Origin of the sequence: Pseudomonas sp. OV546 (genome assembly GCF_900116845.1) — a bacterium.
Lineage (GTDB): Bacteria > Pseudomonadota > Gammaproteobacteria > Pseudomonadales > Pseudomonadaceae > Aquipseudomonas > Aquipseudomonas petroselini.
In genome coordinates this window covers 741,386-798,460 of record NZ_FPCE01000001.1, presented here as the reverse complement: position 1 = coordinate 798,460, position 57,075 = coordinate 741,386, and the positions used below count along the sequence as shown (strand labels likewise).

Annotated in this window: 50 protein-coding genes and 1 pseudogene (2 of these 51 only partly in view); 23 read left to right on the top strand and 28 right to left on the bottom strand. The window is 62.8% G+C overall.

Annotation, left to right across the window (positions count from 1 at the left end):
* Both BM403_RS03775 and BM403_RS03770 read right to left on the bottom strand, forming a co-directional pair.
* Positions 1–623, bottom strand: partial view of a class II aldolase/adducin family protein gene (locus BM403_RS03775; RefSeq protein ID WP_012724829.1) — the 5' portion only. It extends 172 nt beyond the left edge of the window; the window shows 623 of its 795 coding nt (coding positions 1–623); it begins with the start codon at positions 621–623; its stop codon lies beyond the left edge, outside the window.
* A 107-nt stretch (positions 624–730) separates the two neighbouring features.
* Positions 731–1,636 carry a LysR family transcriptional regulator gene (locus tag BM403_RS03770; protein ID WP_046034664.1) on the bottom strand — a complete coding sequence of 302 codons (906 nt, stop codon included), beginning with the start codon at positions 1,634–1,636 and terminating at the stop codon, positions 731–733.
* A gap of 217 nt (positions 1,637–1,853) precedes the next feature.
* Here BM403_RS03770 and BM403_RS03765 point away from each other — a divergent pair, with 217 nt between their 5' ends.
* The 7 genes from BM403_RS03765 (at position 1,854) to BM403_RS03735 (ending at position 10,208) form a co-directional block, all read left to right on the top strand.
* Positions 1,854–2,465, top strand: a complete 612-nt coding sequence (locus BM403_RS03765) for a cysteine dioxygenase family protein (RefSeq protein WP_012724831.1) — start codon at positions 1,854–1,856, stop codon at positions 2,463–2,465.
* Positions 2,462–4,045, top strand: coding sequence for a rhodanese-related sulfurtransferase (locus tag BM403_RS03760; protein ID WP_093541630.1), 1,584 nt, complete (start codon positions 2,462–2,464; stop codon positions 4,043–4,045). Before BM403_RS03765 ends, BM403_RS03760 begins: the two co-directional genes overlap by 4 nt.
* Positions 4,046–5,026: 981 nt before the next feature.
* The gene (locus BM403_RS03755) at positions 5,027–6,001 is read left to right on the top strand and encodes an ABC transporter substrate-binding protein (RefSeq protein ID WP_093541627.1); all 975 of its coding nucleotides are present in this window, start codon (positions 5,027–5,029) and stop codon (positions 5,999–6,001) included.
* A gap of 12 nt (positions 6,002–6,013) precedes the next feature.
* Complete coding sequence (locus BM403_RS03750; protein WP_012724834.1) at positions 6,014–7,378, top strand: LLM class flavin-dependent oxidoreductase; 1,365 nt, start codon at positions 6,014–6,016, stop codon at positions 7,376–7,378.
* The gene (locus tag BM403_RS03745) at positions 7,375–8,058 is read left to right on the top strand and encodes a peroxiredoxin-like family protein (protein ID WP_093541625.1); all 684 of its coding nucleotides are present in this window, start codon (positions 7,375–7,377) and stop codon (positions 8,056–8,058) included. Before BM403_RS03750 ends, BM403_RS03745 begins: the two co-directional genes overlap by 4 nt.
* Positions 8,059–8,088: 30 nt before the next feature.
* On the top strand, positions 8,089–9,267 hold the full coding sequence (locus BM403_RS03740; RefSeq protein ID WP_012724836.1) for an acyl-CoA dehydrogenase family protein: 1,179 nt from the start codon (positions 8,089–8,091) through the stop codon (positions 9,265–9,267).
* Positions 9,264–10,208 (top strand): D-isomer specific 2-hydroxyacid dehydrogenase family protein, encoded by a 945-nt coding sequence (locus BM403_RS03735; protein WP_093541623.1) that lies wholly within the window; start codon positions 9,264–9,266, stop codon positions 10,206–10,208. Before BM403_RS03740 ends, BM403_RS03735 begins: the two co-directional genes overlap by 4 nt.
* Positions 10,209–10,308: 100 nt before the next feature.
* Here the strand turns inward: BM403_RS03735 and BM403_RS03730 are convergent, their stop codons facing one another.
* The 5 genes from BM403_RS03730 to BM403_RS03710 all read right to left on the bottom strand — a co-directional run bounded on the left by BM403_RS03730 (position 10,309) and on the right by BM403_RS03710 (position 16,790).
* On the bottom strand, positions 10,309–11,070 hold the full coding sequence (locus BM403_RS03730) for a TonB family protein (protein ID WP_093541621.1): 762 nt from the start codon (positions 11,068–11,070) through the stop codon (positions 10,309–10,311).
* On the bottom strand, positions 11,067–11,513 hold the full coding sequence (gene tolR / locus BM403_RS03725) for a protein TolR (protein WP_012724839.1): 447 nt from the start codon (positions 11,511–11,513) through the stop codon (positions 11,067–11,069). Before tolR ends, BM403_RS03730 begins: the two co-directional genes overlap by 4 nt.
* Positions 11,514–11,528: 15 nt before the next feature.
* On the bottom strand, positions 11,529–12,221 hold the full coding sequence (tolQ, locus tag BM403_RS03720; protein WP_012724840.1) for a protein TolQ: 693 nt from the start codon (positions 12,219–12,221) through the stop codon (positions 11,529–11,531).
* A 47-nt stretch (positions 12,222–12,268) separates the two neighbouring features.
* Positions 12,269–14,134 (bottom strand): phytase, encoded by a 1,866-nt coding sequence (locus BM403_RS03715; RefSeq protein WP_093541619.1) that lies wholly within the window; start codon positions 14,132–14,134, stop codon positions 12,269–12,271.
* A 142-nt stretch (positions 14,135–14,276) separates the two neighbouring features.
* A complete protein-coding gene (locus tag BM403_RS03710) occupies positions 14,277–16,790 on the bottom strand; it encodes a TonB-dependent receptor (protein WP_093541617.1) in 2,514 nt (837 codons plus the stop codon).
* Between the two features lie 381 nt (positions 16,791–17,171).
* On the opposite strand from BM403_RS03710, the gene BM403_RS03705 reads away from it, so the two are divergent.
* Positions 17,172–18,086: a GGDEF domain-containing protein gene (locus tag BM403_RS03705; protein ID WP_093541615.1), complete on the top strand. Its 915-nt coding sequence runs from the start codon at positions 17,172–17,174 to the stop codon at positions 18,084–18,086.
* Position 18,087: 1 nt separating this feature from the next.
* Positions 18,088–19,125 (top strand): AraC family transcriptional regulator, encoded by a 1,038-nt coding sequence (locus tag BM403_RS03700; RefSeq protein WP_012724844.1) that lies wholly within the window; start codon positions 18,088–18,090, stop codon positions 19,123–19,125.
* Here BM403_RS03700 and BM403_RS03695 read toward each other — a convergent pair.
* From BM403_RS03695 to BM403_RS03670, 6 genes are all read right to left on the bottom strand, one after another.
* Positions 19,112–19,993: a LysR family transcriptional regulator gene (locus BM403_RS03695; RefSeq protein WP_012724845.1), complete on the bottom strand. Its 882-nt coding sequence runs from the start codon at positions 19,991–19,993 to the stop codon at positions 19,112–19,114. The genes BM403_RS03700 and BM403_RS03695 overlap by 14 nt on opposite strands.
* A 181-nt stretch (positions 19,994–20,174) precedes the next feature.
* The gene (gene ycaC, locus BM403_RS03690; protein WP_012724846.1) at positions 20,175–20,792 is read right to left on the bottom strand and encodes an isochorismate family cysteine hydrolase YcaC; all 618 of its coding nucleotides are present in this window, start codon (positions 20,790–20,792) and stop codon (positions 20,175–20,177) included.
* Positions 20,793–20,820: 28 nt separating this feature from the next.
* Positions 20,821–22,659: an amidohydrolase gene (locus tag BM403_RS03685; protein ID WP_046036777.1), complete on the bottom strand. Its 1,839-nt coding sequence runs from the start codon at positions 22,657–22,659 to the stop codon at positions 20,821–20,823.
* On the bottom strand, positions 22,656–23,246 hold the full coding sequence (locus tag BM403_RS03680; RefSeq protein WP_093541613.1) for an antibiotic biosynthesis monooxygenase: 591 nt from the start codon (positions 23,244–23,246) through the stop codon (positions 22,656–22,658). Before BM403_RS03680 ends, BM403_RS03685 begins: the two co-directional genes overlap by 4 nt.
* Before the next feature lie 168 nt (positions 23,247–23,414).
* Positions 23,415–24,383, bottom strand: coding sequence for a hypothetical protein (locus BM403_RS32110; protein ID WP_256577119.1), 969 nt, complete (start codon positions 24,381–24,383; stop codon positions 23,415–23,417).
* 150 nt (positions 24,384–24,533) lie between these two features.
* Positions 24,534–25,442 (bottom strand): LysR family transcriptional regulator, encoded by a 909-nt coding sequence (locus tag BM403_RS03670; protein WP_046036775.1) that lies wholly within the window; start codon positions 25,440–25,442, stop codon positions 24,534–24,536.
* Positions 25,443–25,646: 204 nt separating this feature from the next.
* Here BM403_RS03670 and BM403_RS03665 point away from each other — a divergent pair, with 204 nt between their 5' ends.
* Entirely contained in the window at positions 25,647–26,045 is a 399-nt protein-coding gene (locus BM403_RS03665) for a helix-turn-helix domain-containing protein (protein ID WP_043205510.1), read from the top strand.
* A 57-nt stretch (positions 26,046–26,102) separates the two neighbouring features.
* Positions 26,103–28,865: an ATP-binding protein gene (locus BM403_RS03660; RefSeq protein WP_093541611.1), complete on the top strand. Its 2,763-nt coding sequence runs from the start codon at positions 26,103–26,105 to the stop codon at positions 28,863–28,865.
* Here the strand turns inward: BM403_RS03660 and BM403_RS03655 are convergent.
* Both BM403_RS03655 and BM403_RS03650 read right to left on the bottom strand, forming a co-directional pair.
* Positions 28,812–30,335, bottom strand: coding sequence for an ATP-binding protein (locus tag BM403_RS03655; protein ID WP_046036772.1), 1,524 nt, complete (start codon positions 30,333–30,335; stop codon positions 28,812–28,814). The two genes, BM403_RS03660 and BM403_RS03655, sit on opposite strands and share 54 nt — an antisense overlap.
* Before the next feature lie 95 nt (positions 30,336–30,430).
* A complete protein-coding gene (locus tag BM403_RS03650) occupies positions 30,431–31,381 on the bottom strand; it encodes a GlxA family transcriptional regulator (protein ID WP_093541609.1) in 951 nt (316 codons plus the stop codon).
* Positions 31,382–31,561: 180 nt separating this feature from the next.
* Here BM403_RS03650 and BM403_RS03645 point away from each other — a divergent pair, with 180 nt between their 5' ends.
* Both BM403_RS03645 and BM403_RS03640 read left to right on the top strand, forming a co-directional pair.
* Positions 31,562–32,284, top strand: a complete 723-nt coding sequence (locus BM403_RS03645) for a pirin family protein (protein WP_046036771.1) — start codon at positions 31,562–31,564, stop codon at positions 32,282–32,284.
* 145 nt (positions 32,285–32,429) lie between these two features.
* Entirely contained in the window at positions 32,430–32,894 is a 465-nt protein-coding gene (locus tag BM403_RS03640; RefSeq protein WP_093541607.1) for a hypothetical protein, read from the top strand.
* Positions 32,895–33,064: 170 nt separating this feature from the next.
* Here the strand turns inward: BM403_RS03640 and BM403_RS03635 are convergent, their stop codons facing one another.
* Entirely contained in the window at positions 33,065–34,024 is a 960-nt protein-coding gene (locus BM403_RS03635; protein ID WP_046036770.1) for a GlxA family transcriptional regulator, read from the bottom strand.
* 109 nt (positions 34,025–34,133) lie between these two features.
* Between BM403_RS03635 and BM403_RS03630 the strand changes: the two genes are divergently transcribed.
* Entirely contained in the window at positions 34,134–34,676 is a 543-nt protein-coding gene (locus BM403_RS03630) for an acyl-CoA thioesterase (RefSeq protein ID WP_093541605.1), read from the top strand.
* Between the two features lie 275 nt (positions 34,677–34,951).
* On the opposite strand, the gene BM403_RS03625 is transcribed toward BM403_RS03630, so the two are convergent.
* The 5 genes from BM403_RS03625 to BM403_RS03605 form a co-directional block, all read right to left on the bottom strand.
* Positions 34,952–35,740: an ABC transporter ATP-binding protein gene (locus tag BM403_RS03625; protein ID WP_046036769.1), complete on the bottom strand. Its 789-nt coding sequence runs from the start codon at positions 35,738–35,740 to the stop codon at positions 34,952–34,954.
* A complete protein-coding gene (locus BM403_RS03620; RefSeq protein ID WP_093541603.1) occupies positions 35,734–36,723 on the bottom strand; it encodes an ABC transporter permease in 990 nt (329 codons plus the stop codon). The genes BM403_RS03625 and BM403_RS03620 overlap by 7 nt, the downstream gene beginning before the upstream one ends.
* On the bottom strand, positions 36,710–37,768 hold the full coding sequence (locus tag BM403_RS03615) for an ABC transporter substrate-binding protein (protein ID WP_046036768.1): 1,059 nt from the start codon (positions 37,766–37,768) through the stop codon (positions 36,710–36,712). Before BM403_RS03615 ends, BM403_RS03620 begins: the two co-directional genes overlap by 14 nt.
* A gap of 216 nt (positions 37,769–37,984) precedes the next feature.
* Entirely contained in the window at positions 37,985–39,310 is a 1,326-nt protein-coding gene (locus tag BM403_RS03610; RefSeq protein WP_012724861.1) for an LLM class flavin-dependent oxidoreductase, read from the bottom strand.
* Positions 39,307–40,245, bottom strand: coding sequence for an aliphatic sulfonate ABC transporter substrate-binding protein (locus BM403_RS03605; protein WP_012724862.1), 939 nt, complete (start codon positions 40,243–40,245; stop codon positions 39,307–39,309). Before BM403_RS03605 ends, BM403_RS03610 begins: the two co-directional genes overlap by 4 nt.
* A gap of 245 nt (positions 40,246–40,490) precedes the next feature.
* Between BM403_RS03605 and BM403_RS03600 the strand changes: the two genes are divergently transcribed.
* Positions 40,491–41,435: an aliphatic sulfonate ABC transporter substrate-binding protein gene (locus BM403_RS03600; RefSeq protein WP_093541601.1), complete on the top strand. Its 945-nt coding sequence runs from the start codon at positions 40,491–40,493 to the stop codon at positions 41,433–41,435.
* 735 nt (positions 41,436–42,170) lie between these two features.
* Here the strand turns inward: BM403_RS03600 and BM403_RS03595 are convergent.
* From BM403_RS03595 to BM403_RS03585, 3 genes are read right to left on the bottom strand one after another with little or no spacing between them, the layout of a single operon-like run.
* Complete coding sequence (locus BM403_RS03595; RefSeq protein WP_093541599.1) at positions 42,171–43,646, bottom strand: FGGY family carbohydrate kinase; 1,476 nt, start codon at positions 43,644–43,646, stop codon at positions 42,171–42,173.
* Between the two features lie 5 nt (positions 43,647–43,651).
* Complete coding sequence (locus BM403_RS03590; protein ID WP_093541597.1) at positions 43,652–44,584, bottom strand: transketolase family protein; 933 nt, start codon at positions 44,582–44,584, stop codon at positions 43,652–43,654.
* Entirely contained in the window at positions 44,574–45,410 is an 837-nt protein-coding gene (locus BM403_RS03585; protein WP_012724866.1) for a transketolase, read from the bottom strand. Before BM403_RS03585 ends, BM403_RS03590 begins: the two co-directional genes overlap by 11 nt.
* Positions 45,411–45,772: 362 nt before the next feature.
* On the opposite strand from BM403_RS03585, the gene BM403_RS03580 reads away from it, so the two are divergent.
* The 7 genes from BM403_RS03580 (at position 45,773) to tal (ending at position 52,978) form a co-directional block, all read left to right on the top strand.
* Entirely contained in the window at positions 45,773–46,780 is a 1,008-nt protein-coding gene (locus tag BM403_RS03580; RefSeq protein WP_012724867.1) for an ABC transporter permease, read from the top strand.
* Between the two features lie 50 nt (positions 46,781–46,830).
* Entirely contained in the window at positions 46,831–47,763 is a 933-nt protein-coding gene (locus tag BM403_RS03575) for a sugar ABC transporter substrate-binding protein (protein ID WP_012724868.1), read from the top strand.
* 15 nt (positions 47,764–47,778) lie between these two features.
* Positions 47,779–49,290 (top strand): sugar ABC transporter ATP-binding protein, encoded by a 1,512-nt coding sequence (locus BM403_RS03570; protein WP_052308672.1) that lies wholly within the window; start codon positions 47,779–47,781, stop codon positions 49,288–49,290.
* Between the two features lie 144 nt (positions 49,291–49,434).
* Positions 49,435–50,199, top strand: a complete 765-nt coding sequence (locus tag BM403_RS03565; RefSeq protein WP_012724870.1) for an SDR family oxidoreductase — start codon at positions 49,435–49,437, stop codon at positions 50,197–50,199.
* A gap of 17 nt (positions 50,200–50,216) precedes the next feature.
* Positions 50,217–51,017 carry an SDR family oxidoreductase gene (locus BM403_RS03560; RefSeq protein ID WP_012724871.1) on the top strand — a complete coding sequence of 267 codons (801 nt, stop codon included), beginning with the start codon at positions 50,217–50,219 and terminating at the stop codon, positions 51,015–51,017.
* A gap of 62 nt (positions 51,018–51,079) precedes the next feature.
* Positions 51,080–52,033: a sugar-binding transcriptional regulator gene (locus BM403_RS03555; protein WP_012724872.1), complete on the top strand. Its 954-nt coding sequence runs from the start codon at positions 51,080–51,082 to the stop codon at positions 52,031–52,033.
* A gap of 21 nt (positions 52,034–52,054) precedes the next feature.
* The gene (gene tal / locus BM403_RS03550) at positions 52,055–52,978 is read left to right on the top strand and encodes a transaldolase (RefSeq protein WP_012724873.1); all 924 of its coding nucleotides are present in this window, start codon (positions 52,055–52,057) and stop codon (positions 52,976–52,978) included.
* Between the two features lie 44 nt (positions 52,979–53,022).
* Here the strand turns inward: tal and aqpZ are convergent.
* The 4 genes and pseudogenes from aqpZ to BM403_RS03530 form a co-directional block, all read right to left on the bottom strand.
* A pseudogene (gene aqpZ, locus BM403_RS03545) lies at positions 53,023–53,756 on the bottom strand (aquaporin Z).
* A 90-nt stretch (positions 53,757–53,846) separates the two neighbouring features.
* Positions 53,847–55,031, bottom strand: coding sequence for a sugar transporter (locus BM403_RS03540; protein ID WP_012724875.1), 1,185 nt, complete (start codon positions 55,029–55,031; stop codon positions 53,847–53,849).
* A gap of 129 nt (positions 55,032–55,160) precedes the next feature.
* The gene (locus BM403_RS03535; RefSeq protein ID WP_093541595.1) at positions 55,161–55,523 is read right to left on the bottom strand and encodes a hypothetical protein; all 363 of its coding nucleotides are present in this window, start codon (positions 55,521–55,523) and stop codon (positions 55,161–55,163) included.
* A gap of 86 nt (positions 55,524–55,609) precedes the next feature.
* Complete coding sequence (locus tag BM403_RS03530) at positions 55,610–56,608, bottom strand: bile acid:sodium symporter family protein (RefSeq protein WP_012724877.1); 999 nt, start codon at positions 56,606–56,608, stop codon at positions 55,610–55,612.
* A gap of 86 nt (positions 56,609–56,694) precedes the next feature.
* Between BM403_RS03530 and BM403_RS03525 the strand changes: the two genes are divergently transcribed.
* A protein-coding gene (locus BM403_RS03525; RefSeq protein WP_043205518.1) for an AraC family transcriptional regulator crosses the window boundary here: on the top strand, positions 56,695–57,075 show its 5' portion. The gene runs 408 nt beyond the window's last position; only the first 381 of its 789 coding nucleotides appear in the window; its start codon is at positions 56,695–56,697; its stop codon lies off the right edge, out of view.

Genomic DNA, 57,075 nt, shown 5'->3' with positions numbered 1-57,075 from the left:
ACCTGGATAGTGCACGCGCGCTCCAACTGCTGCAGTTGCTGGAACGCGTGTTCTACGCTGACACCGGCAGTCAACAAGCCGTGGTTACGCAGGATCATCACACTCTTGTCGCCCAGGTCCGCCACCAACCGCTCGCGTTCGTCCAGGTCGAGGGCAATGCCTTCATACCCGTGGTACGCCACCCGCCCGGAAAAACCGATGGAATGCTGGGAGATCGGCAACAACCCGTCTTTTTGCGCCGACACCGCGATACCGTCGCGGGTGTGGGTGTGCAGCACCGCTTGCAGGTCGTGGCGTGCGCCGTGGATAGCGCTGTGAATCACATAACCGGCGTAGTTGATGCCCAGGCCGGTAGGGTCATCGACGATCGTGCCGTCGAGGTCGACCTTGACCAGGTTGGAGGCGCTGATTTCGTCAAACAACAGGCCGAAGGCGTTGATCAGGAAATGCTCCTCGGGGCCCGGCACGCGGGCGGAGAAGTGGGTATAGATGTGGTCGGTCCACTTGTACAAGGCCGCGAGGCGATAAGCGGCGGCCAGTTTGACGCGCACTTCCCATTCTTCTGGAGTGACGCGTTGGCGAACATTGTTGGAAACGCTGGAAATCGAGGTGACGCTGCTCATGGCAAAACTTCCTGGATGGCCTTAAGGACTTCCAGGCAAGCCTAGGGGATGCAAAAAAATAATAAAAAGCACATTTTAATCTAAGCTAATTATTATTTTTTTTCATATCAGGCAGCGTCCTTGATCTTGTGCAACGAGGCCGCCACCCACTTGCCAAACGCATCCACCGGGCCCTGCAGGTTGCCGAGGAAGTGCGGGTAGATCAGCCACAGATCCATGACCGGCTTGAAGTCCTTGAGCGGCATCACCGCCAATTGCTCGCGATGCGCGCTGCGCTCCAGCAGTGGCCGAGGCACCAGGCCCAAGCCCAGGCCGTCCGCCACCAAACCCAGTTGCAGCTCGGTGCCAAAGGTTTCCAGGTTCACCCGCAAGGCCAGGCCTTGATCGGACAAGGTCCGCTGTAAACCGGCACGGAAACCGCAGCCGTCCGGGTTGAGGATCCAACCGTTCTGGTAGACGTCCGCCAGCTTGCACGGCTTTTTCGGCAGCTGGGATTTGGCGCACACCACCACCAGTTCCATCTTGCCGATGGACTCGCCGATGATGTTATCCGGGAAGATCTTGCCCGCTGGGAACAACGCCGCCGCCGCATCCAACTCGCCGCGCTCGATCTTGCCCACCAGTTGGCTGCCCCAGCCGGTGGCGACTTGGGCACGCAGTTCAGGGTATTCGGTACGCAGGTGCTTGAGCGCGTCCAACAGCACCACATCGCCGATGGTCTGCGGCACGCCCAGGCGTAACACGCCGGTAGGCGGTGCGTCGGTGGCCACCAACTCGCGCAGGGCATCCATCTCGCGCAGGATCAGCCGGCACTGCTCGTAGACGCGAGTGCCGATCAGCGTAGGCTTGAGGGGTTTGGTATTGCGGTCGAACAGCTCCACGCCCAGCGCCTGCTCGAAGTTCTGCACACGGCGGGTGATGGCCGGCTGGGTCAATTGCAACGACTCGGCGGCATGGCTGATGGACTGGCAACGAATCACTTCGACAAAGGCATCGATATCGTCAATTTTCATTTGGGCCGCACATAGAGAACAGTCATTAAGATGTGTGCGAAGCATAGTTGCAGGAAGGCTGCCTGGATAGCCCACCCTGTGATCGATAACGTCTAACACTATTCAGACCCGTTATAAATTACCTTCAGCTATAAGCTAATCATTAAAAAATAGCATATTAACTATTAACATTATGCTTAGATAAACCCATCACCACCGACCACACGATGGAATTGTCATGACCCAGGCCCGACACCCCGAGAGACTCAGAGCCTTCATAGGCGCCCTGGCGGAATTGATCGACGGCAATCCACGCGAAGGCGACCTGCTGCACCGTGGCGGCAAGCTACTGGCGCAACTGGTCAGCCATGATGACTGGCTGCCCGATGAATACGCCCAACCCGACCCCGAGCGCTACCAGCAGTTCTTGCTGCATGCCGATTCGCGCCAGCGTTTCAGCATCGTCAGCTTTGTATGGGGGCCGGGGCAAAGCACGCCGATTCATGACCACCGGGTGTGGGGGCTGATCGGCATGTTGCGCGGGGCAGAGTTTTCCCAAGGTTTTGAACGTGCCCCGGATGGCCGCCTGGTAGCCGAAGGCAAGCCGATCCAGCTGGTGCCGGGGCAGGTTGAAGCGGTGTCGCCCAAAGTCGGTGACATCCACCAGGTGAGCAATGCTCACAGCGACCAGGTGTCCATCAGCATCCATGTGTACGGCGCCAATATCGGTGCGGTGCGCCGCGCGGTGTACCAACCTGACGGCAGCGAGAAACTGTTTATTTCCGGCTACTCCAACGCCTTCCTCCCGAACATCTGGGATTTGTCCAAAGAAAAGAGCCCTGCCCTATGACCACCGTATCGACTCGCAGCTTTGCCCGGATTCGCCAGGCCCTGTTGGACCATGAAGAAGTCGCCCTGGTCGACGTGCGCGAAGAAGCACCGTTTGCCGAATCCCACCCGTTGTTCGCCGCCAATATCCCGCTGTCCAAGCTGGAGCTGGAGGTGTATTCGCGCATTCCACGGCGCGATACCCAGGTCACCGTCTACGACAACGGCGAAGGCTTGGCCGCCCGCGCCGCCGAGCGCCTGGTCGCGCTGGGCTATACCCAGGTAAGTGTGTTGGAAGGTGGGTTGGACGGTTGGCGCAAGGCCGGTGGCGAGCTGTTTATCGACGTGAACGTGCCGAGCAAGGCGTTTGGCGAATTAGTCGAGAGCGAGCGCCACACGCCGTCACTGGCCGCCGAAGAAGTGCAGGCGCTGCTCGACAGCCAGGCCGATGTGGTGGTGCTCGATGCACGGCGTTTCGACGAATACCAGACCATGAGCATTCCCACCGGCATCAGCGTGCCGGGCGCCGAACTGGTGTTGCGTGCCCGTGAACTGGCGCCGGACCCGGCCACCCGTATCATCGTCAACTGCGCCGGGCGTACACGCAGCATTATCGGCACCCAATCGCTGATCAATGCCGGCGTGGCCAACCCGGTGTCGGCCCTGCGTAACGGCACCATCGGCTGGACATTGGCCGGGCAGAAACTTGCCCATGGTCAATCGCGACGTTTTGCACCGACGTCGGAAGCACATCGCCAGGCTGCCGCTGCGGATGCACGCCGAGTGGCCGATAAGGCGAGCGTGGGTCGTGCCACCCTCGCCGACCTGCACGCTTGGCAGCAGGAAAAAACCCGCACCACCTACCTGTTCGATGTACGTACTCCGGAAGAATTCGAAGCCGGTCACCTGCCGGGCGCGCGCTCCACGCCGGGCGGGCAACTGGTGCAGGAAACCGACCACGTCGCCAGCGTGCGTGGCGCTCGGCTGGTGCTGGCGGATGACGACGGCGTGCGGGCCAATATGTCCGCATCCTGGCTCGCGCAATTGGGCTGGGAAGTGCATGTGCTGGATGACCTGCACGCGGCGCACTTCAGCGAAAAAGGCGCCTGGGTCGCGCCGGTACCGGCCCCGCCTCAGGCCGAGCTGATCAGCCCGCACACCCTGGCCGAGTGGCTGAAGCATGGCGACACCGTGGTGCTGGATTTCACCGCCAGCGCCAACTACGTGAAACGCCATATCCCTGGTGCCTGGTGGGTGCTGCGCGCCCAGCTGTCCCAGGCCCTGGCCAAGGTGCCTGCCGCACCACGCTACGTGCTGACCTGCGGCAGCAGCCAATTGGCGCGCCTGGCGGTGGCCGAAGTCGAAGCCATCACCGGCAAGCAAGTGTTCCTGCTGCAAGACGGCACCGCCGGCTGGATCAACGCGCAACTGCCGCTGCAAGAAGGTGAAACCCACCTGGCTTCACCGCGCATCGACCGCTACCGCCGCCCGTACGAAGGCACCGACAACCCCAAGGAAGCCATGCAAGCGTACCTGGATTGGGAGTACGGCCTGGTCGACCAGTTGGCTCGCGACGGCACCCATGGCTTCTACGTGATCTGATCCACCTGACACGCCTGCCCCCCAAAACCAGCCACCGGCGTTCTACCCGAAAAAACACGGTGGCATTGATAGGGCTGCTACGCAGCCCAGCGCAGGGCAAGCCTGCTCACCACAAAAAGCCCTCCACTGATGCGCATTTGCTCCTGCCTGGCGCAGGCCAGGTTGTTCCTGTTACCCCAATGGCAAGGCGCCCCTGTAGTGAGCAGGCTTGCCCTGCGCTGGCCTGCGAAGCAGCCCCAAAACCAGCCACCGAAGTTCTACCCGAAAAAACCCGGCGACATTGACAGGGCCGCTTCGCAGCCCAGCGCAGGGCAAGCCTGCTCACCACAAAAAGCCCTCCACTGATGCGCATTTGCTCCTGTCTGGCGCAGGCCAGGTTGTTCCTGTTACCCCAATGGCAAGGCGCCCCTGTAGTGAGCAGGCTTGCCCTGCGCTGGGCTGCGAAGCAGCCCCAAAACCAGCCACCGAAGTTCTACCCGAAAAAACCCGGCGACATTGACAGGGCCGCTCCGCCCCCCAGCGCAGGGCAAGCCTGCTCACCACAAAAAGCCCCCCCCTGATGTGCATTTGCTCCTGTCTGGCGCAGGCCAGGTTGTTCCTGTTACCCCAATGGCAAGGCCCCCCTGTAGTGAGCAGGCTTGCCCTGCGCTGGGCTGCGAAGCAGCCCCAAAACCAGCCACCGAAGTTCTACCCGAAAAAACCCGGCGACATTGACAGGGCCGCTCCGCCCCCCAGCGCAGGGCAAGCCTGCTCACCACAAAAATTCCCCCTGACGGGATATTCGCCTTGGCGCGCAATGCGCCAACAAATGCAATTATCGAATAATCAACTCACACATAATCAAATATTTTAATAATTAACTTATAACCAAAAAGAACTTCACAGCGCGTTTTTATGGGCATAACGTTAACCCATGCACCGACCCCTTCTCCAGGCGGAGGTAATCAAACCCTTTCTTGATCTGCCTGGAGCCTGCATCCCATGGTCCTTACCACCCCTTTCAAACGCCTGCTCCTGGGTACCGCCCTCGCCTTCGGCCTGATCGGCAGCGCACACGCCGCCGACCTGCAATCCCTGCGCGTGGCCAACCAGAAATCCACGATCAAGGCATTGCTGGAAGTCTCCGGCGAAACCAAAAACGTGCCCTACGAGATCCAGTGGTCGGAATTCCCGTCCGCCTCGCCCCTGGGCGAAGCCTTGAATGCCGGCGCCGTGGATATCGGCGCCCTCGGCGATGCGCCTTATGTGTTCGCCCTGGGTGCCGGCGCGTCGCTCAAGGTGGTCAGCATCATCCACGCCGAAGGGCGCAACACCACTGCCTTGCTGGTGCCCAAGGACTCGCCGATCAAGACCGTCGCCGACCTCAAGGGCAAGAAGATCGTCACCGGGCGCGGTTCCATCGGCCATTACCTGGCGATCAAGGCCCTGGCCACCGCCGGCCTGACCACCAAGGATGTGCAGTTCATTTTCCTGCTGCCCAGCGAATCACGCCTGGTGCTGGATAACGGCACTGTCGATGCCTGGGCCACCTGGGACCCGTACACCACCGTGGTCACTTCGCAAAGCCAGGCTCGCGTGTTGATCAGTGGTAACAAGCTGCTGAGCAACCACCTGTACCTCGCGGCCACCCAAAAAGCCATCGCCGACAAGCGCCCGCAACTGGATGACTTTGTCGCACGCGTCGACCGCGCTTACGCCTGGGCCAACACCCACCCTGATGAGTACGCCGCCGCCCAAGCCAAGATCACTGGCCTGCCGTTGGCCGTGCACATCGAGGTGGCCAAGGACACCCACCTGACCCCGGTCGCCATCGACGACTCCGTCATCAGCGGCCTGCAAGCGACCGCCGATACCTATCAAAAAGAAGGCCTGCTGACCCAGCACATCGACGTGTCACAGGGCTTCGATAAGAGCTTCAACGCCAAGCGTGCCCCCCTTTCCCAAGCATCGCGCTAACAGGAGCAGAACATGAGCAAGCCACATCAAGCAAAACCACGTCATTTGAAACTGGGTGCCATGGTCCACGGCGTGGGACACGGCTGGGGCGAATGGCGCCACCCGAACGCCCAACCGAATGCCAGCACCAGCTTCGGTTTCTACAAGCAGCAGACTGAATTGGCCGAAGCCGCCAAGTTCGACTTCGTTTTCATCGCCGACAGCCTGCACATCCACGCCAAGTCCAGCCCGCACTACCTCAACCGTTTCGAGCCGCTGACCATCCTGTCGGCACTCGCGGCGATCACCACGAATATTGGCTTGGTCGCCACCGTGACCGTCAGCTACACCGAGCCCTACCAGGTGGCGCGTCAGTTCTCGTCCCTGGACCATATCAGCGGCGGCCGCGCCGGTTGGAACGTGGTCACCTCGTGGCTGAGCGGCACCGCTGACAACTTCAGCAAGGCCGAGCATCCACCCCATGCCGTGCGTTACCGCATCGCCAAGGAACACGTGAACACGGTCCAGGGCCTGTGGGATTCGTGGGAAGACGATGCCTTTACCTACAACAAACAGACCGGCGAGTTTTTTGCCCCGAGCAAGCTGCATGCACTCAACCACAAGGGCGATTTCTTCTCGGTGAAAGGCCCGCTGAACATCGCGCGCTCGCGCCAGGGCCAACCGGTGATTTTCCAGGCCGGCACCTCGGAGGATGGGCGCAACTTTGCCGCGCAGAACGCCGATGCGATCTTTGTGCACGTGGACAGCATCGAAGAGGGCCTGGCCTATTCCCAAGACCTGAAACGCCGCGCCAAAGGCTTTGGCCGCGACCCGCAAAGCCTGTCGATCCTGCCGGGCATCCGCCCGATCGTCGGCCGCGATGAGGCTGAAGTGGAAAGCCGCTATCAGCAAGCCGTCGACCTGGTCACCGTGGAAGACGCAATCGTCGCCCTCGGCCGCCCGTTCAACGATCACGACTTCAGCAAATATCCCTTGGACGCGCCGTTCCCGGAGCTCGGCGACCTCGGTTCCAACAGCCAGAAAGGCGGCTCCGACCGCATCAAACAACTGGCCAAGGACGAAGGCCTGACCCTGCGTGAAGTCGCCCTGCACTTTTCGCGGCCAAAACGTGATTTTGTCGGCACCCCGGAGCAAGTCGCCGATGCGATCCAGGCCTGGTTCGAGACCGGCGCCAGCGATGGTTTCATCATCAACTCGGTGCTGCCGGACGGTTTGCAGTATTTCACCGAATGGGTGGTGCCGGTGTTGCAGCAACGCGGCCTGTTCCGCAGCGAATACACGGGCCATACCCTGCGCGACAACTTGGGCCTGGACGTACCGGCCAACCGCTACAGCGTCGCCGCCGAGGTTGAAGAAAAACAGGAGGCGCTGGCATGAGTGAATCCCTCAACCGTCAACTGGCGGACCTGCACGCCGAACGTGTCGCCACCTGGGCGCCGGAAGCGTTGCAGGTCAATATCGACCAACGCCAGCGCCTGGTGGATGAAGCGCGCCCCGACGACTACGTGCAGGTCGGCGATGAGCTGGCCTCGTTCACCCTGCTCACGGTAGAAGGCGGTGAACTCAACCGCGACCTGCTGCTGGCGGACGGTCCGGCGGTGCTGATTTTCTTCCGCTTTGCCGGCTGCCCGGCGTGCAACATCGCCCTGCCCTATTACGAACGCCAGCTCTACCCCCGCCTGCGCGAACTGGGCGTGCCGCTGGTAGCAGTGAGCCCGCAAGTGCCTGAGCGCCTGGTCGAAATCAAGACCCGGCACACCCTGCAACTGCAGGTGGCCAGTGACCCCGACAACACCCTCGGCCGACGCTTGGGCATTCTCTACAGCGCCGATGAGGCATCGCGCAATGCCGCCCTGGCCAAGGGCAATCACCTTGGCGAAACCACCGGCACCGGTACCTGGGAGTTGCCGCAACCGACGGTGGTGGTGATTGCCGGGGACGGCACGGTGGCGTTTGTGGAGGTGAGCCCGGATTGGCTGGTGCGCACTGAAGCTGAGCCGGTGCTGCAGGCCGTGGAGCGGTTGTTGGGCGAGCAGCCTGTACGCATCGCTATCTGAGCTCCCACATTTTGACCGAGTACAATCATCATGACTTCATCGTCTCAACCGTCTCTGCGCTCCGTGGAAGTCGCCAACTTCGAAGCCCTGCTCGAACGCCTCAGCACCGAGCTGGCCAGCACCGCGCACCTCTATGACGAGAGCGGCGCCTTCCCTCATGCCAACTTCACGTTGCTGCACGAACACGGCCTGGTCGCCCTCACGGTGCCCAAGTCCCTGGGCGGCGGCGGTGCCAGCCTGCCCCAGGCGCGCAAGGCGATCAGTGCGATTGCCAAGGGCGAACCGTCCACCGCGCTGATCCTGGTGATGCAGTACCTGCAACACACACGCCTGCAAGACAGCAAGACGTGGCCGGCGCACTTGCGCACGCAAGTGGCGAATGACGCTGTGCGCGACGGCGCCCTGATCAACGCCCTGCGCGTCGAGCCCGACCTGGGCACCCCGGCCCGTGGCGGCCTGCCGGCGACGACCGCCGTGCGCACGGCCGAAGGCTGGCGCATCAGCGGACGCAAGATCTACTCCACCGGCAGCCATGGCCTGAGCTGGTTCAGCGTGTGGGCACGCAGCGATGACGCCGATCCATTGGTCGGCGCCTGGCTGGTGCCAAAAGACAGCCCCGGCGTGAGCATCATCGACACCTGGGACCACCTGGGCATGCGCGCCACCTGCAGCCACGAAGTGGTGCTCGACAACGTGCGGGTGCCACTCGATCACGCCGTCAGCGTCAGCCCGTGGAGCGCGCCCTCGCCGGAGCTGGACGGCGAGGGTTTCCTGTGGATGTCGGTGTTGTTGTCCTCGGTGTACGACGCCGTGGCCCAGGCCGCGCGGGACTGGCTGGTGAACTGGCTGGAAGAGCGCCAGCCGTCCAACCTTGGCGCCGCGCTGTCGACCTTGCCGCGCTTCCAGGAAACCGTCGGCCACATCGACACCCTGCTGTTTGCCAACCGCAGCCTGCTCGACGCCGCGGCCGAAGGCCATACCCCGTCGGCCAATGCCGCGCAGTTGAAGTACCTGGTCACCCACAACGCCATCCGCGCCGTGGAGCTGGCCATCGAGGCCTCGGGTAACCCAGGCCTGTCGCGCCATAGCCCACTGCAACGGCATTACCGCGATGTACTCTGCAGCCGCGTGCACACCCCGCAGAACGACGCCGTGTTGCAAGGTGTCGGCAAAGCCGTCTTCGCCCAACGCCACAAGGAACGCCCATGAGCCAGGTGATTATTGCCAGCCAGCTGGACGAAGATTACAACGACGTGATCCGCCAGCGCCTGGCCTCGATCCACCCCGGCGCGCAAGTGATCGGCGTACCCGTGGGCGTACCCAGCGACCTGCCGCCCCAGGCCAACATTCTATTGCTGCGCCCGATCAACGTGCGTGGCTACACCGCGCCGGATACGCCGCCACCGGGCTGGCCGTACGGCGCGCAGTGGGTGCACCTGGTGTCGTCGGGCATCGACTTCTACCCGCAATGGCTGTTCAACGGGCCGCCGGTGACCACCTCGCGCGGCAGTGCCGCCGACAACCTGGCCGAATTTGCCTTGGCCGCGATCTTTGCCGCGTCCAAGCATCTACCGGAGATCTGGGTGAAGGACGCCCAGTGGCAATTCACCCCGCTGCGCCCGCTCAAGGGCACGACGCTGGGCATCCTGGGGTTTGGTGCGATTGGCGAAAGCCTGGCGCAAAAAGCCCTGGCCTTGGGGATCAAGGTGGTGGCGCTGCGTCAAAGTCCGACGCCGTTCAGCACGGGGGTTGAGGCCGCCAAGGACATTCACGACCTGTTCGCGCGCGCCGATCACCTAGTGGTGGCGGCACCGCTGACCGAGTCCACACGGCATATCATCAACCGTGATGTGCTGGGCAGCGCCAAGCCAGGGCTGCACTTGATCAATATTGCACGGGGTGGCTTGCTGGACCAGGAGGCGCTGCTGGAAGCGCTGGATAACGGGCAGATCGGGCTGGCATCGCTGGATGTAACCGAGCCGGAGCCGTTGCCGGATGGGCATCCGTTGTACACCCATCCAAGGGTGAGGTTGTCGCCGCACACATCGGCGATTTCGACCAATAGCCGCAACGAGATTGCCGATACGTTTTTGGCGAACCTGGAGCGGTATATCGACGGTCGGACGTTGGAGAACCTGGCGAATTCATAACGCCGAACAGCAATCAACAGGTGGGAGGGAGCAAGCCTCCTCCCACATTGGATATTGTGGTCAGGCAAAAAGTATCATCCCCATAACGCATAAAGGTGGGCTACTTGATGCGGTAGTGGAACGTGTTGCGCACTGCTGGCACGGGCACGGGTTTTCCATCAACAATCCGTGGCTGGTAGCGGAAGGTATTTGCCGCCGCCAATGAAGGTCGCATGAACAGCGGGTGGCAGCCGTCGAGCACCCTGGGGTTTTCCACACGGCCCTGAATGTTGACGGTGTATTCGACTGAGCAATCGCCTTCGATGTTCTTCTCCAGGGCACGCTCGGGGTAATCCGGCGCTTCCTTGCTCAAGGGCTGGTATTGACGGCTGTCGAAGGCTGGCGCGGGGGCGGGTGCTGCGGGGCGGGCGCGTTCAGCGGCGAGGCGTTCCTGGTTCACTCGCTGTTGCTCCAGCTCGCGGTTGCGCTGTTCAGTCGCCAAGCGTTCTTGTTGTTGCTCGATTTTCTTGTCTTCGACACGCTTGCGCGCCAAGGCGGCCTTCTCAAGTTTCTGCGCCTGGATCTGCGGATCGACGGTGGGCTTCACCGGTACGGGAACAGCGACGGGCTCCGGAGGTGTGAGGGCCACCGGCTCAGGTGCGGGAGCAGGAACAGGCGCAGGTGGCATCATCACCAACTGGGTATGCATCACCCTGGGTGCTTGCACCGGCGTTTTTTCTGTTGACCCACCCAGCATCAGCGCTGCCAGCACGCCCACGTGCAGCGCCACCGCCAGGCTCGCCGCGAAGCTGTTTCTCCAGAACCCGGACGGTTGCCCGTGCGCCATCGTTAACGTCGGACTGTGCATGATCATCGCCGTCATTGCGGGGCCTCGGTCACCAGCCCCAAGTTGCTCACACCACCTTTCTGCAACACCGCCATGGCCGCGACCACCCGGCCGTATCCGGCGTTGTCATCGGCGCGGATGTACACCTGGGTGTCGCTGCGCGCCGCCACTACCTGCATGACCTTGGCGCCCATTTCATCCAGGGTCACGGCGCTGTCGGTCTGGTGCCGGGTGTCGAGCTCGCCGCCGAGGTTCCAGTAGTAACCCCCGTCGGCCTTCACCGACAGCGTGAGGATCTGCTGGCGGGTGTCGGTGGCCAGCGCTTCGGCGGCGACCTTGGGCAGTTCGATCTTCACGCCCTGGGTCAACATCGGCGCGGTGACCATGAAGATCACCAGCAGCACCAGCATCACGTCGATGTAAGGCACCACATTCATCTCAGCCTTGGGCCCGTGCTTGCGTTGCGGCCTGGTCAACATCGGTTTGCTCCTTGTTCAGGCGGCCACGGCCAGGTTGATCGGCGTACCGCGCAAGGTGCGGTGCAGACGCACTTGCAGTTCATTGCCGAAGGCGTAGTAGCGGGTGAGCAAGGTCTGGCCGCGTGCCGCGAAGCGGTTGTAGGCGATCACCGCCGGGATGGCGGCAAACAGGCCGATGGCGGTGGCGATCAACGCTTCGGCGATGCCCGGCGCCACCGTCGACAGCGTCGCCTGCTGGACCTGGGATAAGCCGATAAAGGAATTCATGATCCCCCACACGGTACCGAACAGACCGATGTAGGGACTCACCGAGCCCACGGTCGCAAGGAATTGCAGGCCCTTTTCCAACTCGATTTCCTGCTCGGTGATCGCTACCTGCAACGCACGTTCGACACCTTCCAACACGGCCGGATCATGGCTGTGCAGGTGCTGGTATTCCTGCACGCCTGCGATAAAAATCGGCGCAATGCCGCCCTCGCCCGCCTGCACCGTTTCGCGGTACAGCGGCTGCAGATCGGACGCGGCACGAAAGCGCCGCACAAAGCCGTTCAACTGGCGCTCCAGGCGGCGCAGCACACTGCCGCGCTGGATGATCAGGTACCAACTGAGCAAGGACGCCAGCAGCAAAGTGACCATCACGGCCTTGACCAACAGGCTGGCGTCGCTGATCAAACCCCAGATCGTCATATGTTCCATCGTCGCGTGCATGGTTAGGCTCCTATTCGATTAAAAAGTGATGACCGGCTGATGACCGTTCAGGGTAATTTCAGTGTGCGGGTCACCTCCGCCCACGGCACGAACTTGAAGTTCTGGGTCTGCTCGGGCATGCGCTTGCGCCCGTCCTGCACCACCAGCATGCCTTGGCTCCAGGGCCCGCCGAGGTTGAGGGCGGTGACTTCCAGGCCATCGGTTTCCGACGCGCCGTCTATGCCGGCGGCGGCGTTCAGGCCCACGCGAAAAGCACCGTGCGTGGCAAACGGCGGCTCGGCATCCACCACCACATAGCTGTCGTTGCCTTGGCTGGAGATCACCAGGTAATCGCGCTTATCGCTCTGGTACAGCGCCAGGCCCTCGACATCCGCCTGCAGTTGCGGGCCGACCTTGATCACGCTGGTGAGCGTGGCCGGTTGGTCGGCACGCGCATCCACCGCCCACACGCCGACATCTTCTTCACCGATAAACAGCCGCTGGCGCTGGTCATCGGCCACGCAGCCTTCGGGCTGGCTGTCGACCTTGAACTGGCGCACCAGCTCGCCCTGCACACGGCCATCCGGCGCGCTGAGGCGGTATTGCAGGAAGGTGCCGTCCTTGCCGTTGGCGATGGCGTAGAGGTCCCCGCCGGCGGGCTGGAACAGGCAGATACCGTAGATGTCCTTGAGCGGCGTCGGCACTTCACCGGCTTCACGCAGTTCGCCGCTCTGGCGGTCGATGCTGAACAGGCTCAGGCTGTTGCGATCTCGGTTACTCGCCACGGCGAGGTCGACGGTGTGCGCGCCGAGCTTGAAGTGGGGGCGGACGTCGACGTTGTTGAGGCGGCCGACCGCCAGTTCCTGCAACAGCTTGCCGTCGAGGTCATAGGCCAGCAGGCCCTGCTTCTTGTTAGTACCGAGCACGCGGCTTTTTTCCGGCTGCGTGGGGTGAATCCAGATCGCCGGGTCATCCGCTGCATCGCCCTGGCGGCCGACTGGATCGGTCTGGCGCAGCGCAGCGACTTCCGGCAGTACCGGCGCGGCCGCCACAGGTTTGGCTTGCCAGTTGAGTGTGCCCTGATACAGCTTGCCGGTGTCGTCATCACGCACCAGCAGGTGCTGGCCATTAACGCTGAGTTGTTCCGGTTCCTTGAGACCTGGCAACGTCAGGCTCGATTGCTCGACCCAACGCTCACCGCTGTGCTGGAACAGGTGCAACTGGGCGGTCTTGGGGTCAAGCGCCACCACACCGCCCGGTACCAGCGCCATGGCGCCGGCTTCGCGCTTGGGGTTGTCGAACAGGGCGACCGGGGCGCGTTTGACATCGGCTTCCGGGTGCGCCGGGTAGGCCCACCAGCCGACGTTTTCTTCATTCACCACCAGTTGCTGGGTAGCGTCATCCACCTGGCAGAACTGCGCCGACGGTGGCAGCGGCAAGCCGCGTACACGCTGGGCTTCGGCGAGCAACGTCGAGCCGTTGCCTACCAGCCATTGCTCGCCCTTGCCCTCCTCGCCCACCAGGAACACAAACAGATTGGCCGCCCCGTCGCGGTACAGGCACAGGCCATTCACCGGGTAATCGCGGGTGGGCAGGTACAGCAGTTGGCCAAAGGTCTTGGTGGACGCATCGAGGCTGATCAGCAAGGCCTGTTGGCGGTCGTTGTCGAGGCTGGCCACCAGCACCTGGGCACCGACGACGCGGGTGTCGAGGCTGCTGAAATTGCCTGTGAAACGGGCCAGTTCGGCACCGTTTTTGTCGAGCAGTTGCAGGCCGTCGCGGGTGCCGGCGGCCAGGCGTTCGCTGCCGTTGGGCAGGAAGGCCATGGCTTCGGCATTCAGGCTGGGTGCCCAAGGCGTCAGCGCCAGGTCGGCGGCCATTACCGGTGAGCAAGCGGCCAACGCGATCAGCAGGTACAGCTTGGAGATTCTCATGAACGAACAAATCCTTCGAAAGCAATGGAGATCCATGTGGGAGGGGGCTTGCTCCCGATAGCGGTGTATCAGCCAATAAATATGTACCTGACCCATCGCCATCGGGAGCAAGCCCCCTCCCACATTGGAATCGAGGTGTGGGTTAGAAATGGGTGAACGTCAGGCCCAGCTTGTAAGTGGGGCCGTACTCCTCGTACTGGCCGTTGTAGCTACGGTGGCCGGTGTAGACGAAGTACGACTCATCGGTGAGGTTCTGCGCCTCGAAGCTGACTTGCAGGTTCTTGGTCAGCGAGTAGCGCGCGCTGAAGTCGACGAAGGTCTGTGCGTCGACGTGCAGGTCGTGAGCCTTGTCGTTGATCGAGGCCAGCTCATAGAGGTACGCCGATTTGTAGTTGGCCGAGACGCGCAGGCTGAGCTTGTCGTCTTCCCAACCGAGCATCAGGTTGCCGACGGTGTCGGACTGGTTGGGCAGGCTGATGTTGCGCTTGCGGTTCGTCCCGCTGGTGCTGTCGAAGCCTTCGATGTCGGCGCTGGAGCGGCTGAACGTGCTGTTGGCACCGATCAGCAGGCCGTTCCACGGTGCAGGCAGCCAGTCGAATTTCTGTGAGTAGGCCAGTTCCAGGCCGTAGAGCTTGGCGCTGTCGCCATTCGCGTAGGTGTGGGCCTCGGCGAAGTTGGTCCAGGCGCCGGTACCGGCGAGGTCGGTGTTGTAGACGAAGTTTTTGATCTCTTTGTAGAACACGAAGGCCGAGACGGTGCCGGCGCGGCCCATGAAGTGCTCGATGCCCAGGTCCAGGTTGCTCGACTCCAGGGGCTTGAGGTCCGGGTTGCCAAAGGTGGCTTCGTCATCGTCGATGACAAACCCCGGCGCCAATTGGCCGAAGGTCGGGCGCACCACCGACTTGGTCCAGGCCGCGCGTACCTGGGTGTTCTTGTCGATCTGGTAGCGCGCATGCAGGCCCGGTAGCCAGTGGTGATAACGGCGCTTGGTCTCGGTCGGCGTGAACACGCCATCGGTGGCGCCGGTGCCCTTGGCTTCAAACTCGGTGCCCTCGTAGCGCAGGCCGGCGATGAAGCGCCAGTCGTCGATATCGACGGTGTTCATCAGGTAGCCGGCGTTGATGTCTTCACGAATGGTGAAGTCGTTGACCCGTGATTCGGTCTCGTCATAGAAGTCCGCCGGGTTGAGGCTGCCGATCAGCTGCTTGATAGCGCCGGGGCTGATGCCGGGGCCGTAGTTGCCGAGACGGTAGTCGACGCTGCCCTTCTGGAATTGGCTGAGGTTGAGTTGGTCGGCGCTGAAGCCGAGGGTGTCGAAGTCTTTGTAGACCCAGGCTTCCAGGTCGTTGTCTTTGTGGCGGCGGCTGACTTTGCCGCCGAATTTCACCTGGGACGCATAGCCGCTCAGGTCGTAGTCGCGGGCCAGGTCCAGGCGCAGGTTTTTCTCGGTGTCTTTTGTGTTCTGTTTTTCCCAGTCGACTTTGTCGAGGGTGAAATTGCGCGCGTCGTAGAAGCCGCTGCCGATGATCGGGCGTGGTTTGTCCTGGTCATAGAAGCCGCTGTTGGCAAAGTCACCGCCGTCGAAGGTGGCACCGGCGATGTGCGCCGGGCTGTCTTCGCTGGATTGGCTGTAGCCGGCCTGGCCGCTCAGGGTCCACAGGCCGAGCATGCGTTCGCCGCCAAACACGTAGGATTGGATTTCCTGGGTTTCTTCGCGGTTTTTCAGCTTGCGCTTGGCTTCGGCGTCGCCCAACTCACCAGGTGCCTGGGGGTCGGCAAATTCGAGGCTGGCGGCGTTGCGGGTTTCGGTGTCTGTGTAGCGGCTGTAGAGGGTGCGCAGGTAGTAGCTGCTGAGGTCGTCGGGCTTGTAGTCGAAGTTCAGGCCGCCGCCTGCGCGTTCGCGGCTGATGTCGTAGTCGCGCTGTTCGAACTCATTGAGCTTGGCGCCGTCGGTGAAGTCCCAGGCGCCGCCGGTCTCGACGTTGTCCGAGCCGAAGTCACGCTTCTGCCAGCTCAGCGCGGCGGCCACGCCGAAGTTGTCGATGCCGTCGCCCAGGCTGAAACGGTTGCTGGCCGCACCGGAGAATTTCGGGCTGGTCTGGCGCGTGTTCTTGTCGTAGCTGGCTTCGGTACTGCCGGTGTAGAACAAGCCCTTGTGGTCGAAGGCCGACAGGCTTTGCACATCGACCGTGCCGCCGAGGGAGTTGGCGTCCATGTCCGGCGTGAGGGTCTTGATCACCGACAGCGACTGCACCAGTTCCGAGGGCAGCACATCCAGTGCGACGGCGCGCCGCGCGCTTTCCGGCGCGGGCACCAGGGTGCCGTTGATGGTCACGCTGTTGAGGTCCGGGCCCAGGCCACGCACGCTGACGAAGCGCCCTTCGCCCTGGTCGCGCTCCACGCTGATGCCTGGCAGGCGCTGCGCCGCTTCGGCGACGTTTTCATCCGGCAACTGGGCCACGCCGTCGGCATGCACCACGCTCTTGATGCTGTCGGACTTGCGCTGCTCCTTGAGTGCCTGGTCCATGGCCGCCGCCTGGCCAACCACTTCGACGTGCTCGGTGGTGGCCGCGTCGGCCGCATTCAGCCGCTCGCTGGCCATCGCCAGGGCCAAGGCGGTAAGCGTGAAGCTGACGAGCCCGGTGCGCTTGTACATGCAATCCTCCCCAAGAATCCGTTGGCGCCAGGCAACGGGCCCGGCAACTGGGAGGGCACGCTAGGGGTGGGGGATGACGGTTCTGTGACAGCGATCGGCGGGGAGCCCCGTAAACCGGGGGTTTTGCCTGATTCTCTGCTTGGAATGAGCTGATATGACCTATGGAGATCAACTGTGGGAGGGGGCTTGCCCCCGATAGCGGTGGGTCAGGGACACATTTATTGGCTGATACACCGCTATCGGGGGCAAGCCCCCTCCCACATTTTTTGATCCACAGCGTGTTTGAGATGAGCTGATTCGACCCTCCCCCACCGTCATCCAACCGTCACATCCATCTGCTGTGCTGGCGCCCATCGCTCATTTTCCCGAGGACCCGCGGCCATGTTTTCCGTGCTCAAGCCCCACCGCTGGAAACTCTGCCTGTTGCTGATCGCCGCCAACCTCGGGCTGATCCTGCACCTGGCCTGCGGCGAGTTGAAAAGCGTCAGCGAATGGGTGTGGCTGGACATCTTCGGCGAAGGCGGATCCGCGCTGTTGGCGTTGGTCTGGCTGGGCCTGGTGCTGAAAAGCCGCCCGGCCGGGCGCGTCACCAACTACCTGGCGCTGGGCCTGTCATGCATCTTTTTTTCCTGGTGGATCGACAGCCTCGACGAGTTTATCCGCCTGCCCGACAGCATCACCTGGGACCACTGGCTGGAGTCCGGGCCGATGCCGGTGGGCATGATCCTGCTGACCATCGGCATCTACCACTGGCACCGCGAACAACTGGCAATCAGCGCACAGATGGAGAAGCGCGAGCGGCTGTTCCGTGAGCATCGGCTGTTCGACAAACTCACGCCCCTGGCCGGTGCCGACTACCTCAAGCGCCAGTTGGCCGACAGCCTGCAAGACAGCCACGACCAAGAGCAACCGCTGTCACTGCTGGCGCTGGACCTGGACAACTTCGCCGCCATCAACCAGGCCTACGGGCATGCCGAGGGCGATGCCGTGTTGCAGGCCCTCAGCCATTTGTTGCTGCTCAACCTGCGCCGCCAGGACCTGCTGTGCCGCCTGGCCGGCGACCGCTTTGTGGTGCTGCTGCCCAACACCGGTGAGCGCCAGGCCAAGGAGCTCGCGCTGGAGTTGCAGCAAGCCGTGCGCGGCCTGGCCCACAAGACCCGGTTGCACGGTGAGCGCTTGCAACTGGCGGCGACCACCGCCGTGGTCATGGCCCTGGAGGAATCGCCCCCGGACTTGCTCAAGCGCCTGAACCTCGCGCTGGCGCGGGCCAAGCAACCGCTCGCGAAAAGCGCCTGAGATGGCGGTGAAAACCAACTGGTATGAAAGCGACAGCCGCTTCATCCCAGGGCATTACCAACCCGCCACGCTGATCGACCTGGCGTTGTCCCGCGACATCGACAGTCATCGCCTGCTGCGGGGTACCGGGCTGTTTCACGAGGATATCCTGGCGGGCAACGCGCGGTTGAGCCCCCAGCAGTTTCTCGCCTTGATCGGTAACAGCCGCAAGTTACTCGACGCCGACGACAGCAGCTTCCTGTTTGGGCAGCGGCTATTGCCGGGCTATTACGGCGCCGCCAGCCATGCCCTCGGCCATGCGCAAAACCTGCACCAGGCCTTGGACATATTGATCCAGCAACAGGTGCTGCTCAGCCCCTTGGTCACCCTGCAACTGGAGCTGGATGAACACCACGCCTACCTGTACTGGCTGGACAGTTGCGGCGCCGGGGAGCACTGGCGCTTTTTGCTGGAAGCCAGCATGACGTCGGTGGTCGCCATGAGCCAATGGCTCAGCGGTGAGCGGCTGCCGTGGGTGTGCAGTTTCAGCCATGCCGAGCCGCGTTACGTCGAGCAATACTGGGTACACCTCGGGGAAGACACACGCTTCGAGCGGCCGCTGGACATGCTGAGCCTCCCGCGCGAATACCTCACCCGCGCCTGGCCGGGGGCCTCGGCCACCGCAGGCCAGGTGGCGCGCCAGCAAGCCCGCGAGCAGATCGAACAGTTGGGCTTCGCCGGCAGTTTTCTCGACTGCCTCTACGCCTATTTACACGAGCAGGTGCGCCAACCGCCGAGCCTGGAACAGGCCGCGCACGCCTTCGCCATGAGCCCGGCCACCCTCAAGCGCAAGCTGCACAAGCACGACACCGGTTTTCAGCAGCAGGTGGACCGTGTGCGCAAGCAGGTGGCGTTGCACCTGTATCAGGTCAAGGGCTACAGCAATGACGAAGTGGCGGCGTACCTGAACTTCAACGATGCGGCGAACTTTCGCCGTGCATTCAAGCGCTGGACCGGCAGCACGCCCAACCTGATCCGCCAGCTGTTCAGCAGCCGCTAGCCAGGCGTTCGCGCAGGAACTCAACCAGCGCTTGCACCGGCCGCGAGCTTTGCCGGTGTTGCGGGTACACCGCCGACAGGGTCAGCGCCTCGGGGGCGAACTCGTCCAGGACCGTCACCAGGCGGCCGTCCTTCACCGCTTCGCCGACGATAAAGGTCGGCAGGTAGGTCACGCCCAAGCCCGCAATGGCGGTGTCGCGCAGCAGATCGCCGTTGTTTACACGCATGCGCCCGCTCACATTCAACGCCTGCACCTTGCCCTTGAAACGCCATTGCACCTGGCGGCCATGGCCGTAGGGCAGGCAATCGTGTTCGGCAAGGTCATCCGGCTTTTGCGGTGTACCGCGCAGGGCCAGGTAGTCGGGGCTCGCGCAGTACACCCGTGGGATGCTGGCGATACGGCGGGCAATCAAGGTGGAATCTTCCAGGGTGCCGATGCGCAGCACCAGGTCGTAGCCTTCGCCGATCAGGTCCACCGGACGGTCGCTCAAATCGACCTCCACCGACACCTGAGGATGGCGCTGCAAGAACAGCGGCAACAGGCAGCCCAGGTGAGCCATGGCAAACGACAACGGCGCGCTGAGACGGATGGTGCCGCGCGGCTCGCTGTTCTGGCCGGCGATGCCCTGCTCCACTTGCTCGACTTCACTGAGCAGGCGCAAGGCGGATTCGTAGTAACTCTGGCCGAGTGGCGTGACATCCAAACGGCGCGTGGAACGGTTGAGCAGGCGTACGCCCAGGCGGTCTTCGAGTTGGATCAGACGGCGGCTGACGAATTGCTTGGACAGGCCCAGCTGTTCGGCGGCGGCGGTGAAGCTGCCGGACTCCATGACCTGGCAGAACAGGCGCATGTCTTCAAAGGGGTTCATTGTCGCTTCTCGGTGGACATTTTCGGTTTTTATAACGGGTTTGTCGCCGCACCACAAATCGAAATGTGGGAGGGGGCTTGCCCCCGATAGCGGTGGGTCAGTCAAAGAAATTTAGACTGAAGCACCGTCATCGGGAGCAAGCCCCCTCCCACAAGGGATTACCGACAGACTTGAGAGCAGGTTATTTGGCAGTAAACGCCGAGTAGCTGTTCATCAGGTTGCGGTAGTTGGGAATGCGCGGCGACAACAGGTTGGCCAGGCCTTCCATGTCGTTGCGCCAGTCCACTTGCAGCTCGCAGGCCACGGCGAACCAGTTCACCAGTTGCGCACCGGCAGCGGTCATGCGTGCCCAGGCAGCCTGTTGCACGGTTTCATTGAAGGTGCCCGACGCGTCGGTGACCACGAATACCTCAAAGCCTTCGTCGAGGGCGCACAGGGTCGGGAACGCAACGCACACATCCGTCACCACACCGGCAATGATGATTTGCTTGCGGCCGGTCGCCTTGACCGCCTTGACGAAGTCTTCGTTGTCCCAGGCGTTGATCTGGCCAGGGCGGGCGATGTACGGCGCGTCCGGGAACAGGGCCTTGAGCTCGGGAACCAGTGGGCCGTTAGGACCGCCTTCAAAACTGGTGGTCAGGATGGTCGGCAGGTTGAAGAACTTGGCCACGTCGGCCAGGGCCAGCACGTTGTTCTTGAACTCGTTCGGGGAGAAGTCCTGTACCAGGGAGATCAGGCCAGTCTGGTGATCGACCAACAGTACGACAGCGTCATCTTTGTTCAAACGTTTGTAAGCCATGGGAATATCTCCTAACGGGTTTGGGAAATCAGAACGCAAAGCACGAGCAGCCGAACGCACCCCAGAATCCCTGGAAGTCGCTGACCGGCACGCTGGAAAGGCGCGCTTTTTCGTGGCTGTGGGCGTGCACGCCGCACGGGCCGCTGCACTGGTGAACCTGTGCCTGCAAGGGCGAAGTCGGGCGCCAATGACCCGGCACCTTGACCACCGGCGACCAGTCCGGCAGCACCGGCACACGCGGCGGTGCAAAGTCTTCGAAGTCGCCGGCGCCGTAGACCACCTTGCCGCCGACCACGGTGAGTACCGACTCAATCCACTTGATGGCTTCTTCGTCGACGCTGAAGAAGTCCGCCGACAGGGCCGCCACGTCCGCCAACTGGCCGACCTTGATCTGGCCCTTCTTGCCCTGCTCGGACGAGAACCAGGCGCTGCCATGGGTGAACAATTCCAACGCGGTGAGGCGCGGCAGGCCTTCGGCGTGCAGTTCCAGGCCGCCGACGGTGCGGCCGCTGACCATCCAGTACAACGAGGTCCAAGGGTTGTAGCTCGACACCCGCGTGGCGTCGGTGCCCGCCCCTACCGGCACGCCTTCGGCAAGCATGCGCTTGATCGGCGGCGTGGCTTCGGCCGCCTTGGCGCCGTAACGCTCGACGAAGTATTCGCCCTGGAACGCCATGCGGTCCTGGATCGCAATACCGCCGCCAAGGGCGCGTACACGCTCGATGTTTTTCGGGGTGATGGTCTCGGCGTGGTCGAAGAACCACGGCAAGCCGTTGAACGGGATGTCACGGTTGACCTTCTCGAACACGTCGAGCATGCGCGAGATGGACTCGTCATAGGTGGCGTGCAAGCGGAACGGCCAACGCTGCTCCACCAGATGGCGCACCACCGGCTCCAGTTCCTGTTCCATGGTCAGCGGCAGGTCCGGGCGTGGCTCAAGGAAGTCTTCGAAGTCGGCCGCCGAGAACACCAGCATCTCGCCGGCGCCGTTGTGGCGCAGGTAGTCATCGCCCTGATGCAGGGTGACGCTGCCGGTCCAGTGCTTGAAGTCGCTGAGTTCTTCCTTGGGCTTCTGGGTGAACAGGTTGTAGGCGATGCGTACCGTCAGTTGCTCGTCCTTGGCCAGTTGCTCGATCACCGCGTAGTCATCGGGGTAGTTCTGGAAACCACCGCCGGCATCGATGGCGCTGGTGAGCCCCAGGCGATTGAGTTCACGCATGAACTGGCGGGTCGAGTTGACTTGGTATTCCAGCGGCAGTTTCGGGCCCTTGGCCAGGGTCGAATACAGGATCATCGCGTTCGGCCGTGCCACCAGCATGCCGGTGGGGTTGCCGTTGCTGTCCCGCACGATCTCGCCGCCCGGCGGGTTCGGTGTGTCCTTGGTGTAGCCGGCCACGCGCAGGGCGGCACGGTTGAGCAAGGCGCGGTCGTACAGGTGCAGCACGAATACGGGAGTGTCAGGCGCCGCCTGGTTCAACTCTTCCAGGGTCGGCATGCGCTTTTCGGCAAACTGGAATTCGTTCCAGCCACCCACCACGCGCACCCATTGCGGGGTGGGCGTACGGTCGGCCTGGTCCTTGAGCATGCGCAGGGCATCGGCCAGGGACGGCACGCCTTCCCAGCGCAGTTCGAGGTTGTAGTTCAAGCCGCCACGGATGAGGTGCAGGTGCGAGTCATTGAGGCCGGGGATGACGGTGCGGCCCTTGAGGTCGATGACCTGGGTGCCACTGCCGCGCAGGGCCATGGCCTCACCGTCGGTGCCCACGGCGACAAAGCGCCCCTGGCTGATGGCGACGGCGGTTGCGCGCGGGTTTTCACGGTCCACGGTGTGGAACTGGCCATTGAACAGAATCAGATCGGCGTTCATAGGGTTTCCTTTACAGAGGCTTCAAGCCAGGGAGCGAACAGGCGGGTGGCCGCCGGCATCAGCAGGTAGACCACCAATACAACGATCGTCACGGTGACCAGGAAGGTGGCGACCACGTAGTTGGAGAGGAACGGGTGCAGGCGCAGAACCGGGCCCCACGCGATGGGTACCAGCAGGGTCAGCGGCAGGATCACGCACAGGGTGACCACTGCTTGCTTCCAGCGGGGAGGTTTGGCGGCGCTGTCGGCCAGCGGCGCGAACCAGAATTCATTGACCGAACCGATTTCGGTTTTGTCGCCATCGGCCAGCAAGGGGGAGGCTTCGTCGATCAGCGATTTGCGCTCGGGGGAATCAAGCCAGGTTTCCAGGTCATCAGTGGAGCGGTAACGCAACACACAGGTGAACAGCGCCAGCTTGCCCTGCTTGCCGCGCACTACGTCGACACCCAGGTGGCCGGGGCGCGCGCCGGCGATCCGCACGATGCGACGCAGCCAGGCTTCGTAGTCGGTTTCGCGGCCTTGTTTGATCAGGTGCTTGACGACCAAGGTGACGACTTCGTCGGGGCTGGTTTTGGGTGTTGGGTCCATGGCTGTGTATTCCCACCTGCAGAGTTGAGCGATGGAGGGAGTGTGGTTGGGATTGGGGGCGGGGAATTGGATGTATGTGCTGTTTGACGTGGCGGCTCGCGGGCCAATCGATTCGACAAGGCAAAAAAAACCGGAAGGCCGCAGGGGCCTTCCGGTTTTTGTTACGTGTCAGGCCTTAGCGCCGTAACCCGCGCCCTGAAACGTAAAATAGACTTCCTGACCTTTACCCGCCACTTTGGTAACTTCCTGATCACCGATCATCGCGTTTTTGTACCGACCATAGAACCCGTCACTCCTGACTTCACCCGCCTTGACCGTGCCGTCAGCCTCCGTCGTGAAGGGTGCGAAAAAACTGCCGCGCGTCGGTGCGATCTGGGAGCTTCGGCTGATATCGGCACCGTAGTGCTCGACAAACCCTGTGTTACTGGCCGCCAACACAAACTTCTGGTCGACATCAAGGTCTTCGACATGCTGCTTTACCCCAGGGTGAGCAGGGTCCGTGACATCCTGAATATAGCCCTTCAGCCTCTGGGGGTTGTCAGGGTCTCGGGTCACCGTCAGGTTATATTTATGACCAAACTCAAAATCGACCAGTGTGCTATTGCTGCCTCCTTCCCCCCCATCCGCCTCGGCACGGCCTTTGGGCGCACTGAAGTGCGAACCAAAGCCGGAAAACATCACCAGCGCCTTGCCATCCTGCCGTGGCTGAATCCCGATATAGCCGCCATCAAGAGATTTACCTTGCTCATTGCTTACGTCGAACAGCATCGCGTAATAAATCCCAGGGTCCTGGGCCGTCTTTCGTTGGAGCCCCTCGTCAATGATCATTGGAAACGTAATATTGTTCAGCCCGGAGCCGGCGACAGGAATTGAGTAACTCACAGCAAACAGCCCGTTGGGTGAGGTGGCCTCTTTCTTAATCTCAAGTTTCGGATCGTCGACCCTGTCTAACCTTGAGGCCTCAACCGTCCTCGACGATGAACCCGGCGTGGCTGCCACCTCTCTTCTTGAGCGCGTGACGGGTGTATCCGACGCGATCACAGGGCCGTTCGGTTGTTCCACCGGCGGCGGCACGGGAACATTAGGAGAAGGCTCAGCCACTGTTTGTGGGATAAATTGCGGTCTTTGAATATGCATATCAGCGACAAGCCTCCTCTGGAAAAGTTAACCCATGCTAGAAGGCCCTCACCCAAGCAGGCTGCCGGAAACAACGCTCGGAGGGACAAGACTTTGCTTAACGTCGATGCCGATCAGATTCAAATTATTGCGGCTGCCTGCCAACCACACCTAAAGCGCCCTCGACATATGCTCCGCAATCCGCCCCCGTAGCCAACGCTCCGCCGGATCATTGTCATGCACCCCGCTCCACACCATCGACAACTCCGCGGCATCAATGGCAAAGGGTGGGTCCTCCGCGCGTATCGCAGTGCCCTCGGTCAACGCACAGGCCGCATAATCCGGCACCGTCGCAATAATCTGCGTACCCGCGAGCAACGCCCGCAGCCCGCTGAACTGCGGCACCGCCAACACCACTCGCCGTGCCCGGCCGATACGCGCCAGGTCCAGGTCAATGTTGCCGCTCAAGTCCCCGGAAAACGACACCATCGCATGGGGCCGCTCGCAGTAGTCGTCCAGGGTCAGCGGCTCAACACCGTCATCCCCACGCAGTACCTTGCAAGGGATATCCCGCAGTTTCTTGCGCTTGGCATTCGCCGGCAATTCGGTGGTGTAGCTCACGCCCACCGTGATCTCGCCACTGGCCAATAACGACGACATCAACAGGTAATTGGCGCGGCGCACCACCACGACGATGCCTGGGGCTTCTTCGCGCAGTTGGCTGAGCAACGGCGGGAACAGGCCGAACTCGGCGTCGTCGGACAGGCCGATGCGGAACACTGCGCAGCTGGTAGACGGATCGAAATCCTTGGCGCGGCTGACGGCACCCGAAATGATGTCCATGGCCGGCTGCAACTCCTTGAGTATCGCCACGGCACGCGGCGTGGGCTCCATGCCCCGCCCGTTGCGCAGCAGCAATGGGTCGTCGAACAAATCGCGCAAGCGCCCCAGCGCCGCGCTCACCGCCGGTTGGCCCATAAAGAGTTTTTCGGCGACCCGGGTCAGGTTCTTTTCGAACATCAGCGCTTCGAAAATCACCAGCAGGTTCATGTCGACGCGGCGCAGGTCGTTGCGGTTCATGGTGGTATCCAAACGGTTGGCAAGCGCACAGGGAAGCACGCGGAGCGCTAGCGCGATTGCACGTCTGTGCTGTCTTTTCCGCGTACGTACCTGGCGAAATTAACAACGATTAACTCGTCAGCCAGGCGGTCCGGCAACAAGATTAGCGGCGTCTACACTGCACCCATTCACCGGGAACGCTCCCATCGACTGCGGATTTTCGTCATGGCCCGACTTGAGCAGCATGCTCCTCGCTTATCCGCTACCGGCGGCCTATGCCCCCGGCGCGAGCGTATCGCCAAGCAATTGATCCTCGCCAACCTCGGCGAAAGCCTGGCCATTGCCGACCTGGCCCAGGCCTGCGCGTTGTCGCGCAGCCATTTTTCCCGCGCGTTCAAGTGCACCACCGGGCTGTCGCCGCAGGAGTGGATTCGCGAGCAGCGCATCCAACGGGCCAAGGAACTGATCACCGGTTCGCGCCTGAGCCTGACGCAAATCAGCCTGGAATGCGGGTTTTGCGACCAGGCGCATTTCTGCCATATGTTCACCCGCAGCGAAGGGGTCAACCCGATGACCTGGCGAAATCACCAATTGCGTCACAAGCCTCAAGTGATTGCAGCCTAGTGGTCCGCACGTACCTGGAATATGCTGGCCGCTTCCCCCTCCACGAACAGGGTCCCCATGAGTGACCTCAGCGACCAGGCCGTGCATTTCGGCCCCTACCGCATCCACCCGCGCCAACGCCTGGTGCTGGAGGCGGGTCGTCCGTTGCGGCTGGGGCGGCGTGCGGTGGATATCCTGATGATCCTGCTGGAGCAGGCCGGCAATGTGGTGAGCAAGCAAGAGTTGATCGCCCGTGTCTGGCCCAAAAGCGTGGTGGAAGATGGCAACCTGCGAGTGCACATGGCAGCCTTGCGCAAGGCCTTGGGCGATGGCCAGGCCGGGCAGCGCTATATCGTCACCGTGGCCCAGCGTGGCTACAGTTTTGTTGCGCCACTGAGCATCGAGCCGATGACGCTACCCGCCGAGGGCGCCCCCCAACGCCCGTGCCACAACCTGCCGTTGCGCCGCACCCGCATGATCGGCCGCCAGGCCCTGATCGACAGCCTGGTGCAGAACCTGCCCGCGCAACGCTTTATCACCCTGACAGGCGCCGGCGGCATCGGCAAGACCACCGTCGCCCTGCGCGTGGCGGAATTGCTGATCGGGCATTACCGCGACGGTATACGCCTGCTGGACCTGGCGCCGCTCAGCGCGGCGTCGATGATCCTGCCCAATCTCGCCGCCCTGCTCGACCTAACCCACGCAGAACAAGAGCCGCTGGTCACGTTTGCGCGCAGCCTGCAGGAGCGCCAGTTGCTGCTGGTGATCGACAACTGCGAGCACCTGCTGGACGACATCGCCCTGATCAGCGAAACCCTGCTGCGCCACGCGCCCCGCTTGCACATCCTGGCCACCAGCCGCGAGGCCTTGCGCGCCGAGGGCGAGTACGTGCAGCGCCTGGAACCGCTGGCCTGCCCTCCGGCCACCGGCAACCGCGCCCAGGCGCTGGGCTACCCGGCCCTGCAACTGTTGATCGAGCGGGCCATGTCCCATCAGGACAGCTTTGAATTAAGTGAAGCCGAACTGCCACTGGCGATTGATATCTGCCAACGCCTGGACGGCATCCCCCTGGCCATCGAGTTGGTCGCGGCGCAGATCGAACGCTTTGGCCTGCCCGGACTGCTGGTGCAGATGGAGGACAATTTCCGCTTGCTCACCCGTGGCAGGCGCAACGCGCTGCCCCGCCATCAAACCCTGCGCGCCACGCTGGACTGGAGCTTTGAGCTGCTGACGGCCTGCGAGCAGATCTGCCTGCGCCGGCTGGCGGTATTCCGGGGCGGGTTCAGCCTGGCCAGCGCGGCGGCGGTGATCGCCGGGGAAGAGGTCGCACCCGCCGAGGTGCTGGGTTCAATCACCCAGTTGGTCGCCAAGTCCTTGCTCAATGTGGAGGTCGGTGATGACGAGATGGTCTATCGCCTGCTGGATATCACGCGCACCTACGCCCTGGAAAAACTCAGCGTCGCCGATGAGCTCGATGCCACCCGCGGGCGCCATGCCGAGCGCTGCCTGGCGCTGATGGAGCAAGCGCGCGAGGACTGGCAATTGATCGCCACCCAACCCTGGATCGACCGCTATGCGCCGCTGCGTGAAGACATCCGCTCGGCCCTCGACTGGGGGCTCGCGCAAGGGGGCGAACACTTGCTGGCAATCCGCTTGACGGTCAGCGCCATGCCACTGTGGCAAGAGTTGTCGTTACTCAGGGAGCACCGTTTGTATGTGGACCAGGCGTTGGCGCTGATGAGCCGGGCCGCCTCGCCCTGCCCGCGCTTGACGATGCAACTGCAATTGGCGCTGGGCAGCCTGTCCTATCACGCCATGGGCGGTGCCCCGCAGACCATCGCCGCGTTTGTCAGCGCCCGGCGTCTGGCCGAGGAGCGCCAGGACGTCGCGGGTCAATTGCGCGCGGTCTCCGGGCATATGGCGGTGAACCTGTGTGCAGGCCTGTATCGCCAGGCGCTGGCGCAGAGCGAGCAGTTCGATCGCCTCGACCCGCGCACCGACCCGCAACTGGACGTCAGTGCCCAGCGCCTGCGCGTACTGGCGCAGCACTACAACGGCAATCAGGCGCTCGCCCGGCACAATGCTGAGCAAGTGATCCAACGCATGGCGCACAGCGGCCACCTTAATCGGTTCGCCCACGGCATTGGCGTGCAATACGACCAGAGCGTGGCCTCACTGACGGTGTTGGCGCGGATCCTGTGGCTGCAGGGTTTTCCCGAGCAAGCCTGGCGTACCGCCAGCCAGGCGTTGGCGTTGGCGCTGCAGATCAATCACGGCACCTCCATCTGCTACACCCTGGCCCTGGCAGGCGTGGTCATCGCCCGTTACAACGGTGACGAGCACGCTGCCCAGAGCCTGCAAGCGTTGCTGCTGGAACACGCGCACAAGCACTCGGTGCAGTTATTTCAGACCTGGGCGGGGCACTATGCCGGCATCCTGGGGCACCACGATCTGCAAGGCTTGGGGCTGATCGAGGACATCCTGATCACGCTGGGTGCACACGCCGTCGATGACCCAGGGTTTGAACGCGCACGCACGGGCGGCGCGGGCTGGTGCGCAGCGGAAATCCTGCGGGTACGCGCCGCAAGCATCGCGGATCCCCGTGCGAGCGAAACGCTGCTGCTCGACGCCCTCGGGCTGGCGCACCAGCAAGGCGCACTGGCCTGGGAGCTACGCTGCGCGACGTCGTTGGCGCAGCTGTGGCAGACCCAAGGTCGCCTGCAGGCTGCACGCGACGTGCTGGGTTCGGTCCATGCGCGCTTTACCGAAGGCTTTGCCACCCCGGACCTAGTCCGCGTACGCCGCCTGCTCGACGAGTTGCAAGACAAACGGCCGGCCTGAGAACGGCCCCAAGTAATGCCCATCGCCCTGCTGCAACCGTGCCACCTGCACCGGGTCACGCAGGTGGGCCAGCGCATAGCTGCGCACGCAGTTGAGCAGGCGATAACGCGAATGGCCCGGGCCGGGTTCAAGGGTCAGCAATGAGGTATCCACCAGACGCCCCAGCAGGTAGGACAGGTCGGCATGTTCCAGCTCCGAGCCAGCGACCAGCTCGCTCAGGGTGGGTAAGGTCACCGCCATCTTGAACAACCCCAATTGCAAGAACAGCCAGCGCTCCGGCAGGCTCAGCCGCTGGTAGGTCCAGTCCAGGGCTGCGATCAGCGATTGGTGACGCTCCACCGCCGTGCGACGGCCTCGGGTCAGCACCTGCAAACCCTTGCACAGTTGCTGCTGCAAGCCACGCACGCCCAGGGCATCCACTTGGGCCGCGGCCAGCTCCAGTGCGAGAGGGAGACCATCGAGGCGTCGGCAGATATCACGCAGCGGCGCCAAGTCCTGGAGCCGCAACACAAACCCCTGTTGCCCGGCGCTTGCCCGCGCCACGAACAGTTGTACAGCCGGGTAGGCCATGGCGTGTTCGACACTGCCCAGCGCCGACGGTGCAGGCACCGCCAACCGGGGCACGCGTTGCACCCATTCGCCCGGGACATTCAAGGCTTCACGACTGCTGAGCAGCACGCTGACATGGGGGGCTGTTTCACGTAGCACGCGCACCAGGTGCCGGCAGGCGCCGAGCAGCAAGTCGGCACCATCCAGCACCAGCAATAGCTGACGGGAGGCCAATTGACGGCACAGCTGTGTGGCGTTGGCGCTGGGTTCAAGGTGCAGCGCCGTGGCCAGGTGGCGCAGCATGGTTATCGGCGCCTCCACCGTGGCCAGGTCGACCCACCACACGCCGTCCCGGTAACGCGGCAATACCCGTTCGGCCAACGCCAGGGCCAGGGTACTCTTGCCGACACCGGCGCACCCGGTCAGGGTCATCAGGTAATGCCCGGACAGGCGTCGCGCGAGTACGCCCAACAACGCCTCACAGCCGATCACCGCACTGAGGCGTGCCGCCAGGTTGTGTCGGGGTGTCATGGCGGGCATGGCCCCCTGCACCTTGGCGGCGAAGCAATAGCCACGCAGGGGATCGTTGAGGATATAGCGTTGCCCATCGAGGGCGCGGCGCAGTGCCGCAATGTGCACACGCAGGTTGTTTTCTTCCACCACGCTGTCCGGCCACACACGCTCGATCAAGGTGGACTTGCTGACGTACTGCCCGGGCGTTTCCAACAGCACCGCGAGGATATCCAGCGCACGCCCACCCAGAGGCACCGGCAAGCCTATCTTGCTGACCAACCGCTGTTGCCGGTGAAAGGCATAGATGCCGAAGCGCACCGTGCCATCAACGTCAATCGCCTGAGGGTTGTTCATGTCTGTCATCGCGCTGAAACACCCGGCCTTGGGCGCCTGCGCATCCTTTTCCATGGGCTTGACGCTATCTTGCCAGCTACCAATGACAGGACAATGCTGGCACGGGGAGCGATACGGACAATCGAGTGCGCCAGACGGACATTCTGTCGTTAACTGAACTGTTGTCGGTACTGGGTCGGGTTGAGACCGAGTTTTTCACTGAACAGAAAGCGCATATGCCGCACGCTGCCGAAGCCTGCGTGGAAGGCCACGGTCTTGAGCGGCAGGTCGGTGGACTCCAGCAACTGCCGGGCACGGTCGATGCGCGCGCCTTGCAGGAAGGCCATCGGCGTCATCTGCACCTCCCTGGCAAACAACCGTGCAAAGTGGCGAGCGCTCATGCCGGCCAGCTCAGCCATGGATTCGATGGTGAACGGCTGGTGCAGGTGCGCCAGCACGTGGTTCTGCACGCGGGTGATCGCGGTTTCCTGGGGTGCCACGGCAGCCGTCATCGGGCTGAACTGCGCTTGGCCGCCCTGGCGCTTCATCACCACCAGCAGCACCTTGGCCACTTCCACCGCGACTTGCTTGCCGTGGTCCTGGGCAACGATCGATAACGCCAGGTCGATCCCGGCCGTCACCCCGCCCGAGGTGATCAGCCGCCCGTCCTGCAGGTAAATGCGATCGGTCTCGACGATCGCCTTGGGGAAGGCCTTGATCAGCCGCTCGGTGTAGTGCCAGTGGGTGGTCACACGGTGATTGTCCAGCAGGCCGGCATGCCCGAGCACAAAGGCACCGGTGCAGATCGAACCAAAGCGTGTGGCGCGAGGTGCAGCCTCTTTGAGCCACGGCAACAACGCGGGGTGGCATTCGTTGTAGGCGCCGGGGCCACCGGGAACGAGTAACAGGTCGTAGGCGTCGTGCGCCTGGTCCAGCAACAGGTCGGCCTGCACCACGACGCCATTGGAGGCACGCAAGGGGCCAGGCTCGGTGCCGAGGGTGAGGATCTGGTAATGCGCCGCCGCCGGCAGGTAGCGGTTAGCAATCGAAAACACTTCCAGCGGCCCGGCCATGTCGAGCAGGAGGAAGTCCGGAAACAGCGCCATGGCCACGGTTTTCATAAACACAAAGATCCATCGAGAAAGAATGCGGCGGGCATTATGACACGTTCGAAACTGTCAACTCAGATGAGACAGTTATTCAGTTTTTATCTTCTTAATGAATTCTGCAGTAACCATTAATCTTCTTCTCAACGCAGGAGCCCTGCATCTCGCAGCCCGCGCCCACTTGAGGACAAGACCATGCTGACTCTTCGCAAAGCTTCCGAACGCGGCGCCGCCAATCACGGTTGGTTGAAGTCGTTCCACACCTTCTCGTTCGCCAACTACTGGAACCCGAATGAACAGGGTTTTTCCGACCTGCTGGTGATCAACGATGACCGCGTCGCCGCCGGTAAAGGCTTCGGCCAGCACCCGCACCGCGACATGGAGATTTTCTCCTATGTGCTTGAAGGCGCGCTGGAACACAAGGACACCCTCGGCACCGGTTCGGTGATCCGCCCTGGCGATGTGCAACTGATGAGCGCCGGCAGCGGCGTGGCCCACAGCGAGTTCAACCACAGCCAGAGCCGTGGCGTGCACTTCCTGCAAATCTGGATCGTGCCTGCCGTGGCCGGCGCCGAACCGCGCTATCAGCAGGAGCACTTCAGCGAGGCGCAGAAACGTGGACGCTTGCAGTTGATCATCTCGCCGGACGGCAACGACGGTTCCCTCAGCGTGCGCCAGGACGCACGGGTATATGCCGGGCTGTTCAACGGTGACGAAACCGCCACCCTCGACCTGCCGCCGGATCGCCATGTGTACATCCATGTGGCCCAGGGCAGCGTTGAAGTCAACGGCCAGCGCTTGCAGGAAGGCGATGGCGCCCGAGTGCGGGATGAGCGGCAGATCCGCCTGAGCCAGGGCGAGGACGCCGAAGTGCTGGTGTTCGACCTGCGCCCGCAGGAACTGCCGCAGATGCCATGACGGGCGCTGCGATGGCCCCGAGTACCGGGCCATCGCTGGCATCGATAGTCACCATCAGCGCAATGAAGTTCTCTAAAAAAATGCAACGCGTAACATCAAACCCATAACAGCAACATCCCAACTAAAACACTCGGAGCACACTCTCATGAAACGCCAAATCTTGCTTAGCCTCGCTTTCTCGGTACTCGCTGCAAACGCATTTGCTCACCCTGTTGTCGCTGAAGGCGGTGCGGATCGCCTGATCGAAAGTCGTGTGGCAGAGGGTGGCGCCGACCGCCTGCAAGGCAACCGCGTAGCCGAAGGGGGTTCCGACCGCCTGCTGGAACGCCGTGTCGCTGAAGGTGGTGCTGATCGTCTGCAGGAACGTGGTCTGGCTGAAGGCGGTGCTGATCGTCTGCAGGAACGTGGCCTGGCTGAAGGCGGTGCTGATCGTCTGCAGGAACGTGGTCTGGCTGAAGGCGGTGCTGATCGTCTGCAGGAACGTGGTCTGGCTGAAGGCGGTGCTGATCGTCTGCAGGAACGTGGTCTGGCTGAAGGCGGTGCTGATCGTCTGCAGGAACGTGGTCTGGCTGAAGGCGGTGCTGATCGTCTGCAGGGCAACAACGCATAATCCCGCACTGTTTGCGGGAACCCCAAACCGGCCTGATCAGCCGGTTTTTTTTCGTCTGTTATTTCTCCCCACAGCGCCGCCTTGGCGATCGGTTGCCGCGTTTCGATACGCTGTGGTGAGGGCGTTTTTGGTCGCGTGTATCGAGGGCGAAGCGCAGCTGCGTCGCTGAATCAAACCGGATGGGCGAGGAATTTCTTGCGATACGCCGCCGGCAACAGCCCCACCCGCTGCTGGAACAGGCGCCGGAAAGAGTTGCTGTCTTCGTAACCCACCGCGTAGGTGATACTTTCCAGCGTCATGCGGGTCGACTCAAGCATCTGCTTGGCCCGTTCCAGGCGCAGGGTTTGCAGGTAGGCAATCGGCGTATAGCCGGTGGCCTCCTTGAAGCGCCGCTTGAAGTTGCGCACGCCAAAACCGAAGCGCTGGGCGACCGCGTCGATGACCAGCGGCTCGGCGAAGTGCTGCTCCAGCCAGTGCTGTACCCGCAGGATCTCGCCGTCGCCATGGCTTTTGGGCAGCGACCACATGGCGTACACCGACTGTTCGCTGCGCACAGTATCGATCAACAGGTATTTGCCACAGGTGTGGGCCAGTTCCGGCGAGCCGAAACGCCGAATCAGGTGCAGCATCAAGTCCATCGCCGCACTGGCGCCACCGCAGGTAATCACGCGATTTTCTTCACACAGAAGCTGCGCGTCATCCAGGCTCACGTCCGCGTAGCGACGCCGGAACAGCTCGGCGAACGCCCAGTGGGTGGTGGCGCGCAGGCCTTGCAGCACACCGGTTTCGGCCAGTAAGAACGTCGCGGTACACATCGAAGCCAACACCGCGCCGCGTGCATGCTGCTCGCGCAACCAGGGGCCGTAGGCGGGAAAGCTCGGCAGGGCTTCTTTCAAGGTGAACAGAAAACCTGGGATCAGCACCAGGTCGGTCTGCGCGATCTGCGTCACCGCGCGGTCCACCTGCAAGCGCTGGCCGCCCCAAGCCTCCACGGCCTGGCCGTCCAGGGAGGCGACCACGACTTCAAAAGGTGGGCTGTCGGCAAACAGGTTGGCGGCGCTGAGCATCTCCAACGCCAGGGTGGCGCTGGCGGTGGAACAACGTTCAGCCAGGAGCAAGGTGATGTGCATAAAAGAAACCCGGATTGCGCTTTTCGCATGTAATAAGTCATTTGCGCACCTACCTTAGCCGATTCCGCGCCCTTACAGTGCAGCCATTAATCAACTACCTGGCGTGTTTATGAATCTCTGGTTTCGCTTGCTCTTCATGCTGTCCCGGCGCCCCTGGCGCAAACCGGCCCATGGCCTGGCCACCACCGTGGTGCGCATGCGCGTCTGGCCGCTGGACCTGGATCTCAACCGGCACGTCACCAATGGCCGCTACTTTTCCCTGGCGGATGTTGCACGCATGGATTTCGTGTTGCGCACCGGCGCGTTTCGCGTGGCGTTGCGCAATAAGGCGCTGCCGATCGTGGGCGATACCTGGGGCAAGTTCCGCCGCGAGTTGAAGCTGTTTGAAGTGTTCGAGGTGCACACCCGCATGCTCGGCTGGGACCATAAGTGGAGCCTGATGGAACACCGCTTTGTCAGCAACGGCCGCGTGGTCGGCGTGGTGGTCATGCGCGGGCTCTTCCGTTCGGCCAAAGGCACCCTGCCCCCGAGTGATTTTGTGCGCGAGCTGGGTTTGGATGAGACGTCGCCGCCAATGCCGCAATGGCTCAGCGACTGGGCGCACAGCTGTGATCAGATGAGTGTGCAGTTGCGGGGGGAGCAGCAGGCGTGAGGGCGGGCGGTTAACGAGCGCCTGTCTGTTTTTTCAAGTGGGCTTCGGCGTCCTCCCTGGCAATGTACAGAAAGCCTTTGCCCTCTTGCACCTTGAACAGCACCTTCATGGCGACGCCTTTTCCAGATCATTGCGGGCGGTATTTTCCGAAATATCATAGTCATGGGTAAGCTCCTTGGGCGTGAAGATGCGCCCAGGGTGCTGCAGCACTTTCTTTTCTGAAAATTGAGTTGATCGTTGCGCGCTCGCTTCAGCGTGTCAAGGCTTATACCCTTTCACCAACTCTCCCCCAGCCCCAGCAGGCCCAGTATCTGCCGTCGCAGGTCAACCAGATAAGGATCATCCCGGTGCCGTGGGTAAGGCCGGTCAATCGTCAATTGCGCCTGGATCTTGGCCGGACGGTCGCTGAACACGATCACGCGATTGGCCAGCAGCAACGCTTCTTCCACATCGTGGGTGACCAGCAGGGCCGTATAGCCCTGGCGTTGCCACAGGTCGATCAGTTCTTTTTGCATGGCGATGCGGGTCAGGGAGTCGAGCTTGCCCAGGGGCTCGTCGAGGATCAGCAGGCGCGGTTGGTTGACCAGCGCACGCGCCAGCGCCACCCGTTGCGCCATGCCGCCGGACAACTGCCGCGGATACGCACGGGCGAACTGACTGAGGCCGACTTTTTCCAGGGCCTCGTCGACCTTGGCCGAATGGGTCTTGAGCAGGCCCTGGGCTTCCAGGCCGATGGCGACGTTGTCCCACACGCGGCGCCACGGGTACAGGGTCGGGTCCTGGAACACCACCACGCGGCTCGGGTCCGGGCCGGTGATGGCTTCACCGTCGGCCAGCAACCGGCCGGAGTCCGCCGGTTCCAGGCCGGCCACCAGGCGCAGCAAGGTGGACTTGCCGCAGCCCGAAGGCCCAAGCAGTGCCACAAACTCGCCCGGTGCCACGTCAAGGGACACCCGCTCCAACACCGGCAGGTGTTGGCCATCCAGGGCGAAGCCATGGCTGAGGTTGTCTATGCGCAGCGCCAAGCCTTCCGATGCCAATACCGCGTGTGCCAGGGCTACCATTTCATTGATCCTTTCTGCCAGGCCAGCAACCGGTCACGCACCAGGAACAACCCAGTGATCAACCCCGAACAGGCGAGTGCCATGATCAGTAATGCGGCATACATGTTTGCGTAGGCGGCCCACCCTTGGGCCCATTGCAGGTACCAGCCGATGCCGGACTTAACCCCCATCATTTCTGCCACCACCAAGGTCGAAAACGACGCGCCCAGTCCCATGAACAGGCCGACAAAGACGTGGGGCAACGCGGCGGGAATCGCCACCTTGAAAATCAGGAAACCTTGCTTGGCGCCCAGGGTGCGTGCCACGTCGTAATAGGCTTTGTCCACGCTCGCCACGCCGGACCACGTGAGCACCGTGACCGGAAACCAGGTGGCCAGGGCGATCAGAAACACGCTGGCACTCCAACTGCTCGGAAACAGGAAAAAACACAGTGGCAACAGCGCCGTCGACGGCACCGGGCCGAGGATGCGCAGCACCGGGTGCAGCCAATAGCCGATGCGCGTGGACCAACCGATGGCCACGCCAGCGATAAACCCGGTGATCGCACCGAGGGCCACGCCCGAGCCCAGCAACAACGCCGAATGCAGCAGGCTGTCGGCCAGCCGGGCGTAATCTTCGATGTACACCGCCAGCAAGGCCTGGGGCGGCGCGAAAAACGGCACCGGCAACAGCGCCAGCTTGGCGGTGAGCAATTCCCAGAGGCCCAGCAGCAGCGGCAAGGCGATCAGCCAGGGACCGGCATTGCGCAGGCGCAGGCCCAGTCTGGAGACTCTGCGCCCCAGCAGGCTCAGCACGAGGAACAGCACCGCGACACCCACGCACAGATTGGCCAGGCCTTGGGTTATCGGCCAATGGCGTGTCGCGTTGGGCCAGTAGCTGATCAACAGTGCAACGGCCAGCCAGGCCGTCACCACGGCGGCGCCCTGCCACGCGACCTTCAAGGTCAGCGGTGGGTTGAGGGTGGTTGCGTCAGCTGAAGACATCGGCGGTGATCTCCTTGGCAAACGCCAGCGGGTCGGTGCTCTTGCTGATCACTTCGACGGTTTTCAGGTCGGTCACGTAGGTAAGGATCTCCTGGGTCAACGCCGCGCCCACCGCGTGATGCCCGTGGGTATGGTCGTGAAGGATCGCCTGCACTTCCTCCACCGACGTGTTCAGCGCATGGGCCTGGAAGCCCTTGGCAACCTCCTCCGGGTGCTGCACAGAATAGTCGTGGGCCTCCAGAATCGCCTGGGTCAGCGCCGCGACCACGCGCTTCTCTTCACGCACCAGTTTGCCGGTGACACCGACCACGCAGCAGCTGAGGTTGGCGTATTCCTCCACCAGGTTGGTGGACAACTCACGCGCCACACCGGACTTGATCAGGCGGTACATGAACGGGTCGCTGCCGCTCACCGCCTGCACTTCGCCGCGCTCCAGCGCAGTGCCGAGCAAGTCGGCGGGATACAGGCGCCACTCGACATCGCGCACCGGGTCCACACCGTGTTTTTTCAGCAGGATCGAGAAGAAATTGCGGTCCGGGCTGGCCATGTCGGTCACGCCGATGGCCTTACCCTTAAGGTCTTCCAGCGTGGTCACACCGCCCTTCGCGGCACTGAGCAAGCGCAGGCAGCCGCCGTGAGTGCCGGCGGTGAGCTTCACATCAAAGCCCTGTTCCAGGGCCTTGAGCCAACGCAGCGCCATGCCCACGCCCGCATCGGCCTTGCCGGTGGCGATGGCCTCGAGCAACACCTCGGTAGAGTTGCCGAAGTTGACCAACTCCACGTCCAGGTTGTGCTTGGTGAAGAAGCCTTGGCCATGGGCGATGACCACCGGGGCCAGGCACACGGCGTTGAGGTTGACCGCTAGTTTCAACTTGCGCGGGGCGTCGAGGCGGATGAACTCACCGGTGCCGGTGGGCTCTTGTGACGTGTTGTGGCCGGCGTGTTCGTCGGCGGCGAACCCCAGGCGTGGCAGCGACAGGCTGGCCAGGGTGATGCCGGCCAGGCCCAATAAACGGCGACGGGTTAAATGATCGAAATCAGCCATGCGAAATATCCCTTTTATCAACTCAGTAATGAAGCCCGCTCACCGTTCTTTGTAGTGAGCGGGCTTGCTGTGGTGAGCGGGCCTGCCCCGCGCTGGGCTGCGAAGCGGCCCTAAAACCAAACACCACGTGTTACCTGAAAGAACGCGGCGATCTTAGTGGGGCCGCTTCGCAGCCCAGCGCGGGGCAAGCCCGCTCACTACAGGATGAATAACCGCTCAACCCTGCAGCTCGGCCAGGCCCAGGTGCTCGCGCAGCGTCGACCCTGCATACGCGGTGCGAAACAAGCCCTTGCGCTGCAAATGCGGAATCACGCTCTCGACAAACTCGGTAAACGACCCCGGCAGGTACCCCGGAGAGATCACAAACCCGTCGCAACCGCCCTGCTCAAACAGCTCGGCCAATTGATCGGCAATCTGCGCCCCGGTGCCCACCAATTGCGGCACGCGCACGCTGCTGGCGAAGATGCGCCCCAGCTGTTCCAGAGTGGTTTGCGGGCCTTGCATCAAGAGCTTTTCCGCGGCGGCCGGAGGGATCAGCGGCGACTGGGCAATCTCGGCCAGCGTCGCCGACAGCGGGAATGGCGACAGGTCCACATTCAGCTGCGAAGCCAGTGTCACCAGCCCCAACTCCGGCCGGGCCAACGCGTTGTGCTGATCGCGCTTGGCGCGGGCCTCGGCTTCGCTGCCGCCAATGAACGGCATCACCGCCGTCAGCACTTTGCAGCTGTCGGCGTCACGGCCTTGCTGCACCACTTGGGCGCGCACGTCATCACGGAACGCACGCATCGCCGCCAAATGCGGATGGATGGTGAAGATCGCCTCGGCCCAACGCGCGCCGAAGCGCCGCCCACGGCCTGACGAACCGGCCTGGATCAGCACCGGTCGGCCCTGGGGCGTGCGCGGAATATTCAGCGGGCCTTCAACCTTGAACCATTCGCCCTGGTGCTGCACCGAACGGATCAACTCCGGGTCCGCCAGCACGCCGCTTTCGCGATCCAGCTTCAGCGCGTCCTTGCCCCAGCTGTTCCACAGTTTCAGCGCGACTTCGACAAACTCATCGGCACGGTCGTAGCGCAGGTCGTGCTCCAGGTGCTTGTCCTTGCCGAACAGGCGCCCTTCGCTGTCGTTCATCGAAGTGACGATATTCCACGCCGCGCGGCCCTTGGACAGGTGGTCCAGGGTGGCGAATTCACGGGCGATGTGCGCCGGTTCGTAATAAGTGGTGGACCGCGTCGCGCCCAGGCCCAGCTTGCTGGTTTTGCCGACCAGGTAAGAGAGGATCGGCAACGGGTCCAGGCGCGTGGCGTCCTGGGCGCCATAGCGCAAGGCGAACGCGCGGGAGCCGCCCATTTGATCGCCCACCGCGAGGCGGTCGGCGAAGAACAGGAAGTCGAATAGCCCTTCCTCCACCACCTTGGCCACTCGTGCGTAGTACTCGGGGTCGAGGTAATTGCCGACGGTTTCCGGGTGGCGCCACACCGCATGGCTGTGCACCACCGGCCCACTCAACAGGAACGCGGATAAATGGATTTGGCGGCTCATGGCTTGGGTGTCCACACGCTGATGGCGCTGACCTTCAACGGCTTGGGAATCAGCTTGGCGGTGTAGTAGGTGTCGGCGATGCGCTGCTGCTCGGCGAGGTTTTCCACCTTGACCGGAATGATGTCGTAGCTGCGTCGGCTATTGGCGCGCTCCACGGTGGCCGGGGCGATATTGCCCCACAGCGGGCCGAGGATGTCGGCGGCTTCCTTGGGGTGGGCCTTCACCCATTGGCCGGTCTCGCGCAGGGTGTCGAAGGTCACCTGCAACACGTCCGGGTGGGCCTTGGCGAACTTAGTCGTGGCCAGGTAGAAACGGTTGTAGTCGGCCAGGCCGTCCTTGCCGTCGGCGATCACACGCACGTGGTGATCCAGTTGCTGGGAGGCGAGGAACGGGTCCCAGATCACCCAGGCGTCGACACTGCCATTGGCGAAGGCCGCGCCACCGTCCGGTGCTTCCAGATAGCGCGGGGTGATATCGGCCAGGGTCAGCCCGGCCTTTTTCAAGGCGGAAATCAGCAGGAAGTTACTGCCCGAGCCCTTGGACACCGCGACGGTCTTGCCCTTGAGGTCGGCGATGCTGTGGATCGGCGACTGGTCCTGAACGATGATCGCCTGGGCGCCCGGCGATGAGTTTTCCTGGGCGTAATAGGTCAGCGGTGCATCGGCGGCCTGGGTGAACAGCGCGAAGGCGTCGGCCACATCGGCGTGCAGGTCGACGCTGCCGGCGTTCAACGAGCTGAGCAGGCCGGTGCTGAATTCATGCCAGTTGACGGTGAATCCCAAGGGCTTGAGGCGCTGCTCCAACTGGCCGTTCTGCTTGAGCAAAATCCACAAGGTGGACGAGCGTTGGTAACTGATGTCCAGGGTTTGCTCGGCATGGGCCACCGCAGCGGCGAACAGCAAACTGGCGGCGACGATTAGTTTCTTGAACGTCATGAAAGGCCTTGGCGTGGGTGAGAAGAAGACAGCTGCATATGCCAAAAAACCGCGCAGGGCCTGGCAGTAAAGTTAATTCGATTATATTAATGACGAGAAATTATGAAAGAACCCTATAATTCTATCGTTATGCCCAATTCGTCAGAACGCGGAAAAAGCGCCCTAAGCTAAGATCCAAAGAGTATTTAACGAATGGTTTTTAGAACTTTAAGCTCAGGGCTATTTTGTTAGAGATCGAGCTCATCATGTCCCTACGTCGCCCCCTCGCCGCCGTCCTCGGGTTGCTGGCCTTTACCGTCGCAGTCAGTGCGCAGGCCCAGGAAACCGTGCGCATCGGTTACCAGAAATCCTCGACCCTGATCACCCTGCTCAAAACCCAGGGCACCCTGGAAAAAGCCCTCAAGGCCGACAACATCGACGTGAGCTGGCACGAGTTCCCCAGCGGCCTGCCGCTGCTGGAAGCGTTGAACGTGGGCAACGTCGACATCAGCGCCGACGTGGCCGACACCGTGCCGATCTTCGCCCAGGCGGCCCAGGCCAAGCTCACCTACTTCGCCCAGGAAGCGCCCTCGCCTTCCGCCCAGGCCATCGTGGTGCGCAAGGACTCACCGATCCAGCAGCTGGCGGACCTCAAGGGCAAAAAGATCGCAGTGACCAAGGCGGCCGGCACGCACTACCTGCTGATCGCCGCGCTGACCAAGGCGGGGCTGGCCTTTTCGGATATCGAGCCGGCCTACCTGTCACCCGCCGACGGTCGCGCAGCGTTCGAGAACAACAAGGTCGACGCCTGGGTCACCTGGGAGCCCTTCCTCACCAGCGTGCAACGTCAACTGCCGACACGCACCCTGGCGGACGGCACGGGGCTGGCCAGCTACAAGCGTTACTACCTGACCGGCACGCCGTACGCCAAGGCGCATCCAGACGTGTTGAACGTGGTGTATGCACAGCTGGAAAAGGCCGGCCAATGGGTGAAAACCCACCCGCAAGACGCGGCCAACGTGCTTGGCCCGCTGTGGGGCAACCTGGATGTGGCCACGGTTGAAGCAGCCAATGCGCACCGCAGTTATCAGGTGCAACCGGTGACGATCGATCAGTTGGGCGAGCAGCAGAAAATCGCCGATGCATTCTTCAAGGCAGGGCTGTTGCCCAAGGCCGTGGACGCCAAGGATGTACAAACCTGGAAGCCTTGAGGCCGTAACCGGTAACCACGATGCGAAGCGAGCAGCTCTTGATCTTGATCCGGCTTTTGATCTCAGGCGCCCCGTCAAACACGCTGGCCGGAATTCGACAGGGATTTGGGGGGTAAACCGGCAGGGATGCCGGTTTAGCCGCCCCGCGCCATGGATGGCGCGTGGCGGCGGCCCCCCAAATCAATGTCGGATTACGGGCACACCGAGCGTGAGCGAGGTGCCGAGTGTTGGGGCAAGAGCGTTTTGCTTACTTTTGCGCTTTTCAAAAGTGAGCCGCCGTAAGGGCGGAACCCATAGCAGCCGTTACCTAAATAACGGATATGTACCCGGTCTGATCCAACATCCTGGTCGTCTGCCAGCCCGCCAGCGGGAGCAAGCTCCCTCGCCACAGGTCCAGCGCCATAGCCAGAATTGTGTAGATACCGATGCCCCGATGGCGCTGAATCAGTCACCTGATGAATCGGCTGACACACCGCTATCGGGGGCAAGCCCCCTCCCACATTTGCATCGCGGTCTAACCGTTAGATGGCGCTCGGCTGTCGGGCAGCCAGCGGGAGCAAGCTCCCTCGCCACAGGTCCAGCGCCATAGCCAGAGTGGTGTAGATACCGAGGCCCCGATGGCGCTGAATCAGTCACCTGATGAATCGACTGACACACCGCTATCGGGGGCAAGCCCCCTCCCACATTTGGATCGCGGTCTAACCGTTAGATGGAGCGGGAGCAAACGCCTACACGTCACAACAGTGTCCGAGCCAGCGCCTTTTTCCACGCTGAATAACGCCCCGCCATCGCGCAATCATCCTGCGGCTCAAACCGCTCCCGCTGCCGCTCCAGCGCGCCCAGCGCTTCATCACTCACCCACACCCCCAACGCCCTCCCCGCCAGGTGCGCCGCGCCCAGCGCCGAGACCTCCGGCGACAGGCTGCGCACCACCGGGCGTTGCAACAGGTTAGCCAAAAACTGCATCAACCAACGGTTGCGCGTCGCGCCGCCGTCCACCCACAGCTCCTTCAACGGGCTGCCGATGTCCTGCTGCATGGCCTCGAAGACATCCCGGATCTGATACCCAATCGACTCCAGCGACGCCCGCAGGATATGCGCGCCGGAAGTGACCTCGGTCAGCCCGCAGATCAAGCCACGTGCATCCGCCTGCCAGTGTGGCGCGCCCAGCCCGGACAGCGCCGGCACAAAATACACGCCACCGTTGTCGGGTAGTTGCGCGGCCTGCTCGGTGAGCACATCCAGGGATTCCCCCGCCACCAGGCGCGAAGCCCACTGCACGGCGGCGCCGGTGTGGACGATGTTGCCTTCCATACCGAACGTCGGTTGGCCGCCGTCATGCCAGGCCAGGGTGGTGGACAGCCCGTGCGTCGAGGCAATCGGGCCGCCCATGGGCGTCATCAACGACGAGCCGGTGCCGAGCGTCGCTTTCACCAGCCCCGGCGCAAAACCGCCCTGCCCGTACAGCGCAGCGTGGGAGTCACCGATCATCGACATCACCGGGATGCCGGCGGGCAAACCACCCGCCGCGACGGTTTCCGCAAAAAAGCCGGCGCTCGGCTGGATGGGCGCCAATGCGGCCAGTGGAATCTGGAACAGGTCCAACAGCACCGGGTCCCAGGCACAGGTGTGCAGGTTGAACAGTTGAGTGCGCGCCGCGTTGGAGTAGTCGGTGGCGAACACCTGACCGCCGCTGAGCTTCCACAGCAGCCAGCTGTCCACCGTGCCCAGGCAGATATCGCCGGCGGCGGCGCGTGCGTGGCCATCCTCAAGGTGGTCGAGAATCCAGCGGAACTTGCCTGCCGAGAACATCGGGTCCAACGCCAAGCCGGTTTTGTCCAGAATCAGTGCCTCATGCCCCTGCTCATGCAACTGGGCACACAACGCGGTGGAGCGTCGGCATTGCCAACTGATGCACGGCGACAGCGCTTCGCCGGTATGCCGGTCCCAGGCCACCACCGATTCACGCTGGTTGCTGATCGCCAGCGCGGTGATCGGCCGGTCCACTTGGGCCAGGCATTCTTCGATGGCGGCCAGGGTGCTGTACCAGATCAGCAGCGGGTCCTGCTCGGAAAACCCCGGCTGCGGATGGGTGATGCTCAGCGGCCGCGAGCCCCGCGCAATCACCTGCCCGCGTTCGTTGACCAGCACCGCCTTGGCATTGCTGGTGCCTTCATCTATCGCCAGGATCAGCGGAGTGTTATTCGTCATCGCCTTCACCGCAACCGAGTGGCAGCCGCCACAATCCCAGCCGCGTCGATGTTATGCAAGGCGCGGGTCGGTTCACGGGCGCCGGCGGCGGCATATTCGCCATCACCAATACCCAAGCGCACCAGGGCAATGCCCAGCCCGGCTTCGGCCAGCACTTCGGCGACCAGGCTGCCGACGCCACCGTTGATATTGTGTTCCTCGACGGTGATAACCGCCCGCGTGCCACTCAGGGCGCTAAGCAAGACGTCACGCTGCAACGGCCGGATCGACGACAGGTTGATCACCTGCGCCTGGATGCCCTGCTCCGCGAGAACCCGTGCCGCGTCCACCGCTTCATGCACCACCGAGCCCAGGGCGACGATGCTCACGTCCGCGCCCTGCCGCAGGATATCCACCTGCCCCGGCACGAATTGATAGTCGCCCGTATGCACGTCCGGCAAGGCCTTGCCGTCGAGACGGATATACACCGGGCCGTGGTAGCGCAGCGCATAGTCGACGATCTGCCGGCATTCAATCGCGTCGGCCGGGGCGAAAATCTGCACATTGCCAAAGCCGCGCATCACCGAGATATCGTCGAGGCTGTGGTGCGTGCTGGCCAACGGGCCATAATTGGCGCCGGCATTCAGGCCGAACATTTTGACGTTGGCCTGGTTGTAGCAAACGTCGACTTTGATCTGCTCGTTGGCGCGCGAAATCAGGAACGGCGCCGCGTTGCAGGTCGCGGCGATCTTGCCGCCCAGGGCCAGGCCGGCGGCGACGCTGACCAGCGACTGCTCGGCAATGCCGACATTGATCAACCGCTCGGGAAAACGCTGCGCAAACGGGCCGATCTTGGCCGTGGAGGTGGAGTCGCTGACCACCGGCACCACGTCCAGTCCGGCATCGACGGCAGCAATAAAGGCCTCCACCATGACGCTCGCCAGATGTTCACTCGCCATGACTCAACTCCTCCAGTGCCGCGTTGATTTCATCACCCTTGGGCACGCGGTGGTGCCATTCGGGACGGGCTTCGATAAACGACACGCCCTTGCCTTTGATGGTGTGCGCGATCAGCACCTGGGGCACGCCGGTCTTGGCCTGCATGCTTTCCAAGGCTTCGATCAACTGGCCCACGTCGTTGCCGTCGCACTCGCTGACACGGAAGCCGAAGGCCGCCCATTTCACGTCCAATGGGTCGAGGGGCATGATCTCGGCCGTCAACCCCGCCAGTTGCAACTTGTTCTTGTCGACGATCACGAACAGGTTATCCAGGCCGTACTTGGCGGCAGCCATCGCCGCTTCCCAGTTGGAGCCTTCGGCCAGTTCACCGTCGCCGGTCAGCACGTAGATGCGTTTTTTGCTGCCGGACATCTTCGCCGCCAACGCCAGCCCTACCGCCACCGGCAAGCCGTGGCCGAGGGCACCGGTGTTCAGTTCGATGCCGGGGGTTTTCTGCCGCACCGGGTGGCCCGGCAGGTGGGAGTTGAAGTGTTGGTAGGTGGGCAGCCAGTCCACGGGAATGTAGCCCGCCTGCGCCAGGCAGCAGTACAAGCCGCCGACACCGTGGCCCTTGCTCTGGATATAGATATCGCGCTCAGGGTCTTCGATACGCTCCGGCCCGGTATTGAGAATGCGGAAATACAGGGTGGCGAGGATATCGGTTTCCGAAAGATCGGCCCCGGTGTGGCCACCGGCCGGTGAGTCGGCATTCAGGCGGATCACATGGCGCCGGATCAGGCGGGCCTGTTCTTTGATCTGGTGGGCGTCGTACTGGAAGGCATTCATGCAGCGGCTCCTTTGAGGCTGACCACGCGGGGGTGAACGTGTGCAAAGCTGTGTTTGAATATTTATTCAGCAATGACAATATATTTCTATTTAGACGCCGAACGTTCAGCAGGTCAAGTGAATGACCGGTGGAAAAATGAAATAAAAACGGGAAATACCCCTCGGACAAACGGCCAAAATCCCACGCGCGCTTATCTATCCCGTGGCTTTGCGCGGGGTGAAAGTGGCGCCCTAGAGGCATATTGGAAAAATTAAGCGCTTGACTTTGACACGGTGTCACTGGAATCTGAATTAACAGTCAAGCACGCATAAATATTCAACGCGCTTGAAAGCACTCCAAAAAAATAAATCAGGAGAACACTGTGGACGCCAAAGCTATTGTCCAGCACCCGGCCGAACTCAAGCCGCCCCACCGCCCACGGTTGGTGAAACTGCTCCCCAGCAATATCGGCGGCCCGCTGATCGGCCTGGTGCTGCTGGTGCTGGTCTTCTCCTTCAGTTCCGAATTCTTCTTCTCGCTGCGCAATGGCCTGAACATTCTTGATCAGGTCACGGTGCTGGGCATCCTTGCGATCGGCATGACCGCCGTGATCGTGATCGGCGGCATCGACCTGTCGGTCGGCTCGGTGCTGGCCTTCTCGATGATGATGCTCGGTTGGCTTTACCAGGATCAGGCGGTGCCGCTGGGCTTTGCGATTCCCATCTCGATTGCCAGCGGCATGCTTGCGGGGCTGGTGTCCGGCGGCTTGATCACCTACGCCAAGCTGCCCCCCTTCATTGCCACGCTAACCATGATGTCGGTGGCGCGTGGCCTGGCGAACATCCTCACCGAAGGCCGGCAGATCGTCGGCTACCCGGACTGGTTCACCAGCCTGGCCACGGTGCGTCACTTTGGGTTTCTGTCGGCAACCGTCGGGCTGTTCCTGGTGATGCTGGTGGTGGCCTGGGTGTTCCTGCGCTTTCGCGCTGGCGGCCGTAACCTGTATGCCATGGGCGGCAGCCCGGAAGTGGCGCGCCTGTCCGGCATCAAGGTGCGCGCGATCACCCTGTGGGTGTACGCCATCAGCGGTGCGCTGGCCGGTATCGCCGCCGTGACCCTGGCGGCACGCCTGGACTCTTCGCAACCCAGCGCCGGGCTGAGCCTGGAACTGGACGCCATCGCCGCCGTGGTGATTGGCGGCGCCAGCCTCAGCGGCGGCGTCGGCAGCATCGGCGGCACCCTGGTCGGTGTGCTGATCATTGGCGTGTTGCGCAATGGTCTGAACCTGCTCGGTGTTTCGCCCTTTATTCAACAAGTGGTGATCGGCGTGGTCATCGCCCTCGCCGTCACCATCGATACCCTGCGACGCCGCTCCAGCACTGCCCGTTAAACCTGTTCGACAGTTGACACCCTCCAACAATAAAACCAGGAGTCACCGACATGTTCAGCCCCAAGAAACTGCTGTTGGCCACCGCCCTCGCGGCCGCCACCCTCACCGCTGCCGGCACCACCTGGGCCAAGGACCTGACCATCGGCCTCGCCGTGGCCAACCTGCAGGCCGACTTCTTCAACCAGATCAAGCAATCGGTGGAAGCCGAGGGCAAGGCCAAGGGCATCAAGGTGATCACCGTGGATGCCCAGGGCAACTCCTCCACCCAAGTCAGCCAGATTGAAGACCTGATCACCCGCCAGATCGATGTGCTGATCTACATTCCGGCCGGCGCCACCGCCGCCGGTGTGCCGGTGAAAGCCGCCAAGGCCGCCGGGATCCCGGTGATCGCCGTCGACCGCAACGCCCCCGATGCACCGGGCGATACCTTCATCGCCAGCGACAGCGTGGCCGGTGCCAAGACCCTGGCCGAATACGTCGGCAAGCTCACCGACGGCAAGGGCCGCATCGCGATCCTGCAAGGCCAGCTCGGCACCACCCCCGAGAATGATCGCGCCAAGGGTTTCGAAGAAGGCTTGAAAGCCTTCCCGGACCTCAAAATCGTCGCCCAGCAACCCGCTGAATGGGCCCAGGACAAAGGCTTCGCCGTGGCCCAGGACCTGCTCCAGCGTGACCCGAACATCACGGTGTTCTTCGGCCGCGCCGATGCCATGGCCTTGGGCGCCGCCCAGGCGGTGAAGGTCGGCAACCTCGATCACAAGGTGGTGGTGGTCGGTTTCGACGGCGATGTGGCCGGGCTCAAGGCGGTGCAAAGCGGCGTGCTGAACGCGACCATGACCCAGCAGACCCAGAAAATGGGGCGTCTGGCCGTGGCGTCCGCCATCGACCTCAAAGCCGGTAAAGACGTGCCTAGGGAACAACTGCTGCCCACCGTGCTGACCACCAAAGAAAACGTCGCGCCGTTCCTGCAACAGCACCCGTAAGCCTTGGAGGTCGTCATGCAAGCAGCAGCCCTGGACACCGCCCGCGCCGACGCGGTGCTGTGCCTGCGCAATATCAGCAAGGCCTACGGGCCGGTGCAGGTACTGTCGCAGGTCAACGTGGACATTCGCCCCGGCGAAGTGTTGGCCCTGCTCGGCGAGAACGGTGCGGGCAAGTCGACCTTGTCGTCGATCATCGCCGGGCTGGTACAGCCTGAAGCCGGGGGCAGCATGACCTGGCTCGGCGCGCCTTACGCACCGGCTTCACCGGGTGCGGCACTGGGTGCCGGGATCGGCCTGATCCACCAGGAAATCCGCCTGCTGCCGCAATTGTCGATTGCCGAGAACATCTTCGTCGGCCGCCTGCCCATGCGTCACGGGCGGGTGGACCGCGAGTACATGGAGGCCCAGGCGCAGATCCAGTTGGAGCGCCTGGGGCTCAAGGTGCCGGCGTCGCGCAAGGTCGAAGGCCTGAGCGTGGCGGCCCAGCAATTGGTTGAAATCGCCAAGGCGCTGACCCTCAAGGCCAGCCTGTTGATTCTCGACGAACCCACCGCTGCCTTGGGCGGGGAAGAAACCGAGTTGCTGTTCAAGCAGGTGGAACGGCTCAAGGCCGAAGGCGTGTCGTTTATCTATATCAGCCACCGCCTGGAAGAAATCGCGCGCATCGCCGACCGCGTGCTGGTGCTGCGCGACGGTCGCCAGATCGCCTTGCACGCCACCGCGCAAGTGCCGGTGCGCGAACTGGTGGAGCAGATGGTCGGGCGCAGCCTGGAGCGGATTTTCCCTGCCCTGCAAGCGCCACAAGAGCAGGTGATGTTGCAGGTCAAGGATTTGAGTTGCCGCGAATTCGCCTTGCACGGCATCGACTTCAGCGTGCGTGCCGGTGAAGTGTTCGGCATTGCCGGTGTCGTCGGTGCCGGGCGGACTGAACTGGTACGCACCATCGCTGGCGCGGCCCAGGACATCCAAGGACATTTAGTGCTGGATGGCGAAGTGCGCCACTTGCGCTCGCCCTTTGAGGCGATCCAGGCCGGCGTGGTGCTGGTGCCCGAAGACCGTAAGCAGCAAGGCGTGGTGGTGGAACATCGCATCGAAGACAACCTGATCTACGGCAACACCGACCTGCTGGATAAACGCGGCTGGGTGTTCCCTGCCCCGCTGCGCGAATTCGCCCGCACGGCGGTGGCGCGGCTGGGGGTGAAAGGTGCGCCGCAGTCGCGAATTTCCAGCTTGTCGGGCGGTAACCAGCAGAAGGTGATCATTGCCAAATGGCTGGCGCGCAATCCCAAGGTGTTCATCCTTGACGAGCCGACACGCGGCATTGACGTGGGCGCACGGGCGGCGATCTATGAAGTGATCGCGGACCTGGCGGCCAAAGGCATGGCGGTGATCGTGGTCAGTTCCGACCTGGATGAAGTGCTCGGCCTGTCCCATCGGGTGATGGTGATGAGCCGGGGGCGGCAGATGGGGATCCTGGAGCGTGGCGAGGCCACCCCGGTGTCGGTGATGGAAATGGCTACTGCATAACCCACAAACAATGAAGATCCAATGTGGGAGGGGGCTTGCTCCCGATGGCGGTGGTTCAGTTGAAAAAGTATGACTGATACACCGCTATCGGGAGCAAGCCCCCTCCCACAGGGGATCCACTGTGATTCAAGAATGGAGTGATTCATGCAACTTTTCAGTCTTCAGGGCCAAGTGGCCTTTGTCACCGGCGCCGGCAGCGGCATTGGCCAGGCGATTGCCGTCGGGCTCGCAGAAGCCGGTGCCGATGTCGCCTGCTTCGATCTACCAGGCAGCCCCGGCATCGCCAGCACCGTCGAACGCATCCAAGCCCTTGGCCGTCGCGCCCTGGCCTTGAGCGGCACCGTCACCGAACGCGCCGCACTGGATGCCGCGGTCGCGCGCACCGAATCCGAACTCGGCGCATTGAGCGTCGCGGTCAACTGCGCCGGCATCGCCAATGCCCAGGCCGCCGAAGACCTCGAACTGCAACGCTGGCAAACCACCCTGGACATCAACCTCACCGGCATCTTCCTCAGTTGCCAGGCCCAGGCGGCGGTGATGTTGCCCCGAGGCAAAGGCGCCATCGTCAATATCGCCTCGATGTCCGGCAGCATCGTCAACCGAGGCTTGCTCCAAGCGCACTACAACACCTCCAAGGCCGGCGTGATTCACCTGAGCAAAAGCCTGGCGATGGAATGGGCCGACAAGGGCTTGCGGGTCAATTGCATCAGCCCCGGCTACACCGCCACGCCGATGAATTCGCGCCCGGAAGTCGCCGACCAGGTGAAGATTTTTGAACAGACCACGCCCATGGGCCGCATGGCCAGCGTCGAAGAAATGGTCGGCCCGGCGATTTTCCTGGTCAGCCAAGCCTCGTCTTTCTGCACCGGTGTCGACCTGTTGGTCGATGGCGGCTTTGTGTGCTGGTAACCATGGGAACCCTTGTCATGTCGCAACGATTCAGCGGTAAAACTGTGGTGATCACCGGCGCCTGCCGGGGCATCGGCGCCGGCATTGCCGAGCGCTTCGCCCAGGAAGGCGCCAACCTGGTCCTGGCCTCCAATGACCTGGAGCGCGTGACCTTCACTGCCGACCAACTGGCCCAGGAATACAAGGTAGACACCCTCGCCCTGGGCATCGACGTCACCCGTGAAGACGACATCGAAAAGCTCTACCGCGAAGGTCACGCGCGCTTTGGCAGCATCGACGTGTCGGTGCAGAACGCCGGCATCATCACCATCGACCACTACGACAAGATGCCCCGCGCCGATTTCGACAAGGTGCTGCAGGTGAACACCACCGGCGTCTGGCTCGGCTGCCGGGAGGCGGCCAAGTACATGGTCAAGCAAGGCAGTGGGCGGCTGATCAATACCTCCTCCGGCCAGGGCCGCCAGGGGTTCATCTACACGCCGCACTACGCCGCGAGCAAGATGGGCGTGATCGGCATCACCCAGAGCCTGGCACTGGAGCTGGCGCGGCATAACATCACGGTGAATGCGTTCTGCCCCGGCATCATCGAAAGCGAGATGTGGGACTACAACGACCGGGTATGGGGCGAGATCCTCAGTACCGACGAGAAACGCTACGGCAAGGGTGAATTGATGGCCGAATGGGTCAAGAACATTCCTCTGCGCCGCGCCGGCAAACCCTCGGATGTGGCGGGTTTGGTGGCGTTTCTCGCCTCGGACGATGCGGCGTACCTGACCGGCCAGGCGATCAATATCGACGGCGGCCTGATCATGTCGTAAGGGTTTGGTATCCTCACGGCCATTGTGTCATGCCTTTTACTATAAAGAGCCCTGAGGCCTTCATGAGCCAGATCGAAGAACAGCGCCTGATCACTAAGATCGCGAGCCTCTATTACGAAGAAGGGCTCAAGCAGTCCGAGATTTCCGCGCAACTGGACCTGTCCCAATCCTTTATCAGCCGTGCCCTGCGCCGGGCGCTGCAGGAAGGCGTGGTGAAGATCACGGTGATGCGCCTGCAAGGCCTGCACCTGGAATTGGAAACTCAATTGCAGCGCCGCTACGGCGTGCGCCGGGTGATCGTGGTGGAAGCCACCGAGCCCGGCAATGACGAGAGCATCAAGCAGGCCATCGGTTCGGCTGCCGCCCACTACCTGGAAACCAGCCTGTCGCCCCAGGACCATATCGGTATTTCGTCATGGAGCAGCACCATTCGCGCCATGGTTGGCCACTTGCATGCGCAACCCGGCAAACAGGCCGCCCAGGAGGTGGTACAACTGTTGGGCGGCGTCGGCCACAAGGGGGCGTTTGAAGCCACCTTGCTCACCCAGCGCCTGGCGACCCTGCTCAACTGCCCGGCGTTTTTGCTGCCGTCGCAGAGCATCGAGCAATCGGTGCAGAGCAAGCAGCGCATCGTGCAGATGGAAGAGGTCAAGGAAGTGCTGCAGCGCTTTGACAGCATCACCCTGGCGATTGTTGGCATCGGCGACCTGGAGCCCTCGCAACTGCTGCGCAACAGCGGTAACTACTACACCGAGGACATGCTGCGCCTGCTCGCCGAACGCGGCGCGGTGGGCGATATCTGCCTGCGCTACTTCGATGCCCAGGGCAAACCGGTGCTGGAGGAAGATGAAGAATTCGTCGTGTCAGTGGCGCTGCCCAAGCTGCGCGCCATCCACCGTGTGCTTGGCCTGGCCGGTGGGTTGAACAAGGTCCAGGCCATTCGTGGCGCGCTCACGGGCGGCTACCTGGACATCCTGATCACCGACCTGGACACCGCACAGGCCCTTAACCAATAACTTTTTTGGAGACCGCCGCTCATGACGTCCAAGCTCGAACAACTCAAGCAATTCACCACCGTGGTCTGCGACACCGGCGACCTGGAAGCCATCAGCCGCCTGCGCCCGGTGGATGCCACCACCAACCCGTCCCTGCTGCTCAAGGCCGCCGCCATCCCGGAGTACGCCGAACTGCTGCGCAGTGCGGTGAGCCTGTCCAAGGGTGATGTGGACCTGGCCTGTGATCGCTTTGCGGTGTCGGTGGGCTGCGGCATTCTTAAAGTGATTCCGGGGCGCATCTCCACCGAAGTCGATGCGCGGCTGTCCTTCGACGAAGACGCGCTGTGGGCCAAGGCCAACCAGTTGATCGCGTTGTACGACCAGGCCGGCGTCGGCCGCGACCGCGTGCTGATCAAACTGGCCTCCACCTGGGAAGGCATCCGCACCGCCGAACGCCTGGAAAAGGCCGGCATCCAGACCAACCTGACCCTGCTGTTTTCGTTCGTCCAGGCCGCCGCCTGCGCCGACGCCGGGGTGTTCCTGATTTCGCCGTTCGTAGGCCGCATCTATGACTGGTACCGCAAGAACACCGGCCTCGATTACACCGGCGCCGAAGACCCAGGCGTGCAGTCCGTGACGCGGATCTACAACTACTACAAAGCCAACGCCATCAAGACCGTGGTCATGGGCGCCAGCTTCCGCACCCTCAGCCAGATCGAGCAACTGGCGGGCTGCGATCGCCTGACCATCAGCCCCGAGCTGCTGCAAAAGCTCGATGAAGACCAGGGCCTGCTGGAACGTCAATTGAATCCGGGGGCGGCCGGCGAGTCGCGCCAGACCCTCACCGAAGCGCAGTTTCGCTGGGGTTCCAATGAAGACGCGATGGCCACCGAAAAACTGGCTGAAGGCATTCGCCAGTTTGCCCGCGACCAGGAAAAACTCGAGGCGGTCCTCGCGGCACTGTAAGCCCCGCCCTGCCCCGGTCAATCCCGAGCGCCCGCCGATGATCGTCAGGCGGGCGTTGGTTTGTCGCCGTCACCCAACGACCGCGCCGCCCAGGCGCCCATCACCCCACCCACCACCGGCGCCAGCCAGAACATCCAGAGCTGCGCAATGTACTCCCCACCGGCAAACAACGCCGGCCCGGTGCTACGAGCGGGGTTCACCGACGTATTGGTCACCGGGATCAGCACCAAGTGGATCAAGGTCAGCGCCAGGCCGATGGCGATCGGTGCAAAGCCCGGCACCGCGCCCGGTGCGGTCACGCGCATGATGATGAATACGAAGAAAAACGTGGCGATCAGCTCGGCCAACAGCGCGGCCTTCACGTCGAAGAGCCCAGGGCTCAATGGGCCGTAACCGTTGGCGGCAAAACCACCTACCGCGAAGTCAGGCTGCCCGTTGGCGATCAAGTACAGCGCCGCTGCGGCCACTATCGCGCCGCTGCGGCCACTATCGCGCCGCAGACCTGCGCCGCGATGTACGGCAGCACGTCTGCGCCGTCAATGCGCCGCCCCGCCCACAGGCCAATGGTCACTGCCGGGTTGAAATGCCCACCGGAAATACCGCCTACCGCATAGGCCATGGTCAGAACAGTGAGACCAAACGCCAGCGAAACACCGACAAAAGCAATACCCAAACCCGGGAATGCAGCGGCCAGGATGGCGCTGCCACAGCCGCCGAACGTCAGCCAGAACGTACCGATAAACTCTGCGGTCAAACGCTTTTGCACAATCGACTCCATTGCTGTTCAAGTGCCGTCGCCACGGGAAGTGGGCGGTCGCGGGCGACGGTAGCAATGGGTATCAAAATGTTGTGTAAGACTTATCCTGTATCAACCGTTTACAACGCCCTGGCCAAATTTCCTGATCGCCAGGCAATACCCAATCAACGCCACCGCTGCCAGCAAACCGCCCGCTGCGCCGATCCAGGCGAAGCCGAACTGGCTGCCGACCCAGCTGCCCATCAGGGCGCCGCCGCCGATGCCGATGTTGTAGATGCCGGAGAACATCGCCATGGCCACGTCGGTGGCATCCGGCGCCAGCACCAGCACCTTGGATTGCATGGCCAGGCCGAAGCCCATGATTGCCATGCCCCAGAAAATGCTCAGGGTCACCAGGTACGACTCGGCGCCGCTCAACGGCAGCATCAGCGCCAGGCACGCGGCCAGGATAAACACGGCGCCCACCACGAACAGGTGGGGGTTGAAGCGGTGCACCAGGCTGAACAGCAACGAGCCGATGATGCCAGCGCCGCCGAACACCAGCAGGATCAGGGTCACGGCGCTGCCGCTCATGCCGGCCACGCCCTCGACGAAGGGTTCGATGTAGCTGTAGGCGGTGAATTGCGCGGTGACGGTCATGGCGGTGAGCACATAAAGCGCCACCAGCGCCGGGCGCTTGAACAGCAGCGGCAGGCTGCGCAGGGAACCGGAGTTCTGGCTCGGCAACAGCGGCAAGGTGCGCGCCAGCCAGAACACCAGTGCGGCGGCAAAGGCGCCGATGACCAGGAAGGTGGTGCGCCAGCCCATGGCTTCGCCCAGCAGGCGGCCGAGCGGAATACCCAGGACCATCGCCAGGGAGGTGCCGGTGGCCAACAGGCCGAGGGCTTGCACCTGCTTGCCTTCCGGCGCCAGGCGTACCGCCAGGGACGCGGTGATTGACCAGAACAAGGCGTGGGACAAGGCAATGCCGATACGGCTGACCATCAGCAGCCCAAAGCTGGTGGCGACGCTGGAGAGGATGTGACTGACGATAAACATGCAGAACAACACGATCAGCAGCTTGCGCCGTTCGACATTACGGGTCAGCAGCATCACCGGCAACGAGGTCAGGGACACGATCCAGGCGTAGATGGTGAGCATCAGCCCGACGCTGGACACCGGCATGTCGAAGCTGGCGCCGATGGCGCTGAGCAGCCCGACGGGCACGAATTCAGTGGTGTTGAATACAAACGCGGCCAACGCGAGAGCGATGACCGGTTGCCAATTGGCTTGGGGCGTTGCGGCTGAAATGCTCATTGAACGGCGCGGTACTCTGGCGGTGATGACGCGGGGGCGGTGATCAAGCGGCCACCCGGGACCAGCGCCGCCGCCGAGTATTCTATAGGTTTCTGGCCCCGCTGTTGATGCGGATCGTCGCCCGAGGGCTCAAAGCACCGTCAGCGTGATCACGTAGTTACCCGACTGAACCCGCTTACCGGCGCCATCCACCAGCACATACTGCTGGTCGTAGTAACGCCCGCTGACGCTGTCTGCCACCAGCCGCACATGGGCTGCGTTGACACTGGCGACCGGCGCCATCTCGCGCACCTCCAGGCGACTGCCGCGGTTGGCCTGGGCGCAGCCTTTCAACTCCACGACGGAGCCGCTGCGCGCATTTGTCGCACACCCCGGCTCGACAATACTGCCCCTGAATTCAATCGTGCCCTGCCCCACGGTTTGCGCCGCATCGCTTACCCCCGCCCATAGGCACAGCAGGCTGGTAAACATCGAAATACCTTTACTGCTCATCGCGACACTCCTGACTGGGCGCTTACCCACTAAGTCGTCTGGCCGAGCATTTACTTGAGGTTATTCGGTAACGGCTGCGACATTGATCAAGGATCCACCTGCCCCATCAGCTCTGGAATGCTCTCCGGTCGCTTGGCATAACGCTGGGCCAACGCCGCGCAGACCATCAACTGGATCTGGTGAAACAGCATCAATGGCAGGATCAGCACCCCCATGGTCGCCCCGGCGAACAGCACCTGGGCCATCGGCACACCAGTGGCCAGGCTCTTCTTCGAACCGCAGAACAAAATGGTGATGCGGTCTTCCTGGTTAAAACCAAAAGCCTTGCCCAGCACCGTGGAGGCCACCAACACCAAGGCCAGCAACACGCAGCACGCCACCACCAGGCCGCCGAGTTCCCACAACGGGATCTGGTGCCAGATGCCTTCGTTGACCGCCTCGCTGAACGCGCCGTACACCACCAGCAGGATCGAGCCTTGGTCGACGAACTTCAGCCAGGATTTATTGCGCCCCACCCACTCGCCGATCCAACGGCGGGCGATCTGCCCGGCGATGAACGGCAGCAGCAGCTGCACGCTGATTTTCAGGATCGCGTCGACGGTCGAGCCACCCTCGCCGTGCACGTTGAGCAGCAGGGTCACCAGCAGTGGCGTGAGGAAGATGCCGAACAGGCTGGACGCCGCCGCACTGCAAATCGCCGCCGGGATATTGCCCCGCGCCAGGGACGTGAAGGCAATCGCCGATTGCACCGTGGCCGGCAAGGCGCAGAGGTAGAGCATGCCCATGTACAGGTCTTTGCCGATCAGCGGCGACAACACCGGCTTGAGCGCCAGGCCCAGCAGCGGGAAGAGCACAAAGGTCAGGCTGAACACCAGCAGATGCAGGCGCCAGTGGCCGGCGCCGGCGACGATAGCCTGGCGCGACAGCTTGGCGCCGTGCAGGAAAAACAGCAGCGCGATGGCCAGGTTGGTCACCCAGCCGAATGCCACGGCGGTCTGGCCGCTGGCGGGCAGCAGGGAGGCGAGGATCACCGTGGCGATCAGCGTCAGGGTGAAGTTGTCGGGCAGAAAACGGGGGCGAGTCATAAGCAGGATCTTCCGGGGGTTGCCAAGAGCGTCATCGCGACTCTAACGTAACCACCTGTTACCGACTAACGCCAATGAGCCAACAAATGCCGCCTAAAGGACATGACAAGACCGTCCGCCGCAGCGTGCCCGGGCTTTCCAGCCTGCCACGACCGGTGTATGGGCGCACTGAATCCTTGCCTAATCGTGCGCTGACCCGCCGGCACAGCCACCCGTGGGTGCAATTGTCCTACGCGATTTCCGGGGTGCTGGAGATCCAGACCAGCGTCGGCCGCTTCGTCGCGCCGCCCCAGCGTGCAGTGTGGATTCCGGCGGGAGTGCCGCACCGGGTGTTCAGTTCGCCGCATACCGAAATGCGCAGCCTGTACCTGGATTGCAGCGTCACCACGTGGGCGACGCAGCGCTGCCATGTGTTGGAGGTGAGCAGTTTGCTGCGCGAGTTGATCCGCAGCTTCAGCGCAGTGCCG

Coding starts and splice junctions, on each gene's coding strand:
- BM403_RS03540 (WP_012724875.1), bottom strand. CDS start 55,031: ATGAGCATTTCAGCCGCAACGCCCCAAGCCAATTGGCAACCGGTCATC.
- tal (WP_012724873.1), top strand. CDS start 52,055: ATGACGTCCAAGCTCGAACAACTCAAGCAATTCACCACCGTGGTCTGC.
- BM403_RS03645 (WP_046036771.1), top strand. CDS start 31,562: ATGCTGACTCTTCGCAAAGCTTCCGAACGCGGCGCCGCCAATCACGGT.
- BM403_RS03770 (WP_046034664.1), bottom strand. CDS start 1,636: ATGAAAATTGACGATATCGATGCCTTTGTCGAAGTGATTCGTTGCCAG.
- BM403_RS03755 (WP_093541627.1), top strand. CDS start 5,027: ATGGTCCTTACCACCCCTTTCAAACGCCTGCTCCTGGGTACCGCCCTC.
- BM403_RS03590 (WP_093541597.1), bottom strand. CDS start 44,584: ATGGCGAGTGAACATCTGGCGAGCGTCATGGTGGAGGCCTTTATTGCT.
- BM403_RS03670 (WP_046036775.1), bottom strand. CDS start 25,442: ATGAACCGCAACGACCTGCGCCGCGTCGACATGAACCTGCTGGTGATT.
- BM403_RS03605 (WP_012724862.1), bottom strand. CDS start 40,245: ATGACGTTCAAGAAACTAATCGTCGCCGCCAGTTTGCTGTTCGCCGCT.
- BM403_RS03575 (WP_012724868.1), top strand. CDS start 46,831: ATGTTCAGCCCCAAGAAACTGCTGTTGGCCACCGCCCTCGCGGCCGCC.
- BM403_RS03695 (WP_012724845.1), bottom strand. CDS start 19,993: ATGAACCCCTTTGAAGACATGCGCCTGTTCTGCCAGGTCATGGAGTCC.
- BM403_RS03640 (WP_093541607.1), top strand. CDS start 32,430: ATGAAACGCCAAATCTTGCTTAGCCTCGCTTTCTCGGTACTCGCTGCA.
- tolQ (WP_012724840.1), bottom strand. CDS start 12,221: ATGCACGCGACGATGGAACATATGACGATCTGGGGTTTGATCAGCGAC.
- BM403_RS32110 (WP_256577119.1), bottom strand. CDS start 24,383: ATGCATATTCAAAGACCGCAATTTATCCCACAAACAGTGGCTGAGCCT.
- BM403_RS03650 (WP_093541609.1), bottom strand. CDS start 31,381: ATGAAAACCGTGGCCATGGCGCTGTTTCCGGACTTCCTCCTGCTCGAC.
- BM403_RS03765 (WP_012724831.1), top strand. CDS start 1,854: ATGACCCAGGCCCGACACCCCGAGAGACTCAGAGCCTTCATAGGCGCC.
- tolR (WP_012724839.1), bottom strand. CDS start 11,513: ATGTTGACCAGGCCGCAACGCAAGCACGGGCCCAAGGCTGAGATGAAT.
- ycaC (WP_012724846.1), bottom strand. CDS start 20,792: ATGGCTTACAAACGTTTGAACAAAGATGACGCTGTCGTACTGTTGGTC.
- BM403_RS03665 (WP_043205510.1), top strand. CDS start 25,647: ATGGCCCGACTTGAGCAGCATGCTCCTCGCTTATCCGCTACCGGCGGC.
- BM403_RS03660 (WP_093541611.1), top strand. CDS start 26,103: ATGAGTGACCTCAGCGACCAGGCCGTGCATTTCGGCCCCTACCGCATC.
- BM403_RS03740 (WP_012724836.1), top strand. CDS start 8,089: ATGACTTCATCGTCTCAACCGTCTCTGCGCTCCGTGGAAGTCGCCAAC.
- BM403_RS03745 (WP_093541625.1), top strand. CDS start 7,375: ATGAGTGAATCCCTCAACCGTCAACTGGCGGACCTGCACGCCGAACGT.
- BM403_RS03630 (WP_093541605.1), top strand. CDS start 34,134: ATGAATCTCTGGTTTCGCTTGCTCTTCATGCTGTCCCGGCGCCCCTGG.
- BM403_RS03705 (WP_093541615.1), top strand. CDS start 17,172: ATGTTTTCCGTGCTCAAGCCCCACCGCTGGAAACTCTGCCTGTTGCTG.
- BM403_RS03565 (WP_012724870.1), top strand. CDS start 49,435: ATGCAACTTTTCAGTCTTCAGGGCCAAGTGGCCTTTGTCACCGGCGCC.
- BM403_RS03570 (WP_052308672.1), top strand. CDS start 47,779: ATGCAAGCAGCAGCCCTGGACACCGCCCGCGCCGACGCGGTGCTGTGC.
- BM403_RS03635 (WP_046036770.1), bottom strand. CDS start 34,024: ATGCACATCACCTTGCTCCTGGCTGAACGTTGTTCCACCGCCAGCGCC.
- BM403_RS03685 (WP_046036777.1), bottom strand. CDS start 22,659: ATGAACGCCGATCTGATTCTGTTCAATGGCCAGTTCCACACCGTGGAC.
- BM403_RS03530 (WP_012724877.1), bottom strand. CDS start 56,608: ATGACTCGCCCCCGTTTTCTGCCCGACAACTTCACCCTGACGCTGATC.
- BM403_RS03735 (WP_093541623.1), top strand. CDS start 9,264: ATGAGCCAGGTGATTATTGCCAGCCAGCTGGACGAAGATTACAACGAC.
- BM403_RS03710 (WP_093541617.1), bottom strand. CDS start 16,790: ATGTACAAGCGCACCGGGCTCGTCAGCTTCACGCTTACCGCCTTGGCC.
- BM403_RS03555 (WP_012724872.1), top strand. CDS start 51,080: ATGAGCCAGATCGAAGAACAGCGCCTGATCACTAAGATCGCGAGCCTC.
- BM403_RS03535 (WP_093541595.1), bottom strand. CDS start 55,523: ATGAGCAGTAAAGGTATTTCGATGTTTACCAGCCTGCTGTGCCTATGG.
- BM403_RS03715 (WP_093541619.1), bottom strand. CDS start 14,134: ATGAGAATCTCCAAGCTGTACCTGCTGATCGCGTTGGCCGCTTGCTCA.
- BM403_RS03615 (WP_046036768.1), bottom strand. CDS start 37,768: ATGGCTGATTTCGATCATTTAACCCGTCGCCGTTTATTGGGCCTGGCC.
- BM403_RS03750 (WP_012724834.1), top strand. CDS start 6,014: ATGAGCAAGCCACATCAAGCAAAACCACGTCATTTGAAACTGGGTGCC.
- BM403_RS03625 (WP_046036769.1), bottom strand. CDS start 35,740: ATGGTAGCCCTGGCACACGCGGTATTGGCATCGGAAGGCTTGGCGCTG.
- BM403_RS03760 (WP_093541630.1), top strand. CDS start 2,462: ATGACCACCGTATCGACTCGCAGCTTTGCCCGGATTCGCCAGGCCCTG.
- BM403_RS03595 (WP_093541599.1), bottom strand. CDS start 43,646: ATGACGAATAACACTCCGCTGATCCTGGCGATAGATGAAGGCACCAGC.
- BM403_RS03620 (WP_093541603.1), bottom strand. CDS start 36,723: ATGTCTTCAGCTGACGCAACCACCCTCAACCCACCGCTGACCTTGAAG.
- BM403_RS03600 (WP_093541601.1), top strand. CDS start 40,491: ATGTCCCTACGTCGCCCCCTCGCCGCCGTCCTCGGGTTGCTGGCCTTT.
- BM403_RS03560 (WP_012724871.1), top strand. CDS start 50,217: ATGTCGCAACGATTCAGCGGTAAAACTGTGGTGATCACCGGCGCCTGC.
- BM403_RS03610 (WP_012724861.1), bottom strand. CDS start 39,310: ATGAGCCGCCAAATCCATTTATCCGCGTTCCTGTTGAGTGGGCCGGTG.
- BM403_RS03655 (WP_046036772.1), bottom strand. CDS start 30,335: ATGGAAAAGGATGCGCAGGCGCCCAAGGCCGGGTGTTTCAGCGCGATG.
- BM403_RS03585 (WP_012724866.1), bottom strand. CDS start 45,410: ATGAATGCCTTCCAGTACGACGCCCACCAGATCAAAGAACAGGCCCGC.
- BM403_RS03730 (WP_093541621.1), bottom strand. CDS start 11,070: ATGACGGCGATGATCATGCACAGTCCGACGTTAACGATGGCGCACGGG.
- BM403_RS03700 (WP_012724844.1), top strand. CDS start 18,088: ATGGCGGTGAAAACCAACTGGTATGAAAGCGACAGCCGCTTCATCCCA.
- BM403_RS03680 (WP_093541613.1), bottom strand. CDS start 23,246: ATGGACCCAACACCCAAAACCAGCCCCGACGAAGTCGTCACCTTGGTC.